The organism is Weissella minor (assembly GCF_001437425.1).
GTDB classification, from domain to species: domain Bacteria; phylum Bacillota; class Bacilli; order Lactobacillales; family Lactobacillaceae; genus Weissella; species Weissella minor.
Genome location: NZ_JQCD01000024.1, coordinates 173,014 through 218,393 on the forward strand (window position 1 = coordinate 173,014; position 45,380 = coordinate 218,393).

The 45,380-nt window shown below is 39.9% G+C and carries 46 protein-coding genes and 1 riboswitch; of the genes, 40 read left to right on the top strand and 6 right to left on the bottom strand.

The window, feature by feature from the left end; translation table 11 throughout:
• The first annotated feature begins 170 nt into the window (after nt 1-170).
• The 7 genes from IV67_RS04325 (at nt 171) to IV67_RS04350 (ending at nt 8,651) form a co-directional block, all read left to right on the top strand.
• Nucleotides 171-1,103, top strand: a complete 933-nt coding sequence (locus IV67_RS04325; RefSeq protein WP_057787482.1) for a lactate/malate family dehydrogenase — start codon at nt 171-173, stop codon at nt 1,101-1,103.
• A gap of 67 nt (nt 1,104-1,170) precedes the next feature.
• Nucleotides 1,171-2,337, top strand: a complete 1,167-nt coding sequence (locus IV67_RS04330; protein WP_057787484.1) for an exonuclease SbcCD subunit D — start codon at nt 1,171-1,173, stop codon at nt 2,335-2,337.
• Nucleotides 2,337-5,495, top strand: coding sequence for an AAA family ATPase (locus IV67_RS04335; protein ID WP_057787486.1), 3,159 nt, complete (start codon nt 2,337-2,339; stop codon nt 5,493-5,495). The genes IV67_RS04330 and IV67_RS04335 overlap by 1 nt, the downstream gene beginning before the upstream one ends.
• 65 nt (nt 5,496-5,560) lie before the next feature.
• On the top strand, nt 5,561-5,710 hold the full coding sequence (locus IV67_RS09405) for a hypothetical protein (protein WP_169790530.1): 150 nt from the start codon (nt 5,561-5,563) through the stop codon (nt 5,708-5,710).
• A 45-nt stretch (nt 5,711-5,755) separates the two neighbouring features.
• On the top strand, nt 5,756-7,051 hold the full coding sequence (locus IV67_RS04340) for a tetratricopeptide repeat protein (protein ID WP_057787488.1): 1,296 nt from the start codon (nt 5,756-5,758) through the stop codon (nt 7,049-7,051).
• Nucleotides 7,052-7,162: 111 nt separating this feature from the next.
• The gene (locus tag IV67_RS04345) at nt 7,163-7,864 is read left to right on the top strand and encodes a tRNA (adenine(22)-N(1))-methyltransferase (protein ID WP_057787490.1); all 702 of its coding nucleotides are present in this window, start codon (nt 7,163-7,165) and stop codon (nt 7,862-7,864) included.
• Nucleotides 7,851-8,651: a Nif3-like dinuclear metal center hexameric protein gene (locus IV67_RS04350; RefSeq protein ID WP_057787493.1), complete on the top strand. Its 801-nt coding sequence runs from the start codon at nt 7,851-7,853 to the stop codon at nt 8,649-8,651. Before IV67_RS04345 ends, IV67_RS04350 begins: the two co-directional genes overlap by 14 nt.
• 38 nt (nt 8,652-8,689) lie before the next feature.
• On the opposite strand, the gene IV67_RS04355 is transcribed toward IV67_RS04350, so the two are convergent.
• Nucleotides 8,690-9,046, bottom strand: a complete 357-nt coding sequence (locus IV67_RS04355; protein WP_057787495.1) for a winged helix-turn-helix transcriptional regulator — start codon at nt 9,044-9,046, stop codon at nt 8,690-8,692.
• A gap of 118 nt (nt 9,047-9,164) precedes the next feature.
• On the opposite strand from IV67_RS04355, the gene IV67_RS04360 reads away from it, so the two are divergent.
• From IV67_RS04360 to IV67_RS04460, 21 genes are all read left to right on the top strand, one after another.
• Complete coding sequence (locus IV67_RS04360) at nt 9,165-10,004, top strand: aldo/keto reductase (RefSeq protein WP_057787497.1); 840 nt, start codon at nt 9,165-9,167, stop codon at nt 10,002-10,004.
• Between the two features lie 20 nt (nt 10,005-10,024).
• Nucleotides 10,025-10,498: a VOC family protein gene (locus IV67_RS04365; protein ID WP_057787500.1), complete on the top strand. Its 474-nt coding sequence runs from the start codon at nt 10,025-10,027 to the stop codon at nt 10,496-10,498.
• 235 nt (nt 10,499-10,733) lie between these two features.
• Complete coding sequence (gene pepT, locus IV67_RS04370) at nt 10,734-11,990, top strand: peptidase T (RefSeq protein WP_057787502.1); 1,257 nt, start codon at nt 10,734-10,736, stop codon at nt 11,988-11,990.
• A gap of 61 nt (nt 11,991-12,051) precedes the next feature.
• Nucleotides 12,052-13,464: a C69 family dipeptidase gene (locus IV67_RS04375; RefSeq protein WP_057787504.1), complete on the top strand. Its 1,413-nt coding sequence runs from the start codon at nt 12,052-12,054 to the stop codon at nt 13,462-13,464.
• A gap of 214 nt (nt 13,465-13,678) precedes the next feature.
• Entirely contained in the window at nt 13,679-14,875 is a 1,197-nt protein-coding gene (locus tag IV67_RS04380) for an acetate/propionate family kinase (protein ID WP_057787506.1), read from the top strand.
• Nucleotides 14,876-14,958: 83 nt separating this feature from the next.
• Complete coding sequence (locus tag IV67_RS04385; protein WP_057787508.1) at nt 14,959-15,177, top strand: hypothetical protein; 219 nt, start codon at nt 14,959-14,961, stop codon at nt 15,175-15,177.
• A 190-nt stretch (nt 15,178-15,367) separates the two neighbouring features.
• Nucleotides 15,368-18,808 (top strand): pyruvate carboxylase, encoded by a 3,441-nt coding sequence (locus IV67_RS04390; protein WP_057787510.1) that lies wholly within the window; start codon nt 15,368-15,370, stop codon nt 18,806-18,808.
• A gap of 93 nt (nt 18,809-18,901) precedes the next feature.
• Complete coding sequence (locus IV67_RS04395) at nt 18,902-19,537, top strand: hypothetical protein (protein WP_057787513.1); 636 nt, start codon at nt 18,902-18,904, stop codon at nt 19,535-19,537.
• A 16-nt stretch (nt 19,538-19,553) separates the two neighbouring features.
• Nucleotides 19,554-20,000, top strand: coding sequence for a GNAT family N-acetyltransferase (locus IV67_RS04400; protein WP_057787515.1), 447 nt, complete (start codon nt 19,554-19,556; stop codon nt 19,998-20,000).
• A 2-nt stretch (nt 20,001-20,002) separates the two neighbouring features.
• Entirely contained in the window at nt 20,003-20,929 is a 927-nt protein-coding gene (locus tag IV67_RS04405; RefSeq protein WP_057787517.1) for a magnesium transporter CorA family protein, read from the top strand.
• 174 nt (nt 20,930-21,103) lie between these two features.
• Nucleotides 21,104-21,253, top strand: coding sequence for a 50S ribosomal protein L33 (gene rpmG / locus IV67_RS04410; protein WP_057787519.1), 150 nt, complete (start codon nt 21,104-21,106; stop codon nt 21,251-21,253).
• Between the two features lie 2 nt (nt 21,254-21,255).
• Nucleotides 21,256-21,525, top strand: coding sequence for a 30S ribosomal protein S14 (gene rpsN, locus IV67_RS04415; RefSeq protein ID WP_057744040.1), 270 nt, complete (start codon nt 21,256-21,258; stop codon nt 21,523-21,525).
• A gap of 90 nt (nt 21,526-21,615) precedes the next feature.
• Nucleotides 21,616-21,951, top strand: coding sequence for a DMT family transporter (locus IV67_RS04420; protein WP_057787522.1), 336 nt, complete (start codon nt 21,616-21,618; stop codon nt 21,949-21,951).
• A complete protein-coding gene (locus IV67_RS04425; RefSeq protein ID WP_057787524.1) occupies nt 21,951-22,271 on the top strand; it encodes a DMT family transporter in 321 nt (106 codons plus the stop codon). Before IV67_RS04420 ends, IV67_RS04425 begins: the two co-directional genes overlap by 1 nt.
• A 146-nt stretch (nt 22,272-22,417) precedes the next feature.
• Complete coding sequence (locus tag IV67_RS04430; protein WP_057788246.1) at nt 22,418-22,993, top strand: TetR/AcrR family transcriptional regulator; 576 nt, start codon at nt 22,418-22,420, stop codon at nt 22,991-22,993.
• A gap of 36 nt (nt 22,994-23,029) precedes the next feature.
• Complete coding sequence (locus IV67_RS04435) at nt 23,030-24,361, top strand: dihydrolipoyl dehydrogenase family protein (RefSeq protein ID WP_057787527.1); 1,332 nt, start codon at nt 23,030-23,032, stop codon at nt 24,359-24,361.
• 106 nt (nt 24,362-24,467) lie between these two features.
• Nucleotides 24,468-25,115: a GNAT family N-acetyltransferase gene (locus tag IV67_RS04440; RefSeq protein WP_057787529.1), complete on the top strand. Its 648-nt coding sequence runs from the start codon at nt 24,468-24,470 to the stop codon at nt 25,113-25,115.
• Nucleotides 25,116-25,151: 36 nt separating this feature from the next.
• Nucleotides 25,152-26,471 (top strand): hypothetical protein, encoded by a 1,320-nt coding sequence (locus IV67_RS04445; RefSeq protein WP_057787531.1) that lies wholly within the window; start codon nt 25,152-25,154, stop codon nt 26,469-26,471.
• Between the two features lie 192 nt (nt 26,472-26,663).
• Nucleotides 26,664-27,647 (top strand): ABC transporter ATP-binding protein, encoded by a 984-nt coding sequence (locus tag IV67_RS04450; RefSeq protein ID WP_162261075.1) that lies wholly within the window; start codon nt 26,664-26,666, stop codon nt 27,645-27,647.
• Nucleotides 27,631-28,404, top strand: a complete 774-nt coding sequence (locus tag IV67_RS04455; RefSeq protein WP_057787534.1) for an ABC transporter permease — start codon at nt 27,631-27,633, stop codon at nt 28,402-28,404. Before IV67_RS04450 ends, IV67_RS04455 begins: the two co-directional genes overlap by 17 nt.
• Nucleotides 28,401-29,180 (top strand): ABC-2 family transporter protein, encoded by a 780-nt coding sequence (locus tag IV67_RS04460; RefSeq protein ID WP_057787536.1) that lies wholly within the window; start codon nt 28,401-28,403, stop codon nt 29,178-29,180. The genes IV67_RS04455 and IV67_RS04460 overlap by 4 nt, the downstream gene beginning before the upstream one ends.
• Before the next feature lie 53 nt (nt 29,181-29,233).
• On the opposite strand, the gene IV67_RS09475 is transcribed toward IV67_RS04460, so the two are convergent.
• Together IV67_RS09475 and IV67_RS09480 are read right to left on the bottom strand one after the other, a co-directional pair.
• Nucleotides 29,234-29,512 carry an LbetaH domain-containing protein gene (locus IV67_RS09475; RefSeq protein WP_236698250.1) on the bottom strand — a complete coding sequence of 93 codons (279 nt, stop codon included), beginning with the start codon at nt 29,510-29,512 and terminating at the stop codon, nt 29,234-29,236.
• Complete coding sequence (locus tag IV67_RS09480; protein ID WP_236698251.1) at nt 29,470-29,763, bottom strand: LbetaH domain-containing protein; 294 nt, start codon at nt 29,761-29,763, stop codon at nt 29,470-29,472. The genes IV67_RS09475 and IV67_RS09480 overlap by 43 nt, the downstream gene beginning before the upstream one ends.
• A gap of 116 nt (nt 29,764-29,879) precedes the next feature.
• Nucleotides 29,880-29,924: riboswitch (PreQ1 riboswitch) on the top strand.
• 6 nt (nt 29,925-29,930) lie between these two features.
• Between IV67_RS09480 and IV67_RS04470 the strand changes: the two genes are divergently transcribed.
• The 4 genes from IV67_RS04470 to IV67_RS04485 all read left to right on the top strand — a co-directional run bounded on the left by IV67_RS04470 (nt 29,931) and on the right by IV67_RS04485 (nt 33,888).
• Entirely contained in the window at nt 29,931-30,422 is a 492-nt protein-coding gene (locus tag IV67_RS04470; RefSeq protein WP_057787538.1) for a QueT transporter family protein, read from the top strand.
• Between the two features lie 2 nt (nt 30,423-30,424).
• Nucleotides 30,425-31,162 (top strand): 3-oxoacyl-ACP reductase, encoded by a 738-nt coding sequence (locus IV67_RS04475; protein WP_057787541.1) that lies wholly within the window; start codon nt 30,425-30,427, stop codon nt 31,160-31,162.
• 176 nt (nt 31,163-31,338) lie between these two features.
• Complete coding sequence (locus IV67_RS04480; protein ID WP_057787543.1) at nt 31,339-32,094, top strand: ABC transporter ATP-binding protein; 756 nt, start codon at nt 31,339-31,341, stop codon at nt 32,092-32,094.
• A gap of 15 nt (nt 32,095-32,109) precedes the next feature.
• A complete protein-coding gene (locus tag IV67_RS04485) occupies nt 32,110-33,888 on the top strand; it encodes an FtsX-like permease family protein (RefSeq protein WP_057787545.1) in 1,779 nt (592 codons plus the stop codon).
• 46 nt (nt 33,889-33,934) lie between these two features.
• Here the strand turns inward: IV67_RS04485 and IV67_RS04490 are convergent, their stop codons facing one another.
• Together IV67_RS04490 and lepA are read right to left on the bottom strand one after the other, a co-directional pair.
• A complete protein-coding gene (locus tag IV67_RS04490) occupies nt 33,935-34,498 on the bottom strand; it encodes a helix-turn-helix domain-containing protein (protein WP_057787547.1) in 564 nt (187 codons plus the stop codon).
• A gap of 17 nt (nt 34,499-34,515) precedes the next feature.
• A complete protein-coding gene (gene lepA / locus IV67_RS04495) occupies nt 34,516-36,294 on the bottom strand; it encodes a translation elongation factor 4 (RefSeq protein ID WP_057787549.1) in 1,779 nt (592 codons plus the stop codon).
• Nucleotides 36,295-36,445: 151 nt separating this feature from the next.
• Here lepA and IV67_RS04500 point away from each other — a divergent pair, with 151 nt between their 5' ends.
• Together IV67_RS04500 and IV67_RS04505 are read left to right on the top strand one after the other, a co-directional pair.
• A complete protein-coding gene (locus tag IV67_RS04500; RefSeq protein ID WP_057787551.1) occupies nt 36,446-36,994 on the top strand; it encodes a GNAT family N-acetyltransferase in 549 nt (182 codons plus the stop codon).
• Between the two features lie 70 nt (nt 36,995-37,064).
• Nucleotides 37,065-37,994 (top strand): glycosyltransferase family 2 protein, encoded by a 930-nt coding sequence (locus IV67_RS04505; RefSeq protein WP_057787553.1) that lies wholly within the window; start codon nt 37,065-37,067, stop codon nt 37,992-37,994.
• A 36-nt stretch (nt 37,995-38,030) separates the two neighbouring features.
• Here IV67_RS04505 and IV67_RS04510 read toward each other — a convergent pair whose 3' ends face one another.
• A complete protein-coding gene (locus IV67_RS04510; RefSeq protein WP_162261080.1) occupies nt 38,031-38,981 on the bottom strand; it encodes a sugar-binding transcriptional regulator in 951 nt (316 codons plus the stop codon).
• Nucleotides 38,982-39,233: 252 nt separating this feature from the next.
• Between IV67_RS04510 and IV67_RS04515 the strand changes: the two genes are divergently transcribed.
• The 6 genes from IV67_RS04515 to IV67_RS04540 all read left to right on the top strand — a co-directional run.
• Nucleotides 39,234-40,382 (top strand): NAD(P)-dependent malic enzyme, encoded by a 1,149-nt coding sequence (locus IV67_RS04515; RefSeq protein ID WP_057787557.1) that lies wholly within the window; start codon nt 39,234-39,236, stop codon nt 40,380-40,382.
• Nucleotides 40,383-40,413: 31 nt separating this feature from the next.
• Nucleotides 40,414-41,466, top strand: coding sequence for a [citrate (pro-3S)-lyase] ligase (gene citC / locus IV67_RS04520; protein WP_057787559.1), 1,053 nt, complete (start codon nt 40,414-40,416; stop codon nt 41,464-41,466).
• Complete coding sequence (citD, locus tag IV67_RS04525) at nt 41,456-41,749, top strand: citrate lyase acyl carrier protein (RefSeq protein ID WP_057787561.1); 294 nt, start codon at nt 41,456-41,458, stop codon at nt 41,747-41,749. Before citC ends, citD begins: the two co-directional genes overlap by 11 nt.
• Before the next feature lie 2 nt (nt 41,750-41,751).
• Nucleotides 41,752-42,708, top strand: coding sequence for a citrate (pro-3S)-lyase subunit beta (gene citE, locus IV67_RS04530; RefSeq protein ID WP_057787563.1), 957 nt, complete (start codon nt 41,752-41,754; stop codon nt 42,706-42,708).
• Nucleotides 42,698-44,236, top strand: coding sequence for a citrate lyase subunit alpha (gene citF, locus IV67_RS04535; RefSeq protein WP_057787565.1), 1,539 nt, complete (start codon nt 42,698-42,700; stop codon nt 44,234-44,236). Before citE ends, citF begins: the two co-directional genes overlap by 11 nt.
• A gap of 245 nt (nt 44,237-44,481) precedes the next feature.
• A partial coding sequence (locus IV67_RS04540) for a KxYKxGKxW signal peptide domain-containing protein (RefSeq protein WP_201782727.1) occupies nt 44,482-45,380 on the top strand: 899 nt, incomplete at its 3' end.

Sequence of the window (45,380 nt, forward strand, 5' to 3'; positions counted from 1 at the left end):
TTATCGTTATGTCACACCTAAAAGGCTAAGGGTAAGGTTATCGAGATCAGAGGCAGATATATTATGAGCTATTTTCTGCTGTAACACCAACTGAAAGTCAATAAAGCATGATATTGACAGGCTTATGACCATATATAGTATACTTAGTTTAAATATATGGAGGAAATAGCATGTCACGTAAAATTGGAATTATTGGTGTTGGAAGTGTTGGGGGCGCAATTGCGCATGGATTAATCGCGCAAGGTGTTGCTGATGACTATGTCTTAATTAATCGGGGTGAGGACAAAGCCGTTGCAAACCAACTTGATTTTCAAGATGCGATGGGTAATTTAGAAACGCATGCAAATATTACAATTAATGATTGGTCAGCGTTAGGAGATGCTGACGTGATTATTTCAACATTAGGTAATATGAAGATGCAACAAGATAACCCAAGTGGTGATCGTTTTGCTGAATTGAAATTTACAAGTTCAATGGTCCAATCTGTTGGAACGAACATTAAAGAATCAGGCTTTAACGGTACACTGATTGTTATTTCAAATCCCGTCGACGTGATTACGACGATGTTCAAAGATGTGACAGGGCTACCTGCAAATCAAGTCCTTGGAACAGGGGCTTTGTTAGATACAGCTCGTATGCAACGTATCTTAGGATCTAAGTTAAATATTGATCCACGTTCAGTTTCAGGATATATTTTAGGCGAACATGGTAATAGCCAAGTGCCAGCTTGGTCAACTGTTCGTGCTTTGGGTCAGCCAATTGAGAAACTTGCTGAATCACGTGGTATTGACTTGTCAGAAACAGCTGATGAAATCCGTAAGGGTGGCTTTGCCATTGTTAACGGAAAAGGTCATACGAGCTATGGCGTGGCAACGGCAGCAATTCGAATTGCCAAGGCAGTGATGGCTGATTCACGCGAAGAATTAGTCGTTTCAACATTGCGTCCTGAATATGATGTATATCTATCATATCCAGTGATTGTTGGACGTGGTGGTGCTGTGGAAAACTGCGAACTTGATTTAACAGCCACAGAACTAGAAGAATTAAATGCATCACACGCATTTATTGTTGAGCAATATCAACAAATTAAAGCAACATTGTAAAATTCAGTAGAACGTTGAAAATCATGGAAGTGATTGGCAACGTTCTTTATGTTATTAAGAGGTGATTATGAGATTCTTACATACAGCAGATTGGCATATCGGTAAAGAATTAGGGGCATATTCATTGTTGGCGCAACAAACAGCTGCTTTTAATGAAATCATGCAAATTGCTAGAGATGAAAAAGTTGATGCAATTTTGTTAGCTGGTGATTTATATGATCGTGCGATTCCACCAACAACTGCGGTCAATGCTTTGGAAGATATGCTGAAAGCATTGAACTTAACGAGTGAACTGCCAATTTTTGCAGTTTCGGGAAATCATGATGGACCGGCACGTTTGGGGGCTGGAAAGGAATGGCGTGAAGCCAACCAATTTTATTTACGCACGGAATTGGCTGAGGCCTTTGTACCAATTGAATTTGGTAATACCCAAATTTTCATGTTACCTTTTCTTGATCCACTGGATGCACGTATCTATTATGAGATTGAAAATGATTCTGGTGAGATGCGAACAATCAATGACGTGATGACGCGTGTGGTTGCTGACATGAAAAATGAATTTACACCAGGCATGCAACACGTGTTGGTGTCGCATTATTATGTAACAGGGTCACGTAATGAAGACTATACGTTAACAAGTGAAACAACTTCATCAGTTGGTGGCTTAAAAGGGATTGATGTCAATGTATTTAACGATTTCGACTATGTCGCTTTAGGTCATTTACATCTCAAGCAAGCTAGCCCTAGTAAGAATGTGCAATACTCTGGCTCACCGATTAAATTTAATACGAAAGAAGCGCAGAGCGAAAAGGGTGTCTTTATCGTTGATATAGATGACACGGGAGTCAACTCAAAATGGATGCCGTTGCATCCAGATAAAGATTTAATTTTACTGACTGAATCCTTTGAGACGTTGATTGATGCTGATTTCTATCAACAATATGAACGAAATGGGGCCAATTTATTTAGTATTCAATTAACTGACCAACCACAAGTGTCTGATTTGAGAAAGCAATTAGTCGATATTTACGGTGAAATTGCTGAAATTCAATTTCCAAAAATTCAAATGGAAATGAATGACGTTGCAAAACGATTGAAGGAACAAGAAGAGGTGTCAAATCAGACCTTAATCCAAGAGTTTTATGAAGAAGTCATGCATGACAAGCTCAATCAAAATCAAATGGAAATTATTGAGCAAACATTGATTGGCTTAAGTCGGGAGGTAACAGACTAATGCGACCATTAAAATTGAACATGCATTATTTTGGCCCATATGCGGATACCGAAATTGATTTTACGAGATTTAGTGAATCAAGTCTTTTTTTAATCACAGGTGATACCGGGGCTGGTAAGACGACAATGTTTGATGCGATGACCTATGCCCTTTATGGAACGACTTCAGGGGATAGAACGGCGGAAACGATGCGTAGTGAATTTGCGACCCCTGATCAACTAACAAGTGTTCGCTTTACATTTGAGCATAACGGCCACTTTTATCAAATTGAACGTGAACCCAAACAACGTATTCGGGCCAAACGTAAGCAAGCTAAAGGCGATGGATTAACAAATTATGCTGCCACCGTTGCCTTATCCGAATTGGATCAAGATTTATCAAAGCCCATTAAACATATGGCAACTAAACAAAAAGAAGCTAATCAAATGATTACAGAATTGCTGCATTTAACGGATGAGCAATTTAGAAAAATTATTTTGTTACCGCAGAATCAATTTAGAGATTTCTTAGCTGCTAAAAGTGATGATAAACTCGCAATTCTGAGAAGTCTTTATGGTAGTGAAATCTTTGAAGCCTTTACAAATGATCTCAAAAACCAAAGTAAACAAGCCCAGGCAGACTTACAAACTATCGTCAGTCGACGTGATCAAATTTTTGAGCAGTTACCTGAAATTGAGGACGCACCAGTTTTTGAAGGGGCCTTTACTGATAAATTAGCGGTGTTAGAAGCGGTTGTTTTGACACAACAAAAGAAATTGGCAGACTTGGTTGATATTGATCAAAAAGCTGAAAAAGTTTATCAGGAGTTGCAAGCGACATTGCTTCGTGGTCAGACGCTTCAAGCAGATTTTGAACAAAAAACAGCTCTGGAAGCCCAACTAACTAAACTTAATGCACAAAAAAGTGACATTGCAATGAAGCGTAAAAGTTTAGATGATTTAAATTGGGTTGCCAATCATTTGCCCTTAATTCAAAAGGTTGAACAGAATGAAAAAGATTTAGCACATGGGCAACAAGCGTTGCTCGACCTACAAGCGAACGAAAAAAAATTAAGTGCATCATCACAACAAGAAAAGGCGCGTTTGGCTACGGCAATGAAGCGGGTTGATGAAATTGATGAGATGCGACAAACAATTGAGACCATTCAGAATCAGCTATTACCACAAGCAAAACGTAAAGCTGAACTTGAAGCTGAACTTGTGACGTTAAAAGACACGCAAACAAAATTGCAACAGGATGTTGATGCGCACAAGCAGGCCCAAAAAGAACAATTAGACTTGCAGAACGATTTGCAAGCAAAATTGACGGCGCTTGGTGCTGTAGATCAACACTTACAAGCATTGCAAAATTTGCGGGTCCCATTAGACCGTTATGCGAATTTGGTAGAGCGCATCGAAGAAAATCAAAAGGCGGTAGATGCTGCTAACGAAAAAGTTGAACAGGCTCAAAAAACACTGGCGCAACAGCAAACTATTTTAACAAATGCAGAACAGGCCCGTGACGCTAAGAAAGATTTGCGCAAAAAAGCGTTAATCGCACAGCTACAGCAAGATTTAACAGAAGGCGAGCCATGTCCAATTTGTGGGGTCGTCTATACAGGTCAGGCTGAACATCTAGACGCAGAAAATGCGGCGCTTGATTTGAAACAAGTCATGGCTGAGGTTGATCAAGCGCAAAGTGACTATGAACAGGCACAACAGCAGGTGAATAAAACACAACTTGAGTTGACGCACGAGCTTGAACAAATGACACAATTACAGCATGATCAGAGTGACTTAGTCAGCGAACAAAAAGCAAATAAGGCGTCAATTATTGCTGATGCACAAACATTGGGATTTGAAGCTTTCAAGGCCAACGAACCTTTGCAAGCGACATTTGATGCATTATCAGATGATTTAAATCAAAAACAAGCACAGGCTCAGCAATTACAACATGAGCTGCAAACTGCCGAACAGGATTTAAATGCGTTAGTGCTAGCATTAACTAAAGCCACTCAAAATTTGGAAAATCATGCCCAGCAAATAACACAGACTCAAACGTTGTTAGCGGACTTTGATAAGGATTTAGCTGATGTCGCAACGTATCAAGCACGTTTGTCGAAGATGCAATCAGAAATTAAGGCATATGATGAAGCGGTCAATGAAATTAAAGCGGCGCTGGCAAAGCTCGATGGGCAATTGTCGGAAAATGACAGACAACGTCATGACCAGCACGCTAAGCAACAGGATAACTTGGCTGAACAAGCACAGTTGCATCTTGAATTAAACCAAATATTGGCTAAGCAAGATGCTTATCAGATGCAAACTTTTGCCGAAAATAGTCATCTTTTGCAAGTTGATGACCCACGTGATGATTTACGAACCATTGTACAAAGTTACGAGAGTGATTTAGCACATACAAAGGAAGCCTTGACGCAATTAAATGAAAAAATTGGTGAGCAAGCAATGCCAGATATTGCTGCGCTGACGGAGCAAGTGCAGGTAGCTAATGATAAGCACAAGGCGGCCCAAGAAACCGTCCAGACACAAAAAATAGTGACCCATGAATTTGAAAAAAGCGTTGCAGATGCAAAACATTTACAAAAACAATGGTTGGAACAACAAGCAGGTAATGCTGATTTAATTGCCTTAACAAATGCCGTTGACGGGAATAATGATGCTAAAATGCGCTTGGAACCTTATATTTTGCAGGCCTTTTTGAATCAAGTCTTGGAATATGCAAATGGACACTATATTGGTCAATTTTCTGGAAACCGCTATACCTTTAAATTAAGCAATGAACATAGTGGGCGTGCGAACCAAAATGGACTTGACATTAATGTTTTAGATAGTGAAAGCAATCAACTTAGAAGTACTAGTACCTTGTCTGGTGGAGAGTCCTTTATCGCGGCGCTATCAATTGCGCTATCAATGGCTGAAGTTGTTCAGCTGCGCGCTGGTGGTGCCCAAATTGATGCTTTATTTATTGACGAAGGTTTTGGTTCTTTAGATGGTCAAACATTAGAACAAGCAATGGAAGCGTTAGGAAATATTGAAAAATCAGGGCGCCTCGTCGGGGTCATTTCGCACGTTGAAAGTATGAAGCAACAGATTTTGCAACAAATACAAGTTAAAAAATTAGGTAATGGACAAAGTGATATTAAGTATCAACAAGCTTAAGGATTGTCTTTTTACTTGAAGCGTGCGTATAATAGATGTTCAAGAATTGTAGTGAGGAAAGAATAATGTCAACAAAAGGAAGTATTAAATCAAATGATTTTGCACGCGGTGCTTCAAATAAAGGGACCGTTTCAGCTGAAGATAAAAAGTCAAAGCGTGAAGCTTTATTAGCCAAAGCCCGCCAAAAGGCCCAAGCAACTGATAAGCAAGATTAGAACGATTATTGTCGAAAGTGTGCAATCGTAAGGAGGCTGGAATACATGGCAAGTTATGCAGAACGTATGTTAACAGAATTAGAACTTGGTCAAACTGAGGAAGCCAAAAAGTCATATGCATTGTCATTGCGACATGACGATGATGATACAATTTATTCTTTAGCCGAAGAATTATATGGCTTAGGATTCTCAAACCAAGCGCAACGGGCTTATAAAAAATTATTAGAAAAATATCCCGATGCAGATGAATTACGTACGGCGTTAGCCGATATCGCTATTGATGATGGTGATACTGAAACAGCAATGAATTATTTGGCAGAAGTGAAGCCGGAATCAGATGCCTACTTACAGTCCTTAATTGTAATGGCTGATTTGTATCAATCTGAAGGTATTTATGAAGCTGCTGAGGCGAAATTGAAGACGGCTTATGATTTGGCACCTGATGAACCAGTGATTGCCTTTGCTTTGGGTGAATATTATTTTGCATCAGCGGATTATAAGAATGCGATTCCATACTATCGAACATTGTTGGAACAAGGTGAACGTCATTTTTCAGGTGTTGATGTTGCATCCCGCATTGGGGTGGCATATGCACTGGTTGGGGATGTTGACCGTGCATTAGCTTATCTGGAACAAATTGATGAAGCTAGTCTAACACCTGATGTCCGTTTCCAATTGGCGATGATTTATGCAGCTGATGAAGAAACGCATGATAAAGGGATTAAAGCTTTTGAAGAGTTGCGTGAAATCGATCCGGATTATGCCACATTGTATGAACCTTTAGGTGCACTTTATGAACATCAACATAAAGATGAACAAGCGCTTGAGACTTATCAAGATGGGTTAGCGATTGATCAATTCAATCCAAAAATGTATGAACGCGCTGCGATTGTAAGCGAACGTTTAGGCCAATCAAATGAGGCACAGAGCTTCTTTAAAGAAGGACTCAAATATAATCCAGAAGATGTCACATTGACATTGGATTATTCAGATTGGTTAACGCTACATGAGCAGCACGAAGAAAATATTCGTTTGCTTAATGATTATTTTGCTGATGATGAAGCTGACATTGATCCAGTGATGTATCGTAATTTAGCGAAGAGTTATGCTGGAATTGAAGACTTTGAAATGGCTGATAAGTATTATCAAGCGGCCTTACCATTCTTCGATACGGATGCTAGTTTCTTAAAGGATGCGTATTATTTCTTCCGTGAAGCGGGTGAACAAACTTTTGCCAAGCAAACATTGGACTTGTATTTGAAGCTAGTCCCAGATGATTATGAAATGCTTGAAGAAAAAGATATTTTAGATGCACAAAATGATGAAGACGCGTTCTTCTAAAATAAGAAAGCTGGTTCGTATGGACCGGCTTTTTTGTTTGGACGCAAACATGTATTAGCCCAAAATATGTTAAACTAGAATGAAATAATTAATGAAATGAGACCTTAAAAAATGGATGCATTGCACTTATCAGATCGTATGGCAGCAGTGGCAGCGTATGTTCCCGATGACGCTCGTGTGGCGGATATTGGTTCCGATCATGCTTATTTGCCAGCTAATTTAATTTTGAATAAACGAATTCAGTTCGCGATTGCCGGCGAGGTCGCCAAAGGGCCTCTTGAAAATGCCGAACATGAGATTAATAAACATCGTCTGAATGAACAGTTGATTCCGCGTCTTGCTGACGGCTTGGCTGCAATTCAACCTGAAGATGAGATTGATACGGTTGTCATCGCCGGGATGGGTGGCCGTTTAATTACACAAATCCTTGAAGCTGGTCATCAAGGCGATACTCAATATGACACCATTATTGTGCAGCCAAATTTGGATGTTGATGTTGTTAGAAAATGGTTTATGCAACATCAGTATGCCATTTCGGATGAGCGCATGCTTTTTGATGATGGGCACTATTATGAAGTAGTTGTTGCGCAACCAGGTTCAGCGCACTACACAGAAACTGAATTGCAATTTGGTCCAATTAACATCCAAGAGAATGGTCCGATTTGGCGCGAACGCTGGAGTCGTGAATTAGCACGCCAACGCGGAATTATGGAAAAATTAGTTGCTGCAGACCAAACACAGTCTGAGGCATATACAAATTATCAGCAAACATCACAACAAATCGAGGAGGTATTAGCAGATGCTAGCAAGTGAGTTGATTGCGCAAATTGAAAATTATGCCCCTAAATCATTAGCTTGGGAGGGTGATCGCATTGGGATTCAATTAGGTGACCCGAATCAAGAAATTCATCGTGTGATGACGACTTTAGATGTGCGACCAGAGGTTGTTGATGAAGCGATTGCACGTGATGCTGACTTTATTTTTGCGCACCATCCAATGATGTTCCATGCGGCAAAAGATTTAGATTTAAGTAATCCGCAAAATGCAATGTACGCCAAATTATTGGCACATAACATTGTTGTTTATGCGGCTCACACCAATCTAGATGCAGCTTATCCTGGCTTAAATGACTGGCTGGCCGAAGATTTGGAAATTGTGGAAGATGTTGAACCCTTATTACCTAATCCAGATGGACAGACGGGAATTGGCCGTATTGGTAATTTAGCTGAACCAACAACTGTGGCTGAATATGCAGAATTTGTACGTGAAACCTTTAACGTTGCGCATGTGCGGGTTATCGCCAATGATTTGCAACGTCAAATTCAACGGATTGCCGTGCTTGGTGGTGATGGTGATAGTGACTATGAAGCGGCGCAAGCGAAGGGGGCTGATGCCTTTGTGACAGCCGATGTTTATTATCATACGGGTCATGATATTTTGGCGCATGATATGGTTGTGATTGATCCGAATCATCATATGGAAGCCAATGCAAAACCTAAAATGGCACAGTTGGTAAAAACTTGGCAAAAAACATACCAATGGGATTTGGACGACGTATACGTATCAGAAGTGAATACGGATCCCTATACTTACATTTAAGGGCAAAATAAAAAGACATCTCACGCGAGATGTCTTTTTTAGTCCATATTAAGGGTAACGGCTTCACCTTGTGCTTGCAAAGTCTGAATGTGTTGCTCACCCCAGTTGCACAAACTGTCGAGCACAGGACTGAGTGACTGACCATAATCACTTAGCGCATATTCAACTTTTGGGGGAACTTGATTGTAGACATGACGGTCAACAATGTTTAATGCTTCTAAATCACGAAGCTGCTGGGTTAGCATTTTTTGGCTAATGCCAGGAATCTGGCGTTTTAATTCACTTGTCCGTAGGGAACCGTGACGTAAATTACATAAAATAATCGGCTTCCATTTACCACCAAGGACTTCCATAGTTGCTTCCACACCAATGCGATAAACTTTTTCTTCAGGCATAAACCCTGTCCTTTCCCAATAGGTACTAAAAGGTGCGTATGATACTTTTTAGTGCGTACTGGTCATAATGTTGCTGTTATTATATCCTATTATCAACGGTTAGAAAAGGAGCAAAATGATGATTAAAAACTTACAAGATACAGTAACTTTAAACAACGATATACAGATTCCAGGACTTGGCTTAGGCGTATTCAAGATTCCAAATGATGAAACGGCTGAAATTGTGGCATCAAGTATTGAAAATGGGTATCGCCTTATCGATACGGCCCAAATTTATGGTAATGAAGTCGGGGTTGGACAAGGAATTCAAGCTGGTTTAGCTAAAACTGGTTTAAAGCGTGAAGATTTGTTCATTACGTCAAAGGTTTGGAACTTTGGCATGGATCAAGCAACTGCCGCTGAGTCAATCCAAACGAGTTTAGACAAATTGCAATTGGACTATGTTGATTTGTTCTTAGTGCATTGGCCAGGTCATAACGAGTATAAGGCAGCTTGGCAAGCATTAGAAGAAGCCTATGCTGCTGGTAAGGTAAAGGCAATCGGAGTCAGCAATTTTGAGCAACATCATCTTGAAGACCTCTTGTCTTTTGCCAAAGTAACACCAGTTTTGAATCAAATTGAATCACATCCAAAATTAGCACAGGATGACTTGCGTGCCTTTAATGCAGCGCATGACATTAAGTCACAAGCATGGTCACCTTTGATGCAAGGACAAATCTTAGATAATGAGGTCTTGCAAACCCTTGCTGATAAATATCATAAGACGGTTGCGCAAATTGTTTTGCGCTGGGATATTCAACGTGACGTTTTGTTAGTGGTTAAGTCAGTTAAACCAGAACGCATGTTAAGCAATGCCGATGTTTTTGATTTTGAATTAACGGATGAAGATATGGCGATGATTGATAATCTTAATGAGGACCTCCGTGTTGGTCCAAATCCAGATGAATTTGCCGGATAATCAGTCACAGAGGGGGATGAATGATGAATGGATTTTCACTAGTAAATCATGTTGGGATTACGGTGAGCGATTTAGATAAGTCGATTGCTTTTTATGAAGCATTGGCGGGTAAGAAAATTGCTAATCGTGATGCAATTGGTGGTCAGCGAATGGCCCAAGTGCAAGGTTTAGATGACACTAAAATCAATTATGCAAATTTGCATTTAGGTAATGTCAACATTGATATTTTAGAGTACGAAGCACCTCAATCAACTCAAGCGCAGTATTCAAATGAACAAATCAGTGCGATGCATTTATGTTTTGAAGTTGAAGACTTAGATGCAGCCATTGCCCGTCTAAATGAATTGGGTATTGAACCAGAAGGTGAACCGATTTATTTTGAAGAACAAGATGGTTTGAAGGCCGGTTTTGGAACTGGCGTTGTTTATTTCAAAGATCCTGATGGGACAAATCTAGAATTGATTGCACCAAAAGGACCGTTTGCACGGGTCTAATGACAAAAGGACTAAAACGATTGTGTTTTAGTCCTTTTTTATGTAGCTTAAACGTACAAAAAAGCCTTTTTCTAGTTTTTATGAAAAAATTATGTGAAATTTTGCATATTTAAAAGGAATAGGATTGAAATGCAGCCCATGAAAGCTTAAACTTGATGTATTGTTTAAGTTGCTAGAAGTTGAGGTGCGCACATAGGCGCACCGACATAACTTAATGTAGAAAAGAGGTAGATTCATGAGTGAATTAACAGAGATTGCTGAAACATATCCGAATTTAGTTGATCGTTTTGTCCGTTACGTTAAGGTAAACACACGTTCAAACGAAGAATCTGAAACGGTGCCTTCAGATCCTAAGGAAGTTGCCTTTTTAGCTGATTTAGCTGATGAATTGAAAGAAATTGGTTTGCAAAATGTTCGTACAATGTCTGACGGATATGTGTTTGCGGACTTGCCAGCTAATGTTGATGGGGATGTCCCTTCAATCGGGTTTATTTCACACGTGGACACAGCAGACTTCAATTCTGAAAATGTGAACCCACAATTTGTCGAAAATTATGATGGACAATCAGAAATTAAGTTGAACGATGAATTTACATTAGCACCGGATGCCTTCCCATCATTGAAGAAGTATGAAGGACATACTTTGATTACCACTGATGGAACGACATTGCTTGGTTCTGATGATAAGTCAGGAGTTGCTGAATTAGTAACAGCTGCTGAATATTTGGTCCAACACCCTGAAATCGAACACGGTGATTTACATTTTGCCTTTGGTCCTGATGAAGAAATTGGGATTGGTGCCGATAACTTCCACGTTGAAGAATTTGGTGCTGAATTCGCTTATACCATGGATGGTGGTCCTCTAGGTGAACTACAATGGGAAACATTCTCAGCTGCTTCAGCTGATTTGAAGATTCAAGGTTTGAATGTGCACCCTGGTGATGCTAAGGATAAGATGATTAATGCATTGCAAGTTGCCATGGATATTCATGCCGAACTACCAGAACATGATCGTCCAGAACATACTGAAGGTCGCGAAGGTTTCTTCCATCTTTTGAAGTTGAACGGAACACCTGACGAGGCAAGTATGTCATATATTATCCGTGATCACGATCGTGCAAAGTTTGAAGAAAAGAAGGCTTTGATTCAAAGTATCGTGGATGCCAAGAATGCAGAATTTGGTCAAGATCGTGTCTTGTTGAAGTTGCATGACCAATATTACAACATGGGTGAAGTGTTGAAGGATAACATGAAGCCAGTTGACCTAGCAGAACAAGCCATGACTGAATTAAATATTGAACCATTAATTGAACCAATTCGTGGCGGAACTGATGGCTCAAAGATTACATTCTTAGGTCTACCAACACCAAATATTTATGCCGGAGCAGAAAATATGCACGGTCGTTTTGAATATGTTTCAACCCGTGTTATGAAGCAAGCGGTTGATACAATGTTGAAGATTAACGAATTGAATGTCAAAGATGCCCTATAAGCTTGAGAAAACATATTGAAAATTTTCAATATGTTTTTTTGTATCGTTGAAAGGAGTTTAGATGTTAAAGCAAGCACAGTATCAAGCAAGTCGTAAAAGCTGTACAACTGTCCTCGTTGGAAAAGCCGTCACTGCTGATGGTTCAACGATGATTGCGCGGAATGAAGATGGTGGGGAAACACCTTTACCCCAAAGGTTTGTGTGGATTGAAGCCAATCAACCGAATACCTATCAATCTGAATTAACTGATTTTGCGATGACTTTACCGGAAAAATCATTTAGCTATACGTCAACGCCGGATGCTATTACAGGTAGTGGGATTTGGGCAGCTGGTGGTATTAATAGTCAAAATGTTGCCATGACAGCATCTGAGACCATTACGACAAATGAACGAGTGCTCGCATTTGATCCGTTAAATGATGCTGGTATTGGTGAAGCTGATTTTACGACTTTAGTGCTACCGTATATTGATTCAGCGCGTGCGGGCGTTGAACGACTGGGCGCATTGTTGGAAGCATATGGGACTTATGAGTCAAATGGAATTGCATTTGCTGATCGTGAAGAAATTTGGTATCTCGAAACGATTGGTGGTCATAGTTGGGTTGCTGTAAAAATTCCAGATAATGCAGCTGTATTGGCCTCAAATCGCTTTAATATTGATGTCGTGAATCTAAATGGGCCAGATGTGTTATATGCGGATGCCGTAAAAAGTTTTATTGAACAGCAAAGCCAAACCGATGTGATTGATTACGAACATATTAATCTACGTCATTATTTTGGTAGCTACTTGGACAAAGATAAAGTCTACAATAATCCACGGGTCTGGTTGGGGCATAAACTCATGGGGCTTGATGTTTCCAATGTTGACCCGACAGAGCAAGATTTGCCATTTTTGGTTTATCCAGATCAAAAGTTGAATGTGCATGATGTGGAATCAATTTTGAGTGCTTATTATGCTGATACAGACTTTGATGTTTATCACAACGAAACCGAAACAGGCACACCAGTCTATCGTCCGATTGGGATGAATCGGAATGAAGAATCGCACATTTTACAGTTACGTGCAGATGTTCCTGATAGTGTCGCAGGGATTCATTGGTTGGGATTTGGCCCCAATGTCTTTAACGCGTTTGTGCCTTATTTTGCAAATGTGAATGACACACCAGCAGTAATACGGGATACACCGGGACAAGCGGATGTTCAGTATACTTACTGGTTGATGCGAAACATCGCGATGATTGCGGATGCCGATTTTGATTTTTATCAACCAATGGTGCAAGCATTTCAAGAGCGCATGCAGCATGCGGGTGATTTGTTTTTAGCAGAAAATCAACTTGCGATTAGCGTTGCGGAATTGACAACACAAAATCAACAGATGGCAGACAAGTATTTGCAAGCGGCAAATGCATTATTGAATGAGCTATTGAATAAGGGGACAGGTCGCATGCATCTTCGTTTCCCAATGGCCGATTAAGGGAATTGAAATTTTGCGGATTGTGAAAAAGGGCCTATAAATTTTTGGGTTTTTAACGAATTTGTGAATTTTTGATTTGTAACTGGTCGCATATCACTATATAATTAAGGTAAGGCATTTAAGATAGAAGCGAAAAGGTTGCGGTTAAACGAACTTTTTTGAGACTATTAAAAGTGTAAATTTAATTTATTCGGAAATAAGAAGGAGTTTAAGCATGTCTAAAACATTAGCGGTTAATGCTGGTTCATCATCATTGAAGTTCCAATTATTGGAAATGCCAGCTGAAAAAGTCATTGCCAAGGGACAAGTTGAACGAATTGGTTTGGATGAAGGAATTTTCACATTGAAGTTCAATGGAGAAAAGACTGAATTCACTAAGGAATTCCCTGATCACCGTGCAGCTATTGAAGAAATGTTGCGTCAATTCAGTGAAAAGGAAGTCGTAACAGACTTATCAGAAATTACAGGTGTTGGACACCGTGTTGTTGCTGGTGGAGAATGGTTTAACAAATCAGTTGTCGTTGATGATGAAGTCTTGGAAAAGATTCACCGTCTAGCTGCTTATGCACCACTACACAATCCAGCCAATGCAGCTGGAATTGAAACATTCCGTGAATTGTTGCCAGACGCACTTTCTGTTGCCGTCTTTGACACAGCTTTCCACCAAACAATGCCACGTGAAAACTACTTGTATTCACTTCCATATGAATACTACACAAAGTATGGTGCACGTAAGTATGGTGCCCACGGAACTTCACACCGTTACGTTGCTGAACGTACAGCTGAAATTTTGGACAAGCCACTTGAAGACTTGAAGTTGATCACATTGCATTTAGGTGCTGGTGCTTCAATTACAGCCATCAAGGATGGAAAGTCATTTGACACTTCAATGGGATTCACACCATTGGCCGGTGTTACAATGGCAACGCGTTCAGGTGATGTTGATCCTTCATTGATCTACTACATCCAAGAACGTGAAGGTTTGTCAAATGAAGAAATGTTGTACATTTTGAACAACAAGTCAGGTTTGCTTGGAATTTCAACATTGTCATCAGACATGCGTGACTTGGAAGATGTTCAAGAAACCAATGAACATGCTAAGTTAGCACTTGATATTTTCATCGACCGTGTTGCTCGCTATATCGGACAATACATCGTTGAATTGGGTGGTGTTGATGCCATTACCTTTACTGCTGGTATCGGTGAAAATGCTTATGAAGATCGTCAATTAATCATTGATCGTTTGAACTTCATGGGTATTAAGCTAGATGAAGAAGCTAACAAGGTTCGTGGTCAAGAACGTATTATTTCAGCTGCTGATTCAACAGCTGCTGTTTTGGCAGTGCCAACTAACGAAGAGCTTGAAATTGCACGTGACGTTGAAATGTTAAAGAAGAACAACGGCCGTTAATTTAGTCATTAGTTGACGATATCGTTTTTAAGTTCGTTTATGGTAACCACGTTATAATGGAACTATCATAAAGGAGGATCTCGATGAGTCTATTACTAATTATCATGTTAATGATGCTGTTTGGCGTCTTATACGCTCGACGTAAGGCACGCCGGATGTTTGCTAATTTCAATGCGCAAATTAACGAGCAAATGGATCCTTATCGTGAGACCTTTGCGAAAGCAAATCATCAACAAAAAGCTGATGGTAAGCAAGTATTCGAAGGCCAATTCGAGGAAGTACGTACAACCAAAGTTAAATAATGTTAAATAACTAATCCGGGTGATCTTAATCACCCGGGTTATTTTTTTATACTGTTAAAACGTTTTTCCGAATAATCGATAAATTATTTTGTGAAATATATAGCATTTCGAGCTTAAATAAGCTATATTAGACTTTAGTTTTATAATTTTAAACGTGTTTTTAATATTTAAAAAATAAAAGGGGTGTCGTATGCGGAAATTGTTGATAGCTAATCGAGGCGAAATCGCCGTCCGAATTATTCGAGCAGCTAAAGAATTGGGGATTCAAACTGTTGCTATTTATGCGGATGCCGATAAGTATGCGGCACATCGTTTTGCGGCAGATGAGGCATACCAAATTGGAACGGCAGACATGACAATTGAGGCCTATTTAGATATTCCGGGCATTATTGCTTTGGCGCAAGCCCATGGTGTTGATGCCATTCATCCTGGATATGGTTTCTTGTCAGAAAATGAAGCATTTGCGCAAGCCATTGCGGACGCGGGCATGAAATTTGTGGGGCCAAAACCTGAACATTTGGAAATGTTTGGTGACAAAATTACGGCAAAGGGTGTTGCAACAGCTGCTGACGTTGCAAGTGTGCCTGGAACAGATCATCCAGTTGAGACGATGGAAGAAGCTTTGCAACTAGGTGAATCCTTCGGTTATCCAATTTTTGTTAAATCCGCCGCTGGTGGTGGTGGTCGTGGGATGCGTGTTGTAGAACATGCTGAAGAATTGAAGGAAGCGTTCCAACGTGCGGCATCTGAAGCCCAAGCTTCATTTGGTAAAAGCGATATTTACTTGGAAAAATACTTACAGGATCCAAAGCATATTGAAATTCAAATTTTAGCGGATGAATTTGGGCATACGATGCATCTATTTGAGCGTGATTCATCAGTCCAACGGCGCCATCAAAAAATTATTGAGTTTGCACCAGCAGTGTCAGTTGATAATGCCTTACGTGAACGGATTCAAGATGCCGCAGTGCGCTTAATGGCTAGTGTCGGTTATCAAAGTGCGGCTACCGTTGAATTTTTGGTTGACGGGGATGACTTCTACTTTATTGAAGTGAATCCACGTGTACAAGTTGAGCATACGGTTACTGAAGTTGTGACCGATATTGATATTGTACGCAGCCAATTGTTGATTGCTATGGGGCATCAGTTGCATGAAGCACCATTATCATTGCCGGAGCAGGCTGACTTAAAAGCGCATGGCGTTGCCATTCAATCGCGTATTACAACCGAAGACCCAGCTAACGATTTCATGCCTGATACAGGAACAATTCGTTGGTACAACCAACCTGCTGGACCTGGGATTCGTGTCGATGCCGGGAGCGTTTATGCTGGAGCGACAGTGACGCCATATTTTGACTCACTTCTGTTCAAGGTGATTTCACATGGAAGTGACTTTGACGAGGCTGTGACTCGGATGCAGCGCGCCCTTGCTGAAACGGAAATTGCGGGTGTGAAGACGAATACTGGCTTTTTGTCAGAAGTCTTTCAAGACGCGACGTTCACATCAGCCCAAGCATCAACAACTTTTGTCGATAAGAATATGGCCCGCTTTAAGCACGTCACACCAGCTGATCCAAAGCAGCAATTGACGGACTATATTTCGGAAATTAGTATTAATGGTTTCCCGGGTGTCGGCACGGAACAGGCTAAGCCAAGTTTGAATGCATTTCAAACGCGCTCACGAGCGCTACCTGCAGATTTAGAGACCGCAAAAGATGTGTTAGATGCGCAAGGACCAGAAGCTGCTGCTGAATGGGTTAAAGCGCAAAAACAAGTCTTGTTGACGGATACGACAATGCGTGATGCGCATCAGTCACGATTTGCAACCCGCATGCGGACAAAAGATATGGAGACGATTGCCGAAACGACACAAGCGACATTGCCTAATTTGTTTTCAAATGAAATGTGGGGTGGCGCAACTTTTGATACGGCTTATCGTTTCTTAAGTGAAGATCCTTGGGAGCGTTTGCGTACGTTACGTGCTAAGATGCCACGAACATTAACGCAAATGTTATTCCGTGGATCAAATGCAGTTGGTTACCAAAATTATCCTGACAATGTCATTCAAGAATTTATTCATTTGGCAGCGCAAAATGGGATGGATGTTTTCCGAATCTTTGATAGTTTGAACTGGCTCCCACAGATGGAAACGTCAATTCAAGCTGTTCGTGATGAAAATAAGCTTGCTGAAGTCACGATGGCCTATACCGGTGATATTTTAGACGCAAGCCGCACCAAGTATACTTTGCAATATTATGTTGATTTTGCTAAAGAAATTGAGGCCGCTGGGGCACATATGTTGGCAATTAAGGATATGTCCGGTTTGCTTAAACCAGAAGCAGCATACCAATTGATTACGACATTAAAAGAAGCGATTAATTTGCCAATCCATCTGCATACGCATGATACGACTGGAATTGGTGTATCAACCTATGCCCGAGCTGTCGATGCTGGCGTTGATGTGATTGATGTCGCCAACGCCGCGATGGCAGGAACCACATCACAACCAGCCATGGCATCAACGTATTACGCGTTAAGTGGCAATGCCCGTCAGCCTGAATTAGACATGCCAGCGGTTGAGAAACTTAATCAATACTGGCAAGGGATTGTGCCTTATTATCAAGCATTTGATAATGGCATGCGGAGCCCACAAACGGATATTTTTGAAGTGGAAATGCCAGGTGGGCAATACTCTAATTTGCAGCAACAAGCACAAGCATTGCAATTAGGGGACCGTTGGGATGCAATTAAGCATATGTATACACAAGTTAATCATATGTTTGGTGACATTATTAAGGTGACGCCGTCTTCTAAGGTTGTCGGTGATATGGCTCTCTTTATGGTTCAAAATGAACTGACACCAGACGATATTTATGAACGTGGACACCAGCTTGATTTCCCACAGTCAGTCGTTGATTTCTTTATGGGTGATATTGGTCAACCGGTTGGTGGTTTCCCAAAGGAATTGCAGGAAATTATTGTTAAAGGTCAAACGCCATTAACTGAGCGTCCTGGTTTGTTTGCTGAGCCACTCGTCTTAGAGGATGTCAGTGAAGCTTTGGCGCTTGAATTAGGGCGAACACCAACGCCAGAAGAAGTGATTTCAAAAGCCTTGTATCCAACTGTATTTAGTGAATTTATGCAAAAGCAAGCACAGTTTGGACCGGTCACAAAGTTGGACACACCAACTTATTTCTATGGTTTGACACCAGGGGAAGAAGTGACGATTACATTGGCGCCAGGTCAAACGATGACGTTAATTTTGCAAGATATGCAAGCTAATCCAGCTGACAGCAATTGGCAGTTGACTTACTTACTTGATGGTAAACCAATGACGGTTACAGTCGATGCACAATTCAATGAAACCATGCAAACAGCTACCACAAATCAGCGTAAAGCGAATGCCAGTGTTCCAGGTGAAATTGGGGCAATGATGGCCGGCGATGTCGTTGAAATTAGTGTTGCTGTGGGTGATGAAGTTGAGCCAGGTGATATTTTGGCAGTAACTGAAGCCATGAAGATGGAAGCCTCAGTCCAAGCACCGATTGCCGGTGTGGTGACAGAAGTTGTCGCAGTGACGGGAACTCAAATTTCTGCCGGTGATTTACTACTTGTGATTGAGCCTAAGTAATTAAAAAGTTTGAAAAAAGCATGTCGTGAGGCATGCTTTTTGTTGTGGCTAGATATGGTAAACTAGAGTCATTCAATTTTTAAGAGGTGACTTATGCAACAACAATGGTGGCAACGCAAATTATTTTTTGGACTAGGGATTGTCGGTGCAATCACATTTGTTTTGGAAAGTGTGATTGGTTCGCTTATGTGGCCGGCTTATCAATCACTGGCACATCCAATTGCGCTGTTAACAGCTCAAGGAGCACCTTTTCGAGGTGGCTTCCTGGTGATGCAGGTTTTAGCTAGTTTGGCCGTTACAGTGGCACTGGTTGCGATTTACGCCTATCATCGCTACCAACGTGAACGTAAGATGATGCAAGCAAGTGCTGGGATGATTTTTAGTTGGAGTGCTTGGTTGATTGTGACAAACTTTTGGCCGAACGCACGCATGGCTGATTACGTCCTAGCTGAGAGTATTTCGGGCAAAAGCATTGTCCTTGCGCTAATCTTATTGGCGTTAGCTGGAACGATGTATTGGTATGCGCAAGCAGTGATGACAATCGACTGGATTAGCTTGCGTAATGTTTTGACAGTCGTGTCCATTTTAATCGTGCTATTTGCAGCACTTGAATTTGGCATGTATCTCATTAATTGGCCACTTCGTGGTTTCTTTGATATCTTAACATTAGATACAATGGCACTTGGCATGGGCTTTTTGAGCTGGTACTTTATGCGACAAGCAATTTAATTTAAGGAGGTCTAGCATGGAACTACGACCTGAAACAGTGACAGAGAAAGATTATGAACAACTATTAAAAATCTGGGAAGCATCTGTTAAAGCAACACATGATTTTTTGGACCCTGCCGATTTAGAAGCGTTAAAAACAGAAATCCCAACATTTTTACCACTGCTACAAGTGACATTTTGGCTTGATGGCAATGAAGTCGTTGGCTTTTCGGGGACGCAATCTGACCATTTAGAGATGTTGTTTTTGGATCCAACATTTTTTCATCAAGGATACGGTAGTGTTATTTTGAAACAATTGATTAAAGATCAAGACGTTCGTTTTGTTGATGTTAACCAAGATAATTTGGCAGCAAAACATTTCTATGAAAAAAATGGTTTTGAATTGATTGATGTGTCGCCTTTGGATGGACAAGGGCGTCCATATCCAATTGAACACCGTGCTTTAGTAACTGAAAAGGGCTAATCATGTTAAAAGAATTATTCAAAGGGAACCAAGCACAGTTATATCATGCTGGTAATTTAGCGCATGCCGAAAGAGAAAATTTACATATTCCAAATGCGTTCATTCAGGATATTGAAGATGAAAATGAAGCAGCGCGCTGGCATTTTATGGAAGATGAAAATTCAGTGATGCTATTTTTAGATGCGGTCGTCGCAGATTCAGATGTACCGACTAAAGGGGCCTATCACACGGAATCAGTTTCATTCTTGGTGCAACAGTCCGAACAACGTGTTTTGTTGTTTACGCGTCCATCGATGGATTTTTTGGCGGATGAATTAGTCGCAAGTGTGGCAGATTTTGATGCAGATGTGACGCCAATGGAATTGTTGGCAGAAGTATTGTTGGTGTTGTATCAAGATTATGAGACAGCATTAAATCATTTAGATAGTTTGCGGCGTGATTTTCAGCAGATGTTTTATCACAAAACGCGTGGTTTTGGTGGTGATTTAGATGCGATTTGGACCGTGATGAATGCCTTGTTGTACATTGATTCGTCTTTAGAGGATAATAGCGATGTGTTAAAAAGCTTGGCTAAAGAATTTAAAGTTTCTAAAGGGACTACTGCATACCGCAGCGTCACGAATCGTTTAGCGATTGAAGCGGAACAGGCCCATAAGATGGCTGATTTATTGAGTTCAGTTGTGAATAACATTTCTGATTCTTATTCAGCGCGCAATGATCGTAATCTAAATTGGATTATGCAGATTTTGACGGTGTATTCAGTGGTCTTAACGATTCCAACAATTATTACTGGTTTTTATGGCCAGAATGTCAAATATTTACCATTTGCGATGCAGAATAATGGTTGGTTAATCACAATTATTATGACGGCAATTTTAATGGCAATTGCGACATACTGGTTCTGGCGCCATGGCTATTTTGATAAATAAAAGAAAATAGCGCAAAAGACTTGAAATTTTAGTTAAGATTGTGTATAGTTATTCTTTGTAATTTACTAGCTATTGCAACGGCGCAAGCTTGGGGTTTGGCCCATGCAGCCATACCTGTCGTTCAATCGGTAGGTGAGAGGCATCTCACAAAATACATTCGAAGGAGTTATGTTAATGCGCATTAACATTTTATTAGAGTCAGCAGAGTCTGGCGAACGTATCTATTTAACTTCTAAGAACCGTCGTAACACGCCAGATCGTTTGGAGCTTAAGAAGTATTCTCCAAAGTTGCGTCGTGTTACAGTGTTCAAGGAGGTCAAGTAATCATGGCTAAGAAGTCAAAGATCGCTAAAGAAAAGAAGATTGAAGCAACCATCGAAAAGTACGCTGAAAAGCGCGCTGCTTTGAAGGCTGCTGGTGATTACGAAGGTTTGTCAAAGTTACCTCGTAACGCATCACCTGTTCGTGCCCACAACCGTGACCGTATCGACGGACGTCCACACGCTTACATGCGTGAATTTGGAATGTCACGTTTGAACTTCCGTCAGTTGGCACACAAGGGTCAAATCCCTGGTGTTAAGAAGGCTTCATGGTAATCGGCAGATTATTTTAAGTCTTTTGAAAAGAGCATCCACCTTGTGTGGGTGCTCTTTTTATACATAGAAGCAAATGAAAGGGCTAAATAGATGAAATTATTGACGAAAAATCCGTGGGTAACAATTTTAATTGCCATTATTTTTGAAAGTGGGTGGGTTGTTGGGATTAAATATGCCCATACACCGTTGGAATGGGTCTTGACGATTGCGTCATTGATTACCTCATTTGGTCTGTACTTATTAGCAAGTCGTAAATTACCAGTTGGAACCACCTATGCAGTCTTTGTGGGACTTGGCTCAGCGGCAACGGTCTTAATTGGCTGGCTTGTCTTTGGCGATGGTTTGACTGGTACCCAATTGATTTTCTTGATTATCTTATTAACTGGGGTAATTGGGTTGAAGCTCATTGAGGAGGAAAAGGCATAATGGCATGGATTATCTTACTATTAGCAGGTTGTATGGAAGTAAGTGGTGTGATTACGCTTAATGAATATAACCGTAAGAAACGCTCATACCTTGTATTCTTCATGATTGGCTTTATGATGGCCAGTGTGAGCTTGTTGGGGGTTGCTTTACGAACGATTCCAATGGGAACGGGTTATGCCATCTGGACGGGAATTGGTGCCGCTGGTGGGACCATCGTTGGCATGTTCTTTTATCATGAGTCACATGATTGGAAACGAATCTTATTTATTAGTTTAATTGTGATTGGTGCCGTGGGACTTAAATTCACAACCGGTGCATAAAGACGACTTGGGGAACCAGTCGTCTTTTTACTTACAAAGAATTCACAAAGTTATGGTAAAATAAAGCCAGGGATTCAAACAAAAGGAATGAGGAGAACCCTAACTCGAGTAACAACATTGATGGAACGAGTTTGGTCGTGGATAAGATGAGAAAAAGGGATGAAAAAAAGTTAATTGCTTTGGAACAAGCGGCATTAGACTTGGTTCAAGAAAATGGCTTAAGCCAATTAACTATTAATAAGTTAGCCAAGCGGGCGGGGGTTTCAGTTGCCACTGCTTATATTTACTTTGAAAATAAAGCAGATTTGCTGGGGCATCTTTATCAGACTGCCCGTGAGCAACTCATTGATAGCATTCCTGAACCAAATGAGCAGGATGCCATTAGTTTGCAATTTGAAACAGTGATGCGGGCATATGCTCACAATTTTAATGAAGCACCCAAAGCTTTAAATTTTATGGCAGCGTTAGCGGCCAATCCCGAATACTTACCTGAAGCATTACAAGGCAATACGACCTTATTAGGACCAGCGATGTTAGCGGTCATTAAGCGTGGTTATTTAGCGCAAATGTTGCTAACTGACAATGTTGACTTGATTATTGCGCAAGCTTTGCAGCCCTTACAATGGTTGTATCAAGTGCGCGCCCAAAATCAAGTTGTGGTTGCGTCAGCTGAATTAGATCAGCTGATTGCGATGGCAACTCGAGCAATTTTCAAAGCGTAGACACATTTTCGGATAATCTAGAGGAGGCACACATTTATGACAGCATATGATTATGACGTGGTATACATTGGTAGCGGACACGGTACTTTTGATGGGGCAATGCCATTGGCGGCTAAAGGCAAGCGCGTAGCCGTGATTGAAGCTGACAAAGTTGGTGGAACTTGTCCAAATTGGGGATGTAACGCAAAGATTTTACTAGATGCACCAGTGGCATTACAACACACACTCCGGGCTTCAAATGGCATCGTGAGTGGTGACGGTAAGATTGATTGGGCTAAGAACAAAGCCCACAAACAAGCAGCCATTGATGTCATTCCTGATGCGCTAACAAGCGGGATGGAAGGCTCAGGCATTACGATGTATTATGGGGCTGGTAGTCTTGTTGATGCACACACTGTAAAAGTGAATGATGAACAATTAACGGCCGAAAACATTGTGCTTGCGACTGGTCTTCGTCCACGCAAGCTTGATGTTGACGGAACTGAGCTTACACATGATTCAAAGGACTTTATGGATCTTGACGAGATGCCAAAGGAATTGGTGATCGTTGGTGGTGGTTATATTGGTGTTGAATTTGCAACGATGGCGAATGCAGCGGATGCGAATGTCACTTTGGTTTTGCATGGTGACCAAGCATTGCGTGGATTCCACCAACCTTACGTCGAGCAAGTCTTAGCTGACCTTGAAGCACGTGGCGTTAAGATTCTACGTAACCAAGAAGTTAAGGGCTTTGCAGAAGTAGATGGTGGTGTTGAAGTGGCTTTGAGCGATGCAACACTTTCAGCAGATTGGGTCTTAGATGCAACTGGCCGTCAAGCTAATGTTGAAGACCTTGGATTGGAAAATCTTGGGATTCAAGCCAGCGATAAGGGTATTGAAGTGAATGAATATTTGCAAACAGCAGTACCAAGTATTTATGCTTCAGGTGACGTGATTGATAAGGAACAACCAAAGTTGACGCCAACTGCACAATTTGAGTCACAATATTTGATGCATCGTTTTGCTGGTGAATCAGACGCAGCGATTGATTATCCAGTAATTGCAACAAATGTCTTTACAACACCTCGGATTGCACAAGCTGGTGTCACGGTTGAAGCTGCGCAAGCTGACCCTGACACTTACACGATTCAAGAAAATGATCATAATGGTAACTGGTATCGTGCCGTTGATTACGAACAAGATGCTAAGATTACGTTGATTTTCAATCAAGATAAGCAATTAGTAGGAGCGACTGAAATTTCAGAACGCGCTGAAGATACAATTAATGCTTTGTTGCCTGCAATTGAATTTGGTTATACACCAGAACAATTAGAACGCTTAGTATATATTTTCCCTGCGATTGCTTTTGATGCAATGACACAACTATAAAAGTAAGCAAAAAGCAGCCTAAGCGGGCTGTTTTTTTTATTATCGTGAAGAGTATATGTTTGCTATAATGAATTGTAATACGATTTCTAAAGAATATGGATAAGCTATGATTAATATAAGACACGAAAATAAAGATGAATTTAAGCTTGTTGAAGCTAAAACCCGCGATGCATTTTGGAATCTATATGTACCAGGTTGTAATGAACATTTAATTGTTCATCATTTACGCGATAGTGCAGATTACATCCCAGATTTATCTTTTATTATTGAAAAAGATGGTGAGATTATTGGGAGTATCTTTTATTCAAAGTCAAAAATAGTAACGGATACGGGTTCAGATTTAGAAACCATTACGTTTGGTCCGGTTAGTATTGTTCAGGAGTTTCAAGGGCAAGGGTATGGTCGTCAATTAATTACCTATACAATTGCGCAAGCTAAAGCAGCGGGGTATGCGGCCATTATTATCGGTGGTTATCCAAAGCATTATGAACGATATGGCTTTGTTGGTGCGAAGAAGTATGGGCTTCGTTTGGCGGATGGTAATTACTATACGGGGATGATGGCATTACCTTTAAAAGCGCATGCCTTTGAGGGAAAGCAAGGGATTATTCAATTTTCAGCGGTCTTAGAAGATTCGCCAGAAAATGAATTAATGAACTTTGATCAAAATTTTTCGAATAAAGAAAAGCTGGTGACTGCTAGCCAAAGAGAGTTTGAACAGGCAGTGTCCGAAATCGATACAAGAGAATTTTGATTCAAGTGGGAGCTTAGATACAGGGAGTAGGTAACAATGAATAACAAAGAGTTTTGGATTGGAATGAGTATTACGCTAGTGGTCGCATTACTAATCGGGATGGGTGGCTTTACGGGATATGCCATGGTCCAACACCGTTTAAAATCTGAACCTAAAGTAGAATCTACTAAGCAGAGTAGCACACCCAAAAAGGAAGAAGCAGAAAAAATCAAGCTAACGAATAAAAATAAATTGATTGCATTGATGGAAACATCAGGAATTGATAACATTGGAATCTCTGCAGAACAGTTAGCAAAGGGAAAATATCAATCACATGCTGTTGGCGCTGAAGACCAATCAGCGCGCGATGTTTCAAAAATTACGGCAGAACCGCAAGATGTGGCCGGGGCTATCGAAAATATGCCAGATAAAGAGGTACAATTTTATACAATTGAACCTAATTTAGGTAATGCCGGAACTGGGCTTTTGATTGAAAAAGACCAAGTTACATTATTTGGGGCGCAAAATACAGTTGATTATGAAACATTGATGGCAGCGGACAACAAAGCTAGTGTGACTTTAACGAACAAGCAAGTTGAAAAAACGTTGGCTGATAATAAAGCGTTGACGAAGCAAATTGAAGATAAGATTGATATCCAAGAACAAGATGATGCATCAAAAACGGCGCAAGCATTTGATGATTTGACACAACCTATGCAATTAGCGTTGTTGATTAATCAAGTGGCTAAAAGTGAGGGCGCTACACCAAATTTGAATAGTCAGTATGATATTTACCTGGGGACAGCCAATGAAATTGGTATTCATGCGACCGATGTTTCGGATATGAAAAAAGCAAATATATTGATAACGGATAATCATAATGATACTTTTACCTATGAAAATCTTACGGGAACATCAACGGACGATTATACATGGGAAAAAGGCGAAACCGTTTCAAAGCAAACTTTATTGAAGGCATTAAATACTGATAAACAAAATATTAATGCAATCGCCAATAAGGTAAATCTAGCAACTTCATCAGATGCCTTCCCGTTCCGTGATCCATCAAGTCAAAATTCGGCTGAACCTAACACTGCAGCAAATACGGAATCAAATCCAAATACGCCAGCAAATACCCAAGGGGGTACTGCAGCGAATACTGAATCTAAGACAGCAGCGCCTGCAAATCCCGTTGATCAAGCACACTACAAAAGAATGGATGGTGCGATTGATGCAGCAGCGAAAGGTCAGATCACATCTGATGATATTATAAATTCTAATGACTATGGGCACTATTTTAATGATCCAAAAGGACATAATATGTCCAAAGCAGATTTAGAAAGCAGAATTGAAGACGTCAAAAATTTTTATAATTAATCGAAACCACTCTCAATTATATGATGAGTGGTTTTTTGTTTTAAAATGAGCTTAAAATGTTTATATTATGAGGATTTAATGATATTATTAATAGAAACAAGCGATTATGACTGGTTATAGCGGGACATAGTTGTTGCAACGAGTGTTTATTTATTCTAATTGAACACAGTATGGATGATGGGGGTGCTTCAATTGGCATATATAGACATAAGAGACTTAACCTACAGTTATCAAGTATTTGAAAAGCAGTCCGGGTTTAAAGGCAGCCTCAATGATTTTTTTCATCGCAACTATCAAGATAAAATCGTATTGGATCATTTATTATTTTCAATTGAAAAAGGCGAAAAAGTTGGATTATTGGGGCCAAATGGGGCTGGAAAGTCAACATTAATCAAATTACTAACGGGTATTTTGTATACGAAACAGGGGCAGATTACAGTTGATCACGTTACGCCAGATACGAAGAATGATGCTTTTTTAGAGAAGATTGGTGTTGTGATGGGCCAAAAAAGTCAATTAAATTGGAATTTGCCTGCGCGCGATACATTTAATGTACTGAAATCAATTTACGGTATAGCTAAAGCCGATTATGAGGCGCGTTTAAACAAATATGTGACGATGTTTCGCGTGGAAAAGGTTGTTGATATTCCGGTGCGAAAATTGTCGCTAGGTGAACGAACAAAACTAGAGTTAATCTCAGCCTTGTTACATGGACCAGAACTGTTGATATTAGACGAGCCAACTTTAGGGATGGACATTGTGAGTCAACGTGAATTGCATCAATTGATTAATCAAGTGAATCAGATTGATGGGGTTACCGTTCTGATTATTAGTCATCAAATGAATGATATTCAAGCAGTTGCGGATCGTGTATTGATTCTATTAGAGGGTGCCATTAAATTTGATGGGTCAATTGATGAACTCACACGAACCGCGGCATTGGATAAGCCGAAAATCATTGTGGCTGGGAAAAAAGAACAGCCGATTGTGGCGTCTGAAAATGTTGGTATAAAAGAGAATCAGGATACATCTGTAATTGATACCTATGATGCGAATAGTACGATTACACTCAATGTGCAGGATATTCAATCGGTCCATGTTCAAAATCCGTCTTTAGAAGATGCATTATATGCAATGTTTGGCGGAAAGGATGGGACTGATGAAATATCTCAATAATGGACTTAATAGTTTTCAAAATACAATCACTTACCGTGCTAATTTTTTTATTTCAATTTTTTCACGTGTCATTCAATTATCGCTTTCATTCTTTATGTGGAGTGCGATCTATGCCGGCAGTAATTCAGATTCAGTTGGTGGTTACACCCAACCTGAAATGTTTAAATATTTAATCTTAACGGGGTTGTTATCTTTTGTTTTTACATTTGAACCTATTTTCAGATTAGCGCGGAGTGTGCAAACGGGTCAGCTCAATACACTTTTGTTACGGCCCATTAACATTAAATGGGAGAGCTTATCGGCTTACATTGGCTCAAAATTAATTTTCATTTTTATTTTAATTGTGGCAATCATGCTGTTTTCAGGTGGTAATGTCTTTAATGTTGTTAAACTGATTGTTTACTTATTGATTAGTCTCGTATTATGGCATGAATTGATGTTCATGATTGGATCACTCTCTTTTTGGATTATCCAAATGTGGCCATTGCGACCAATTATTAACGCTTTCTATCTATTTTTTGGCGGCCTATTATTTCCATTAGATGTGTTGCCAGATTTTTGGTATCAATGCTTTCGATTTTTGCCAGTTGCTTTAGTTTCAAGTGACTTTGTGCAAGCCTTGATTAAAATTCAGACCGCTCCGTCATTAATAATTGAATATCTGTTGATTTCAATCATTTGGTTAATTGGACTGACCTTAATGACGAATAAGCTTTTTTCAAATGGCTTAAAGCATTTTGAGGGGGTCGGGGCATGACATTTAGTTTATATACAATTTTAGCAAAACAGAGCTTAAAAGAATTTACCACTTATCGGATGACGTCAATCATGGTTGTTATTTTTGGTTTTATGTTTACGTTGATTGAAGTCATTGCTGGTGCCGTATATTATTCATTTAATAATACAATTGGTGGCTTTTCATTCGAACAATATGAATTGATGATTGTGAGTCTGGCATCAATTACCTACACTTATCAATTTCTATTTATTGGTGCGCATGAGGCATTGGCTGAGGATATTATTGAAGGCGATTTGGATTACATTTTTCTCAGACCCATCAATTCCTATTTCTATTATGCGTTAAGACGACTAGACTTTCCGAGTTTAATCAATTTAATTGTTTATATACCAGTGTCAATTTATTTATTAATCAAATTTGATTTAACGCCATTAGATTGGTTACTAGTCGCATTGTTTTATGTTGTTGGTGTGTTATTTGTTTTTGCCATGAATCAATTGGTCATTGAAGTCTCGTTTTGGAAAGACAATATGACTGCCTTGAATGGGGTACCTGAATATTTAATTGATTCAGCTAATCGACCTGCTAAAATCTATCCTAAATTCATTCGGATGTTTTTAGTGAACGTCATACCAGTATTGGCCCTTTCCAATGGAATTGTAAATCTCACGCACGTACACATACACTCGGCATTGTCGTTATTGCTACCGTTGCTTGTGATGACAATCTTGCTATTAATCGGCAGTTATTATATTTGGAACATTGGTTTGAAAAGATATTCTTCAGCCAGTTAACCATGAAAAAAAGCACTTAGTCGGCAGTTGCGCCAACTAAGTGCTTTTTGGGATTAAGACAGGGGATGGTTGTAACGATTGATAACATCATCGCAGGCCGATAAGATATCATCGCGACCAGGCATATTCGGGTTGAAAATTGGATCATGTTCGCTATCACGAGGCTTAATTTTATTAACGCCAAACGCAATACTATTTTCAGGAACATCTTTCGTGATGATTGCGCCAGTACCGATAACAGAATTATCACCAATAATAATAGGGCCAACAATCTTGGCGCCGTCAGCAATCACAACATTTTTGCCGATGACCGGATTACCAAGGTTTTCCATTGATTTAAACGCGTGTTAAAAGTTTGGTTCGCACCAATTGTGACATTTTGGAAGATGGTGACATTGTCTGAAATTTTTGAAGCCGCAATCGTACACCCTTTTCCATTATGTGCAAAGTTTACAGAATCAGACATTTGCACACATTGTAGTTCAAAATTGTATTGCGTTAAAAGTAATTCAGCTGCTAATTTTCGTGCATCAGCATCAGATGAAAAGCTGTTCATCTTTAATAGGGTCTTAAAATCAGTCATTTAATAATTAACCTTCTTTATTTATAATAGTCGCTATTTTAATCTCATTATACGAAGGATGCAATCGTATTTTGATAATTCCCTGCTGGAAAAATGACATCAATATGGTATATTTAAGGGACGTGGTTCGTAACCATCCCACGCAAAAAAACTAGGAGCTTTTTAAGATGCAAAAAAATTCAAAACGTGTTTATGAATTAACCATGATGGGGGTCGTGGCGGCCTTGTATGTGGTGCTAACTTTGATGGTCTCGCCATTTGCCTTCGGTGCCGTACAATTCCGTATTTCGGAAGGGTTGAACCATCTGGCTGTATTCAATAAACGCTATATTCTAGCAATCTCAGTCGGTGTATTCATTGCCAATACGCAATCATCATTAGGGGTGATTGATATGGTCTTTGGCACACTGGGAACATTTGCAATGTTGACCATCAGTTACTATCTCACACGGCATGTTAAATCTGTGGTGAAGCGATTGGCGATTAGCACAGTTGTGGATACATTGATGATGTGGTGTGTGGCCGTAGAATTGTATTTCTTCGCTGGGTTACCTTTCTGGGCAACGTATGGAACGGTTATGCTAGGTGAATTTGTCTCATTGGTATTGGGGGCAATCGTGATTTACTTTATTAACAAACGAATTGATTTGGCGGCATAAAAATGATTGATCAAAATTATACAGGGCAAACGGTCCTGATTACAGGTGCTGCTTCAGGGATTGGGCAAGCCCAAACGCAAGCTTATTTAGATGCTGGGGCCACTGTGATTGCAGTGGATAAGCAACCGATTCGTTTAGAACATCAAGCTTTGTCTAAATTTGAATTGGATTTAGTAGATGCAAATTCAGTTAAGCAATGGTTGCATCAAATGTCGGATGCCTTGTTAGCGGTAGACATCTTTTTAAGCACAGCGGGTATCTTAGATGCATTTCAACCGGCACTTGAAGAAGATGAAGCGCTTTTTCAGCAGGTGATGCAAGTGAATTTGTATGCACCGATTCAAATCACAATGGCTTTGTTGCCAAGCTTACTTGAAAAAGAACACGGACAAATTCTATATATGGCGTCCATTGCTGGTTTGATTGCTGGTGGTGGTGGCGCCGCTTATACGACTTCAAAGCATGCATTAGTTGGGTGGATGCGCCAATTGGCTTTGGATTATGCAGGCCAAGGGTTACGCGTAAATGCAATCGCACCAGGTGCGATTGAGACACCGATGAATGCTGCGGATTTTGCAGGGGATGGTGCAATGGCAAAATCAGTTGCTGCAACAACACCTACACAACGTTGGGCGCAGCCTGAGGAAGTCGCTAATTTAAGTCTATATTTAACCAGTCCGCAAGCAAGTTATATTCAAGGCCAGGCCGTGCCGATTGATGGTGGCTGGACAATTAAATAATTAAAAATAAAAACTGTGAGATTACTGATGTATAAGTAGTCGCACAGTTTTTTTGTCATTTTTTTGAAATATTTTTTTATTTAGTCGCTTGTAGTATTATATGTCGTATGGTAATATAATTCGTGCAATAAAGTTATTCGAATAATATTATAGTTCGAAGCGAAAGAGGGGAAATTATGGTACAACCAATATTACTTGCAAAAAATATTAAGAAGACTTATCAATCAGGAGCGCATGTGGCGCAACCGGTTTTGAATGATTTGTCATTAACTGTTGAAAATGGGGAGTTTTTGGCAATCATGGGACCATCAGGTTCTGGAAAGTCGACGTTATTAAATATCTTATCAACTTTGATGCAACCGACTTCAGGTTCGGTAACCATCAATGGGCAGGATATTCTAGCAATGAATGATAAAGACATGGCTAAATTTCGAGGTCAGGATATGGGCTTCATTTTCCAAAATTATAATTTGATTGAAAGTTTAACAGTGGCGGAAAATATTGCATTACCACTTAATTTACAAAAGAAGGCACCTAAGCTCACTCAAGAGCGGGTTCAAGTGGTGAGTGAGCTATTGAATATTAAAGAACTCCGTCATAAATATCCAGCAGAATTATCAGGGGGACAGCAACAACGTGTGGGGGCGGCCCGTGCGCTTGTACATGAACCAGGATTGATTTTTGGTGATGAACCAACCGGGGCTTTGGATTCAGAAAACGCCCGTGAGATGATGCAATATCTGACAAAGATTAATCAAGAAAAGCTAATTTCAATTTTGATGGTGACGCATGATCCGTTTTCAGCTAGTTTTGCATCAAGAATCTTGTTCTTGAATGATGGTGAAATTGCGGGTGAACTTGTGCGAGGGGCACAAAGTCGCGAAAGCTTTTATCAACAAATTTTGCAACAACTAGGCAATTTTGAAGAATAATGGGGGATTTGTCAGATGTTAAATAAAATAGCATTTAAAGCATTGCGACAAAAATGGCGTGATTATAGTGTGTTGCTGATTGGAACGACCATTGCAGTGGCCATTTTTTACATGTTTACCAATATTGCGATGAATGAAGAACTGTTGCGTAGTTTATCAACAATGACGCAGAAAATGATTGTCTTTGTTTTTGTACTCGGACAAATTTTGCTAGGCGTGATTACTTTTGTCTATCTAAACTTTGCGAATAGTTTTTTGGTTCGACTACGACAAAAAGACTATGGACTATTATCGATGTTGGGGGCTACGAAGCATCAAATTGGGAGTCTATTATTACGAGAAACATTACTGTTAGGTTTGATTTCATCAATTTTAGGTGTGTTTGTGGGAATGGGTATTACCAAGTTGAGTGGACAAGCTTTAATGCAGTCGATTGGCATTAAACTCTCACATTGGAGTGTGGGTACACCTAAAGTAGTGCTTGTGACGATTGGATTTTTCTTACTCATCTTTTTGTTTAATGGGCTTTATAATCGTTGGCGCTTAATGCGCTTAGATACTTTAACCTTACTACAAGCTGATCATGTCGTTAGTGCGAAAAAGGTCAATCCAAAGCGCCAATTGATTTTAGGTTTATTAGGGATTATCTTGCTGGGGACAAGCTATGCGATTATGCCAAAAGTTGTTCAATGGCAAATGATCGGGTTAACGGTTGATTTGATTTTAAATGTTACGGGGACTTATTTATTTGTCGGACAAACTTTAGGCTTAGTGACGTATTGGATTGGTAAGTCAGAGTTTGGTCAAAAAGGATTACGAAACTTCATTAATGGGCAGTTACGTTTTCGATTAGACGAATATAAACGGATTCTAACCATGATTGCTGTATTGTTTGGCCTTGCATTAGGGGCAATTAGTGTGGGACAGGGATATTATGTATCGTTGCCTAAGCAAGCCGTTGAAAACGATGCTTTGACTTTAGCGACTAAGAATCCCAAAACAGACTTTGCTGATTTGAAAGATGTGACTTATCAAGCGCAATTAGATTATGTTGTAAAAGACCAAACAGTTTATTTTAATAAAGATAGTGTAAAAAAGGCGCAAGTGCCAACATTGGTCTATCAGCAAAATGGTCAGCCAGATGCCAAGCCTAAGCAAACAACAGTGGATGTTAATCATCCAGAAGATGCGTATACATTAAGCACACTTGCAAATTATGTCACGGGGGTACCTTTTGGTAGTGACGTGCAGTTAGTTAATCAATTGCCAGCGGGGAAGCAAGAAATCATTAAATTGGTGAAGGTGAAAGATTTACAGGCGAATGAATCCGTCTTGAAGAAAATGGCTGCAAATGAAAAGGCATATATGTCGAATCCGGATGAAATGATACCAGGTGCATATGGTAACTTGATTACCTTGAAGACAATTTTTGGTGGTTTGGAGTTCATGAGTATTTTCTTAGGAATTGCCTTTTTGATTATGCTTGCTTCAACTTTGATGTTTAAAACATTATCGAATGTGAGCTTAGATCGTCGTCGCTATGAAATTTTAGCGATGATTGGGACGACACCACAGCAATTACGTTTAACGGCATTTAAGGATGTGGGCATATTGTTCTTTATTCCAATGTTGATTGGTTTAATGGATGCAACGATGGGGATGCAAATTTTTAAACCAATCATGCCAGATCCATATAGTGGTTTCTCACTAGGTTTGATGCTGGTACTTGGTATTTATGGGGGATATTATATTTTAACGAGTTTAATTTATCAGCGCCTTGTCTTAAAGAAATAAATGGTGCAAAAAAAGCGAAGGCTATTAGCCTTCGCTTTTTTGTTTTTTAAATACGTGTGAAATCAGGTAAGTCAGTGAAATAGCTGACAATATCTGTAATATCGACATATTTGTCTGTATCTTTGTAGAGTAGAATTCGCCAATCGCTAATGTGATTTTCGTTGCGTTCATCAATAAATTGATTCAAGCTACCATCATGATTGAGCAACAAGTAGCCCGCAAAATCCTCAAGGACGTCGGGAAGCTCGGTCGTTACGCGTTCAATGGCATGCGTATCAACATTAAATAGCGTAACAGCAAGCGAACCTAACTCAGGTCGCGTATTGTCAAAATACCATTTCATTGCTGTTAAGTCAGTTAAGGTGATGCCGATATTCATCAAATAATCGACACTTAAGCGAAAATGAATGGGTTCAACTAAATCAGCTTGGCTTTGGTCAACATGAAATTGGTCTGAGTAAAATTCAGATAATTGTTGCCATTGAGCGATTGTGGGCATTTGGTCCCCACGCTCAAAAGCAACAAGCGTTTCAGGACTAATATTTAAAGCGCTGGCAACCGCTTGACCACTTAATTGGAAAAGTTGACGTAATGTAAATAAATTATTCATAGATATCTCCAAGCATATTAATGACGATTCATATCAAGGATGGCATCAAAGACAGATTGTGGTAATTCAACTTGATTCTTTTGTCCTTGACGACGCATTTGTTGCTGCTTCTTTGAAGTTTTACTTGATGAAGCAGCTGCTTTACGTAATGGTGGGATATTTCCACGACTAATAACACGACCTTCGACAACAGCCTGTACGGGCATTTGTTGTAATTTACGAGGGACTAATTCAGTCAATTTTTGAACAATCTCTTGTGCAAATTGATCAACACGTAAACGGTGCATCACGAAAGTTAACGCATCAACTGCTGTATAGTCAATTTGAATGTCCAAACGCACTAAGTCGGATTCATCATAGTCATCACGCTCTGTTGAAAGGGTTGCAAATCCATGTGAAACTGACTTTAATTCATTGAAAAAGTCATAGGCAATTTCTGAAATTGGCATCTTGTAAGTGATTAATAACATATCACCAATGGTTTCCAAATCTTGCAAAACACCACGACGACCTTCTGCTAAGCGCATAATATCATTTAGTTGGTTGTCAGGGGCCGTGATTTTAGCCCGTACATAAGGCTCTTCTACCTTTGTTAATAGATTGTAGTCCGGGAATTGGGTTGGATTTTCAATATAAAGCGGCTTATCTTGGTTTTTAACACTGACACGATAAGTTGAATTTGGCATTGTTGTTAAGACATCTAAACCAAATTCGGCTTGTAAACGTTCACGAATAATTTGTAAATGGAAAATACCTAGGAAACCACCGCGGAATCCCATACCAAGCGCTTCAGATTGTTCAGGTTCATATTGGAAAGCAGCATCGTTTAGGGCTAATTTCTCAATTGCAATCTTTAATTCTTTATATTCGCCATCATGTGGATAGATTCCAGCGTAGACCATCGGTTCAATCGTTTGATAACCAGGGAATGGCGTATCCGTTGGCGCTTTTTTACTGGTAACAGTATCACCAACTTGAATGGCATGTGCATCTTTAATTCCCGTCATGATATACCCAACATCACCGGCTGAAAGGGCAGGCGTTTCCGTTTCAAGTGGGGTGTAGAATCCGATTTCTTTGGGTTGCGCATTGACATTTTGAGCCATGAAATTCAAAGCCATGTCCTTGGTTAATGTTCCATCAAAAATACGGGCTTGGACTAAGACGCCTTGATAAGGGTCGAATTTTGTATCGAAAATAAGTCCCTTCAATGGAGCTTGTGGATCACCGCTTGGTGCTGGCAAACGGTCACGGATGGCTAGCAAAACATCATCAATCCCAATACCGGTTTTGGCTGAAATTTTAAGTGTGTTTTCAGGGGTGAAACGATCGTCTAAGTCAATCAATTCCGCTTGTGTCTTCTCAACGTCTGCCATCTGATTATCGATTTTATTGATAATTGGGATAACCGTTAATTGTGCCTCTTGCGCCAAACGATAGTTAGCAACGGTTTGGGCTTGGACACCTTTGGTAGCATCAACCAAGAGTAGCACGCCATCTGTGGCTGAAAGGCTTCGTGAAACTTCATAGTTAAAATCGACGTGTCCAGGTGTATCAATTAGATTGTATTCGAATTCTTGACCTTCTGGATCGACATAGTAGTTACGAACCGTTCGAGACTTTACAGTTACCCCATGCATCTGTTCAACTGCCAAATCATCAAGTAATTGGTCACTTGATTCACGATTACTAACGGTATTGGTTGTTTCCATGATCCGGTCGGCTAGCGTCGACTTACCATGGTCGATATGGGCAATAATTGCAAAATTACGAATAAATTGTTGTGCTTTTGGCATTTGAACCTTCTTTTGATTTTTGTCTGAATGAGCTGTCATGTAATATATATGAAGAAATTTTACCATTAGTCTCAGGCAAAGGGGAAGCGATTCGTGTATAATTTAATGATAGTATTATAAAATGACCAATTAAAATAATGTGAGGTAAAAAATGATTACTTTTGAACCAATTACAAATGAACAATACTGGGAAAAAATATACCTAGAAGCTTTTCCTGAACGTGAGCGTAGCCCCTTTGCTGATTTAAAAGCATTGGCAGCCGAACGCGAACAATTACGTTTGAATACAATCGTTGCAGATGAACAAGCCATTGGTGTGATGGTATGGGTTGAATTGGGTCAAGATAAAGCATTTATCCTTTATTTTGCCATTGATCAAAGTTTACGTGGTGGCGGATATGGGTCTAAAGTGATTGACGCCTTGAAAAATCGTTTTCAAAACGGCTTTATCTTGGAGGCTGAATTCCAAGAACCAGATGCAGATAATTTAGAACAACGTGAACGTCGTTATGCTTTTTATGAAAAAAATGGTGTGGTAGATTCACAATTTGCTTCTCGGGCATTCGGTGGCATTTATCACTTGATGCGGACAACGACAAGCATTACGGTTGAAGACTATTTGGCAGCCGTACAAGTGTTGAGTGATTATCCGACTGCGGTTGCACCGAAAACGCAAGCGCTCGAAGCTTTGGGTCGTTAAAAGTACATGCAAAGCAACGGCTTATTGTGGATAAATCAGTTTGATAGAATGAAATGGTAGGGAAGTAAGTATGGCAAAGCTATCGATCATCGTACCGGTATTTAATGAAGAAGAAACAGTACCTGTTTTTTACGATGCTTTAGAAGCAGTACATCAAAACCTTTTAGATTATGAGTTTGAATATTGGTTTATCGATGATGGCTCAAGTGATCATACGATGCAAGCCATTCAAAATTTAAGTAATCAAACAGGCGCGGTTCACTATGTTGAATTTTCACGTAATTTTGGTAAAGAAGCAGCTTTATATGCTGGTCTGCAACATGCAACTGGTGATTATATTGTTGTCATGGATGTTGATTTACAAGATCCGCCGGAACTATTACCAGAAATGTTAGCAGGCGTTGTATCCGGAGAATGGGATATGGTGGGAACACGCCGTACTAATCGTACTGGGGAACCACCGATTCGCACTTTTTTTGCAGATCAGTTTTACAAGGTGATTAATAAAATTTCCGATACACATTTGGTAAATGGGGCCCGCGACTATCGTGTGATGACCCGTCAAGTGGTGGATGCGATTTTAAGTATGTCTGAGTATAATCGATTTTCCAAAGGAATTTTTTCATGGGTTGGCTTTAAGCAGAAATACATTGCCTATGAAAACGTTGAACGTGTTTCAGGGACGACATCATGGTCATTATGGTCGCTCTTTAAATACTCGATTGAAGGTATTGTGGCCTTTTCACAAGCACCACTTACAGCAATTGCAGTTTTAGGTGTCTTTTCGTTTATTGCATCAATCATTGGTGCAATTGGAATTTTCGTTCGAGCAATTCTTGTACCAAGCTCAGCAATTGGTGGTTGGCCTTCCATGGTTGTCATTATCTTGTTTATGGGCGGATTACAGTTACTTAGTCTAGGTGTGGTTGGTCGCTATATTGCCGCAATCTATCTAGAGAGTAAAAAACGTCCAATCTATATTGAACGTCAATCAAAGTAAATAAAAAGACGGAAATCAGTCGATTTCCGTCTTTTCTTATTTTTCAGATAAAATACGGCGTGCAATTGATTCAGTTGTTACCAAATCAGTTAGGAATTTACCACGCAATGCGCCTAATGTGGCGCGAGTCTTGAACTTACTTTTAACAATACCAAAGCGACGTGGTGTTGACATAATAGTTTCAACATCAAGACCAAAGACTTTATCATTATCAAGATTCAAGAAGTGACCATTGATATCAAATGGTCGCCCGTAGAGCATACCAGCAATATCATCAGGGTCAATATCTTTTAAAATTTTATCGGTATTTTGCTGCCAAGTAGGGATACTGTTAAGCGAACTTAGCGTTCCTAAAGTTGTGAAAAGTAAATCCATGCGTTTTGCAGCTTGGAAGGCTGGTTGAACAGCAATTTCTTGTGCCATCAAATTACGAACGTCGTCATTTAGAATATATAACGGACCAGTCATTGTAATATATTCAGCTGAAAACTTAGCCGCTGCAAGCTCGACCATGCGCATTGATCCGGCTGCAGATTTGTACTTCATATTTTCACCAATAAATTGGGTGAAAGTGACGTCTTCCAACACGGAAGCAGGGAAGTAGTTAATAATATTAAAAATCGTACCACCCCAGGTTAGGCCAACCGTATTGCTTTGCGCAATCAAGGGCGCCAATTGGTGTGCTGAATAGTTTAGAACGTTCTCAACAGTTTCAGTCGGACTAATATTATCTTTTAAAATGTAGATATGCGGAATATCGAATGCTTTTTGAAATTCTTTTTCTAATTCTAGGTTACGAGGATTAGGGGCTGCAATGTTAATAGAAACAATCCCTTCACGACGAGCATCATCTAAATATTTATTAACAAGATAACGACTTAAACTATATTTTTCTGACAATTCTGCAAGTGATAGTTGTGAAAGGTAATAATCTTGCGAAAGATTCGCAAGCAATTCATGGTGGTTAATTTCGCTTGACATAAGCAGGCTCCTTTATTTATAAGTGTCTTAAGCGTAACACAATTTTTAAAAAGTAGATGGATAGTTTTTAAAAATTAAAAAATAAATCCGGTTTACATACACAAATGTTATTTAAAAAATTTAAAAACGTTCACATTGTTTTTGAAAAATTTCCAAATTATTCTTTACATTTTTAAAAAATAGACTTAGAATTAAAGATGTTAAGAAAGTTATTAAGCAGAGATAACTTTGAATGAATTAGTGAGAGGTGTAACAAACATGGTAGACATGGATAAGGTGTTAGCTCTTCATGAAAAGCACACAGGTGTACTTGATATTAAGGGTGACTTTGATGTTAAGACACGTAGTGATTTAAGTGAGGCTTATACACCGGGAGTTGCCGGATTAGCTAAGTTGATTGAGTCAGATCCTTCAGCTAAAGCTAAGTACACAATGAGCGGTAAGCTAGTTGGAATTATTAGTGATGGAACAGCAGTATTAGGATTGGGAAATGTTGGTGAAGATGCAAGTTTACCAATTATTGAAGGAAAAGCACTTCTATATAAGGAATTTGCCGACGTTAATGCTGTGCCATTAGCAATCGCACAAAAGCCTGTGGATGAAGTGGTCGAAACCATTAAAAACTTGTCATCTTCATTTGCAGGTATTCACTTAGAAGATATTGCAGCACCACGCTGTTTTGAAATTGAAGATAAATTGAAAGAAGAACTTGATATTCCGGTTTATCATGATGATCAAGAAGGAACAGCAATCGTTGTTTTGGCAGGGTTAATTAACGCTGCTAAAGTCGTCAATAAACCTTTGTCAGAATTGAAGGTTGTCTTGAATGGTGTTGGTGCATCAGGTTATGCAACAGGTAAGTTGTTAGCTGAAGCAGGGATTAAGCACATTACATTGGTTGATATTCATGGCGTTGTGCGTTCTGACGATGATTCATACAATCATTATCAGCGTCAATTGGCAACTTTAGTTGAACAAAGTGATGGACAAACACTCGATGACGTGATTGATAATCAAGATGTATTCATTGGCCTTTCAGATGCCAATGTTTTGTCACAAGCTCAAGTTGAGCGTATGGCCGAAAATCCAATTGTATTTGCATTAGCAAATCCAATTCCTGAAATTGATCCTGATGCAGCTCACGCTGGTGGTGCTAAAGTTGTTGCAACTGGGTCATCACAATGGCCTAACCAAGTTAACAATATTTTGGCCTTTCCAGGGTTGTTTAAAGGTTTGTTAAGTACGACAATTAAGAGTGTAGATGCACAATTGCAAGCAGTCATTGCTCACGCGCTCGCAGAAATGATTGAAACTCCGGACGAAACACATGTTGTTCCCGGTGTTTTCGATGATGGCGTAGTAGATGCTGTTTCAAAATCAATTGAAGCATTCGCTGAAAAGGATTAATTTATATTTCATATATTAGGAGACTGATGTCATGAGCGAACAAATTCAAGATATCCATCTTAGAAATCGGATGCAACGAAAGCAATGGCAAGATTTCTTGGTTGATCGAGGAATCGAAGTATTTGCTGATCAAGAGATTGATGTGATTGATGACACAATTGGTCTATTTGATGAAAATGGACAATTAGTTGGAACGGGATCTATTGCTGGGGATGTCATTAAATATATTGCCGTTTGCAATCAAGGTGCTGAAGCTGGATCACGATTTAATACGGTGGTTTCAGAATTGGTTAGTCGATTGGCACAACAGGGTGTGTTTCATATCATGGTTTTCACAAAACCACAATATACGACAAGTTTTGAACATGTTGGCTTTACGAAATTAGCTGATTCTGATCAAGGGGTTTTGCTGGAAAAAGGTGATCCAAATATTCAAAAGTATTTGGCGGCCATTCCTAAGAAGGATCCCGATGAAAAAATTGCTGGGATTGTGATGAATGCAAACCCATTTACTTTAGGACACCGTTACTTAGTTGAAACGGCGGCCAAGGAAAATGACTGGGTTTACGTGTTTGTCGTTAATCAAGATGCCTCATTATTTAAAACTGAGGAACGTGTCGCTTTAGTTCAAGCTGGGACTAAAGATTTAGAAAATGTCATCGTTGTGAATGGTGGTAGTTACATGGTTAGCTATGCAACTTTTCCGGCTTATTTCATTTCAAGTCCCGACGCAGTAGTAGATTATCAAACAACATTAGATGCGCGCTTATTTAAGTATTGGATTGCCGAGGATTTGCACATACAAACCCGTTATCTAGGTAGTGAACCTTATTCGCATACGACTGATTTGTACAACCAAGCTTTGCAGCGGGAATTACCGCCAGAAGTCGCTGTTAAAATTATTCCTCGTAAAGAATTAGGTTCAGGAGATGCTATTTCAGCAACATCGGTTCGTCAAGCTTTGTCTGATGGTGACATCAACAAAATTGAAAATCGCGTACCGATAACAACGTATCAATTTATTGTTTCACACCAGGAAGAGTTGGAAGCACGTATTCAGAAAGGAAACGAAAATGGAGATTAAGAAGACGGCCTTGGCCGGAACATTGGAATCATCTGATGTACAAGTGATGCTTAGTCAAGGAACTAATGGGATTCAATTTGATTTGGACTCAGATGTTGCAAAGCAATATGGAACTGCCATTAAGGCAACTGTTACTTCAGTTTTGAACGCATATGGAATTGACAATGCGGATGTCAAGATTGTTGATAAAGGGGCTTTGGATATGGTCATTAAAGCACGTACAATTGCTGCTGTGCAACGTGCCTTAGACATTGTTGACGAACCAAATTGGGAGGTACTATAAACATGGCTAATGAAGAACGCTTACGCCGTACAATGATGTTTGTACCTGGAAATAACCCAGCGATGGTGAAGGATGCTGGAATTTTCGGTGCAGACTCAATTATGTTTGATTTGGAAGATGCTGTTTCACTTCCTGAAAAGGATGCTGCACGTTATCTTGTCTATGAAGCATTGCAAACAGTCGACTACGGAGATGCAGAATTAGTTGTTCGTATTAATGGATTGGACACACCTTTCTATAAGAATGATATTCGCGCCATGGTTAAAGCTGGAATCGATGTTATCCGTTTACCTAAGGTTGAAACTGCTGATATGATGACTGAATTGGTTGGATTAGTAGAAGAAGCTGAAGCAGAATTTGGTCGTGAAAAGGGTTCAACCCGTGTTATGGCCGCTATTGAATCTGCTATGGGTGTTGTTAATGCTTATGCGATTGCTTCATCAACTGATCGTATGATGGGAATCGCCTTATCAGCTGAAGATTACACAACTGATATGAAGACACACCGTTACCCAGATGGTGCTGAACTAGAATACGCACGTAATGCAATTTTGCATGCTGCCCGTGCTGCTGGCGTTTCAGCATTCGATACTGTGTTCACCAACATGGATGATCCTGAAGGATTCTATCGTGAAACTCAGTACATTCACCAACTTGGATTCGATGGAAAGTCATTGGTTAACCCACGTCAAATCGAAATGGTTAACGCTGTCTTTGAACCAACTGAAAAAGAAGTTTTGAATGCACAAAACGTGATTGCTGCCATTGAAGAAGCTCGTGCTAAGGGATCTGGTGTTATCTCAATGAATGGACAAATGGTTGACCGTCCAGTTGTTTTGCGTGCAGAACGTGTTATGCGCTTAGCTAAGGCATCACACTTGCTTGATGCTGCTGGAGATTACATCTCAAATGTTAAAGCTGCGAACTCACAAGAAGGGGGAAAGCAAAGTGAAAAATAGTGTAAATCGTGAATTGCCAGACGCAATTATGAAAGACTTAGATTATAAGCCATTCGAAAGTGTTGATTTTGGTCAACCTGAAATCCAACGGCATGCACCTAAGGTTCGTGCAACAACAGGAACTGATAAGGTTGTGGACTCATTGGAAAAGGTTGTTACTGAGAACCTTGAAGATGGTATGACAATTTCATTCCACCACCATTTCCGTGAGGGTGATTATGTCTTTAACATGGTTATGTGTATTATTATTGACCATGGTTACAAGAATTTGACTTTGGCACCATCATCATTGACAAATACAATGAATGATATCGTGATTGAAGCGATTGAAAAGGGTGTCGTTACAAACATTACGTCATCAGGTATGCGTGGAACTTTGGGGGATGCTGTATCTCATGGTGCCCTTGAAAATCCTGTTATCTTCCGTTCACACGGTGGCCGTGCCCGTGCCATTGAAAGTGGCGAAATCAACATTGATATTGCCTTCTTAGGGGTACCAAATGCTGACGAAATGGGTAATGCCAATGGTATGAATGGTGAAACTGCTTTCGGTTCATTAGGTTATGCTTTGATGGATGCGCGTTATGCTGACAAGGTTGTTTTGATTACTGACAATTTGGTTGAATATCCAAACACACCAGCATCAATTGAACAAACACAAGTTGACTATGTTGTTAAGGTAGATAAGGTTGGAGATCCTGATAAGATTGGTTCAGGAGCTACACGTTTCACTAAGGACCCTAAGGAATTAAAGATTGCCAAGACTGTTAATGATGTTATTGTTAACTCTCCATACTTTAAAGATGGCTTCTCATTCCAAACTGGTTCTGGTGGGGCAGCCTTAGCTGTTACACGTTTCTTACGTCAATCAATGATTGATAATGGTATTACTGCCTCATTTGCTTTGGGTGGTATTACAAAGCCAACGATTGATTTGTTGGAAGAAGGACTTGTAAAGCGTGTCATGGACGTGCAAGACTTCGATAAGGGTGCTGCACATTCAATGAAGCTAAATCCTGCTCAACAAGAAATTAGTGCAACTTGGTATGCGGATCCTGCTAACAAGGGTGCGATGGTTGATAAGCTTGACGTTGTTATTCTTTCAGCTCTAGAAATTGACACTGACTTTAACGTTAATGTTATGACTGGTTCTGACGGTGTTATCCGTGGAGCCGTTGGTGGACACCAAGATGCTGCCACAGCAAAGTTGACCATTATTTCTGCACCACTTGTTCGTGGACGTATTGCAACAATTGTTCCTGCAGTTACAACAAATGTAACACCAGGAGCTTCAGTGGACGTATTAGTTACTGAAGCTGGTATTGCGATTAACCCAAATCGTAAGGACTTGTTAGAGACTTTGAAGTCTGTTCCAGGTGTGCCTGTTTATACAATCGATGAATTGCAACAAATGGCTGAAAAGAAGGTTGGAAAGCCTGAGCCACTTGAATTCACTGATCGTACTGTGGCAATGGTTGAATACCGTGATGGTACAATCATCGACACAATTAATGAAGTAAAAGATTAATGAATAAAAATTAAACGCTAACATGTGGAGTAATATCTGCGCATGTTAGCGTTTTTTTGTCGATTACATGTCATGTAAAAGATTTGTGAGACATTTGGATAACGAATTTTTATATTTTGTATTTTTGAATTGACCCACTTAAATGGTTGCGGTAGTATTAATGATGTTAAGAAAAAATAAAGAAATTTAATAAAATTAAACAATTGAGTAGAAAAATAGGTTTAAATCTGGTTCGGAGGCAATTCATGGCACGTATTAAAATGTATAAAAGTGGAAAATTTTGGGTAAGTTCGGCGGTAACTACGTTGAGTGCAACTGCGGCTTTGTTAGGTGGTGCAAGTGCTGGAATTGCACATGCTGATACAACAGATAAAGAAGCACAAGCAACAACGGCAGGGGACGATAACAGTAACGGTACTGAAGATCAAGCTGCAGATGTACAGGCTCAAATTGAGAGTAAATTAGCAGAAAACCCAACTAATTTAGGTGAGACAACTAATGTGAATGATGTCACAACTGTTGCATCAGAACAAGCGCAAGTGGCTGAAACAGAAGATGCATCAACGGAAACGTCAGAAGTAGAAGCACCAAAGGCTGAAGCAGAAGATGCATCAACAGAAACATCAGAAGTAGAGGCACCAAAGGCTGAAACAGAAGATGCATCAACTGAAGCAGAAGACGCATCAACAGAGACATCAGAAGTAGAAGCACCAAAGGCTGAAGCAGAAGATGCAACAACAGAAACAGCAGAAGTAGAAGCACCAAAGGCTGAAGCAGAAGAGGCATCAACAGAAACATCAGAAGTAGAGGCACCAAAGGCTGAAGCAGAAGATGCATCAACTGAAGCATCAGAAGTAGAAGCACCAAAGGCTGAAGCAGAAGATGCATCAGAAGTAGAAGCACCAAAGGCTGAAGCACAAGATGCTACAGAGTCAGAGACGAAGCAAGCTGATAAGGTTGAAGACAAGCAGGAAGCATCAAAGCCAGAAGCTAAAGAATCAGAAGTAGAGCCAGAGACGAAGCAAGCTGACAAGGTTGAAGACAAGCAAGAAGCATCAAAGCCAGAAGCTAAAGAAGCAGAAGTAGACCCAGAGACGAAGCAAGCTGACAAGGTTGAAGACAAGCAAGAAGCATCAAAGCCAGA

Coding starts and splice junctions, on each gene's coding strand:
- IV67_RS04440 (WP_057787529.1), top strand. CDS start 24,468: ATGATTAATATAAGACACGAAAATAAAGATGAATTTAAGCTTGTTGAA.
- IV67_RS04395 (WP_057787513.1), top strand. CDS start 18,902: ATGCAACAACAATGGTGGCAACGCAAATTATTTTTTGGACTAGGGATT.
- IV67_RS04515 (WP_057787557.1), top strand. CDS start 39,234: ATGGTAGACATGGATAAGGTGTTAGCTCTTCATGAAAAGCACACAGGT.
- IV67_RS04375 (WP_057787504.1), top strand. CDS start 12,052: ATGTTAAAGCAAGCACAGTATCAAGCAAGTCGTAAAAGCTGTACAACT.
- IV67_RS04475 (WP_057787541.1), top strand. CDS start 30,425: ATGATTGATCAAAATTATACAGGGCAAACGGTCCTGATTACAGGTGCT.
- IV67_RS04480 (WP_057787543.1), top strand. CDS start 31,339: ATGGTACAACCAATATTACTTGCAAAAAATATTAAGAAGACTTATCAA.
- IV67_RS04365 (WP_057787500.1), top strand. CDS start 10,025: ATGATGAATGGATTTTCACTAGTAAATCATGTTGGGATTACGGTGAGC.
- IV67_RS04360 (WP_057787497.1), top strand. CDS start 9,165: ATGATTAAAAACTTACAAGATACAGTAACTTTAAACAACGATATACAG.
- IV67_RS04435 (WP_057787527.1), top strand. CDS start 23,030: ATGACAGCATATGATTATGACGTGGTATACATTGGTAGCGGACACGGT.
- IV67_RS04400 (WP_057787515.1), top strand. CDS start 19,554: ATGGAACTACGACCTGAAACAGTGACAGAGAAAGATTATGAACAACTA.
- IV67_RS04390 (WP_057787510.1), top strand. CDS start 15,368: ATGCGGAAATTGTTGATAGCTAATCGAGGCGAAATCGCCGTCCGAATT.
- lepA (WP_057787549.1), bottom strand. CDS start 36,294: ATGCCAAAAGCACAACAATTTATTCGTAATTTTGCAATTATTGCCCAT.
- IV67_RS04350 (WP_057787493.1), top strand. CDS start 7,851: ATGCTAGCAAGTGAGTTGATTGCGCAAATTGAAAATTATGCCCCTAAA.
- IV67_RS04425 (WP_057787524.1), top strand. CDS start 21,951: ATGGCATGGATTATCTTACTATTAGCAGGTTGTATGGAAGTAAGTGGT.
- citD (WP_057787561.1), top strand. CDS start 41,456: ATGGAGATTAAGAAGACGGCCTTGGCCGGAACATTGGAATCATCTGAT.
- IV67_RS04500 (WP_057787551.1), top strand. CDS start 36,446: ATGATTACTTTTGAACCAATTACAAATGAACAATACTGGGAAAAAATA.
- IV67_RS09405 (WP_169790530.1), top strand. CDS start 5,561: ATGTCAACAAAAGGAAGTATTAAATCAAATGATTTTGCACGCGGTGCT.
- IV67_RS04405 (WP_057787517.1), top strand. CDS start 20,003: ATGTTAAAAGAATTATTCAAAGGGAACCAAGCACAGTTATATCATGCT.
- IV67_RS04485 (WP_057787545.1), top strand. CDS start 32,110: ATGTTAAATAAAATAGCATTTAAAGCATTGCGACAAAAATGGCGTGAT.
- pepT (WP_057787502.1), top strand. CDS start 10,734: ATGAGTGAATTAACAGAGATTGCTGAAACATATCCGAATTTAGTTGAT.
- IV67_RS04340 (WP_057787488.1), top strand. CDS start 5,756: ATGGCAAGTTATGCAGAACGTATGTTAACAGAATTAGAACTTGGTCAA.
- citC (WP_057787559.1), top strand. CDS start 40,414: ATGAGCGAACAAATTCAAGATATCCATCTTAGAAATCGGATGCAACGA.
- IV67_RS04330 (WP_057787484.1), top strand. CDS start 1,171: ATGAGATTCTTACATACAGCAGATTGGCATATCGGTAAAGAATTAGGG.
- IV67_RS04420 (WP_057787522.1), top strand. CDS start 21,616: ATGAAATTATTGACGAAAAATCCGTGGGTAACAATTTTAATTGCCATT.
- IV67_RS04355 (WP_057787495.1), bottom strand. CDS start 9,046: ATGCCTGAAGAAAAAGTTTATCGCATTGGTGTGGAAGCAACTATGGAA.
- IV67_RS04445 (WP_057787531.1), top strand. CDS start 25,152: ATGAATAACAAAGAGTTTTGGATTGGAATGAGTATTACGCTAGTGGTC.
- IV67_RS04505 (WP_057787553.1), top strand. CDS start 37,065: ATGGCAAAGCTATCGATCATCGTACCGGTATTTAATGAAGAAGAAACA.
- IV67_RS04430 (WP_057788246.1), top strand. CDS start 22,418: ATGAGAAAAAGGGATGAAAAAAAGTTAATTGCTTTGGAACAAGCGGCA.
- IV67_RS04490 (WP_057787547.1), bottom strand. CDS start 34,498: ATGAATAATTTATTTACATTACGTCAACTTTTCCAATTAAGTGGTCAA.
- IV67_RS09475 (WP_236698250.1), bottom strand. CDS start 29,512: ATGGAAAACCTTGGTAATCCGGTCATCGGCAAAAATGTTGTGATTGCT.
- IV67_RS04385 (WP_057787508.1), top strand. CDS start 14,959: ATGAGTCTATTACTAATTATCATGTTAATGATGCTGTTTGGCGTCTTA.
- IV67_RS04345 (WP_057787490.1), top strand. CDS start 7,163: ATGGATGCATTGCACTTATCAGATCGTATGGCAGCAGTGGCAGCGTAT.
- IV67_RS09480 (WP_236698251.1), bottom strand. CDS start 29,763: ATGACTGATTTTAAGACCCTATTAAAGATGAACAGCTTTTCATCTGAT.
- IV67_RS04325 (WP_057787482.1), top strand. CDS start 171: ATGTCACGTAAAATTGGAATTATTGGTGTTGGAAGTGTTGGGGGCGCA.
- IV67_RS04470 (WP_057787538.1), top strand. CDS start 29,931: ATGCAAAAAAATTCAAAACGTGTTTATGAATTAACCATGATGGGGGTC.
- IV67_RS04380 (WP_057787506.1), top strand. CDS start 13,679: ATGTCTAAAACATTAGCGGTTAATGCTGGTTCATCATCATTGAAGTTC.
- IV67_RS04460 (WP_057787536.1), top strand. CDS start 28,401: ATGACATTTAGTTTATATACAATTTTAGCAAAACAGAGCTTAAAAGAA.
- rpmG (WP_057787519.1), top strand. CDS start 21,104: ATGCGCATTAACATTTTATTAGAGTCAGCAGAGTCTGGCGAACGTATC.
- citE (WP_057787563.1), top strand. CDS start 41,752: ATGGCTAATGAAGAACGCTTACGCCGTACAATGATGTTTGTACCTGGA.
- rpsN (WP_057744040.1), top strand. CDS start 21,256: ATGGCTAAGAAGTCAAAGATCGCTAAAGAAAAGAAGATTGAAGCAACC.
- IV67_RS04335 (WP_057787486.1), top strand. CDS start 2,337: ATGCGACCATTAAAATTGAACATGCATTATTTTGGCCCATATGCGGAT.
- IV67_RS04455 (WP_057787534.1), top strand. CDS start 27,631: ATGAAATATCTCAATAATGGACTTAATAGTTTTCAAAATACAATCACT.